General features: G+C 56.9%; 60 protein-coding genes, 1 tRNA gene and 1 pseudogene (1 of these 62 cut by a window edge). 30 read left to right on the top strand and 32 right to left on the bottom strand.

Going from position 1 to position 54,943, the window contains the following annotated elements:
• The 3 genes from ACR0EK_RS00310 to ACR0EK_RS00300 form a co-directional block, all read right to left on the bottom strand.
• Positions 1-705: the 5' end (the start) of a sarcosine oxidase subunit alpha family protein gene (locus tag ACR0EK_RS00310; protein ID WP_480564170.1), read on the bottom strand. It extends 2,310 nt beyond the left edge of the window; only the first 705 of its 3,015 coding nucleotides appear in the window; it begins with the start codon at positions 703-705; its stop codon lies off the left edge, out of view.
• 67 nt (positions 706-772) lie between these two features.
• The gene (locus ACR0EK_RS00305) at positions 773-1,102 is read right to left on the bottom strand and encodes a sarcosine oxidase subunit delta (RefSeq protein ID WP_480473438.1); all 330 of its coding nucleotides are present in this window, start codon (positions 1,100-1,102) and stop codon (positions 773-775) included.
• A gap of 75 nt (positions 1,103-1,177) precedes the next feature.
• Positions 1,178-2,422 carry a sarcosine oxidase subunit beta family protein gene (locus ACR0EK_RS00300; RefSeq protein ID WP_480564167.1) on the bottom strand — a complete coding sequence of 415 codons (1,245 nt, stop codon included), beginning with the start codon at positions 2,420-2,422 and terminating at the stop codon, positions 1,178-1,180.
• Between the two features lie 176 nt (positions 2,423-2,598).
• On the opposite strand from ACR0EK_RS00300, the gene ccmI reads away from it, so the two are divergent.
• From ccmI to ACR0EK_RS00285, 3 genes are read left to right on the top strand one after another with little or no spacing between them, the layout of a single operon-like run.
• Positions 2,599-3,819, top strand: a complete 1,221-nt coding sequence (ccmI, locus tag ACR0EK_RS00295; RefSeq protein ID WP_480564164.1) for a c-type cytochrome biogenesis protein CcmI — start codon at positions 2,599-2,601, stop codon at positions 3,817-3,819.
• On the top strand, positions 3,816-4,280 hold the full coding sequence (gene ruvX, locus ACR0EK_RS00290) for a Holliday junction resolvase RuvX (protein ID WP_267365234.1): 465 nt from the start codon (positions 3,816-3,818) through the stop codon (positions 4,278-4,280). Before ccmI ends, ruvX begins: the two co-directional genes overlap by 4 nt.
• Positions 4,281-4,298: 18 nt before the next feature.
• The gene (locus ACR0EK_RS00285) at positions 4,299-4,532 is read left to right on the top strand and encodes a DUF1289 domain-containing protein (protein WP_209503450.1); all 234 of its coding nucleotides are present in this window, start codon (positions 4,299-4,301) and stop codon (positions 4,530-4,532) included.
• A 623-nt stretch (positions 4,533-5,155) separates the two neighbouring features.
• Here ACR0EK_RS00285 and ACR0EK_RS00280 read toward each other — a convergent pair.
• From ACR0EK_RS00280 to dusA, 4 genes are read right to left on the bottom strand one after another with little or no spacing between them, the layout of a single operon-like run.
• Positions 5,156-5,884, bottom strand: a complete 729-nt coding sequence (locus ACR0EK_RS00280; protein ID WP_480564161.1) for a SpoIIAA family protein — start codon at positions 5,882-5,884, stop codon at positions 5,156-5,158.
• 36 nt (positions 5,885-5,920) lie between these two features.
• A complete protein-coding gene (locus tag ACR0EK_RS00275; RefSeq protein WP_480564158.1) occupies positions 5,921-6,703 on the bottom strand; it encodes a hypothetical protein in 783 nt (260 codons plus the stop codon).
• Positions 6,700-7,524, bottom strand: coding sequence for a sulfite exporter TauE/SafE family protein (locus tag ACR0EK_RS00270; RefSeq protein ID WP_480473444.1), 825 nt, complete (start codon positions 7,522-7,524; stop codon positions 6,700-6,702). Before ACR0EK_RS00270 ends, ACR0EK_RS00275 begins: the two co-directional genes overlap by 4 nt.
• 18 nt (positions 7,525-7,542) lie before the next feature.
• Positions 7,543-8,559 (bottom strand): tRNA dihydrouridine(20/20a) synthase DusA, encoded by a 1,017-nt coding sequence (gene dusA, locus ACR0EK_RS00265; protein WP_480564155.1) that lies wholly within the window; start codon positions 8,557-8,559, stop codon positions 7,543-7,545.
• Between the two features lie 391 nt (positions 8,560-8,950).
• Here dusA and ACR0EK_RS00260 point away from each other — a divergent pair, with 391 nt between their 5' ends.
• The 5 genes from ACR0EK_RS00260 to ACR0EK_RS00240 all read left to right on the top strand — a co-directional run bounded on the left by ACR0EK_RS00260 (position 8,951) and on the right by ACR0EK_RS00240 (position 15,009).
• Positions 8,951-10,270 carry a glutamine synthetase family protein gene (locus ACR0EK_RS00260; RefSeq protein ID WP_480564151.1) on the top strand — a complete coding sequence of 440 codons (1,320 nt, stop codon included), beginning with the start codon at positions 8,951-8,953 and terminating at the stop codon, positions 10,268-10,270.
• Positions 10,271-10,329: 59 nt separating this feature from the next.
• Positions 10,330-11,010 (top strand): type 1 glutamine amidotransferase, encoded by a 681-nt coding sequence (locus tag ACR0EK_RS00255; RefSeq protein WP_480564148.1) that lies wholly within the window; start codon positions 10,330-10,332, stop codon positions 11,008-11,010.
• Positions 11,010-12,368 (top strand): glutamine synthetase family protein, encoded by a 1,359-nt coding sequence (locus tag ACR0EK_RS00250; RefSeq protein ID WP_209596891.1) that lies wholly within the window; start codon positions 11,010-11,012, stop codon positions 12,366-12,368. Before ACR0EK_RS00255 ends, ACR0EK_RS00250 begins: the two co-directional genes overlap by 1 nt.
• Positions 12,369-12,376: 8 nt before the next feature.
• The gene (locus ACR0EK_RS00245; RefSeq protein ID WP_480564145.1) at positions 12,377-13,681 is read left to right on the top strand and encodes an NAD(P)/FAD-dependent oxidoreductase; all 1,305 of its coding nucleotides are present in this window, start codon (positions 12,377-12,379) and stop codon (positions 13,679-13,681) included.
• Positions 13,682-13,794: 113 nt separating this feature from the next.
• A complete protein-coding gene (locus tag ACR0EK_RS00240) occupies positions 13,795-15,009 on the top strand; it encodes a DegT/DnrJ/EryC1/StrS family aminotransferase (RefSeq protein WP_209503430.1) in 1,215 nt (404 codons plus the stop codon).
• A 48-nt stretch (positions 15,010-15,057) separates the two neighbouring features.
• On the opposite strand, the gene phaR is transcribed toward ACR0EK_RS00240, so the two are convergent.
• From phaR to ACR0EK_RS00225, 3 genes are all read right to left on the bottom strand, one after another.
• The gene (phaR, locus tag ACR0EK_RS00235; protein WP_480564142.1) at positions 15,058-15,609 is read right to left on the bottom strand and encodes a polyhydroxyalkanoate synthesis repressor PhaR; all 552 of its coding nucleotides are present in this window, start codon (positions 15,607-15,609) and stop codon (positions 15,058-15,060) included.
• Positions 15,610-15,744: 135 nt separating this feature from the next.
• Positions 15,745-16,191, bottom strand: coding sequence for a phasin family protein (locus ACR0EK_RS00230; protein ID WP_209503426.1), 447 nt, complete (start codon positions 16,189-16,191; stop codon positions 15,745-15,747).
• Between the two features lie 131 nt (positions 16,192-16,322).
• Positions 16,323-18,125: a PHA/PHB synthase family protein gene (locus ACR0EK_RS00225; protein ID WP_480564139.1), complete on the bottom strand. Its 1,803-nt coding sequence runs from the start codon at positions 18,123-18,125 to the stop codon at positions 16,323-16,325.
• A gap of 111 nt (positions 18,126-18,236) precedes the next feature.
• Here ACR0EK_RS00225 and phaZ point away from each other — a divergent pair, with 111 nt between their 5' ends.
• Both phaZ and ACR0EK_RS00215 read left to right on the top strand, forming a co-directional pair.
• On the top strand, positions 18,237-19,508 hold the full coding sequence (gene phaZ / locus ACR0EK_RS00220; protein ID WP_480564135.1) for a polyhydroxyalkanoate depolymerase: 1,272 nt from the start codon (positions 18,237-18,239) through the stop codon (positions 19,506-19,508).
• Between the two features lie 5 nt (positions 19,509-19,513).
• Positions 19,514-20,101, top strand: a complete 588-nt coding sequence (locus ACR0EK_RS00215) for a DUF6151 family protein (protein ID WP_480564132.1) — start codon at positions 19,514-19,516, stop codon at positions 20,099-20,101.
• Here the strand turns inward: ACR0EK_RS00215 and ACR0EK_RS00210 are convergent.
• From ACR0EK_RS00210 to ACR0EK_RS00195, 4 genes are all read right to left on the bottom strand, one after another.
• A complete protein-coding gene (locus ACR0EK_RS00210; protein ID WP_480564129.1) occupies positions 20,092-20,808 on the bottom strand; it encodes an alpha/beta fold hydrolase in 717 nt (238 codons plus the stop codon). The two genes, ACR0EK_RS00215 and ACR0EK_RS00210, sit on opposite strands and share 10 nt — an antisense overlap.
• Positions 20,809-20,891: 83 nt before the next feature.
• Positions 20,892-21,506 carry a hypothetical protein gene (locus tag ACR0EK_RS00205; protein ID WP_480484272.1) on the bottom strand — a complete coding sequence of 205 codons (615 nt, stop codon included), beginning with the start codon at positions 21,504-21,506 and terminating at the stop codon, positions 20,892-20,894.
• A gap of 41 nt (positions 21,507-21,547) precedes the next feature.
• Positions 21,548-22,540 (bottom strand): alpha/beta hydrolase, encoded by a 993-nt coding sequence (locus tag ACR0EK_RS00200; protein ID WP_480484196.1) that lies wholly within the window; start codon positions 22,538-22,540, stop codon positions 21,548-21,550.
• Positions 22,540-23,289, bottom strand: a complete 750-nt coding sequence (locus ACR0EK_RS00195; RefSeq protein WP_480484197.1) for an alpha/beta fold hydrolase — start codon at positions 23,287-23,289, stop codon at positions 22,540-22,542. The genes ACR0EK_RS00200 and ACR0EK_RS00195 overlap by 1 nt, the downstream gene beginning before the upstream one ends.
• A gap of 211 nt (positions 23,290-23,500) precedes the next feature.
• Here ACR0EK_RS00195 and thrS point away from each other — a divergent pair, with 211 nt between their 5' ends.
• From thrS to ACR0EK_RS00170, 5 genes are all read left to right on the top strand, one after another.
• Positions 23,501-25,459, top strand: coding sequence for a threonine--tRNA ligase (gene thrS / locus ACR0EK_RS00190; protein WP_480564126.1), 1,959 nt, complete (start codon positions 23,501-23,503; stop codon positions 25,457-25,459).
• 221 nt (positions 25,460-25,680) lie between these two features.
• Positions 25,681-25,983 (top strand): BufA1 family periplasmic bufferin-type metallophore, encoded by a 303-nt coding sequence (locus ACR0EK_RS00185; RefSeq protein ID WP_267365389.1) that lies wholly within the window; start codon positions 25,681-25,683, stop codon positions 25,981-25,983.
• 72 nt (positions 25,984-26,055) lie between these two features.
• Positions 26,056-26,913, top strand: a complete 858-nt coding sequence (gene bufB, locus ACR0EK_RS00180) for an MNIO family bufferin maturase (protein WP_480564123.1) — start codon at positions 26,056-26,058, stop codon at positions 26,911-26,913.
• Complete coding sequence (locus tag ACR0EK_RS00175; protein ID WP_480564120.1) at positions 26,910-27,671, top strand: HvfC/BufC family peptide modification chaperone; 762 nt, start codon at positions 26,910-26,912, stop codon at positions 27,669-27,671. The genes bufB and ACR0EK_RS00175 overlap by 4 nt, the downstream gene beginning before the upstream one ends.
• Positions 27,668-28,186 carry a DoxX family protein gene (locus ACR0EK_RS00170; protein WP_480504609.1) on the top strand — a complete coding sequence of 173 codons (519 nt, stop codon included), beginning with the start codon at positions 27,668-27,670 and terminating at the stop codon, positions 28,184-28,186. Before ACR0EK_RS00175 ends, ACR0EK_RS00170 begins: the two co-directional genes overlap by 4 nt.
• A gap of 1 nt (position 28,187) precedes the next feature.
• Here ACR0EK_RS00170 and ACR0EK_RS00165 read toward each other — a convergent pair whose 3' ends face one another.
• Both ACR0EK_RS00165 and ACR0EK_RS00160 read right to left on the bottom strand, forming a co-directional pair.
• Entirely contained in the window at positions 28,188-28,556 is a 369-nt protein-coding gene (locus tag ACR0EK_RS00165) for a hypothetical protein (protein ID WP_480564117.1), read from the bottom strand.
• 41 nt (positions 28,557-28,597) lie between these two features.
• Positions 28,598-28,915 (bottom strand): ArsC/Spx/MgsR family protein, encoded by a 318-nt coding sequence (locus ACR0EK_RS00160; protein ID WP_480484202.1) that lies wholly within the window; start codon positions 28,913-28,915, stop codon positions 28,598-28,600.
• Positions 28,916-29,129: 214 nt separating this feature from the next.
• On the opposite strand from ACR0EK_RS00160, the gene ACR0EK_RS00155 reads away from it, so the two are divergent.
• Positions 29,130-29,336 carry a cold-shock protein gene (locus tag ACR0EK_RS00155; RefSeq protein ID WP_008758035.1) on the top strand — a complete coding sequence of 69 codons (207 nt, stop codon included), beginning with the start codon at positions 29,130-29,132 and terminating at the stop codon, positions 29,334-29,336.
• Positions 29,337-29,420: 84 nt separating this feature from the next.
• Here the strand turns inward: ACR0EK_RS00155 and ACR0EK_RS00150 are convergent, their stop codons facing one another.
• Positions 29,421-29,729, bottom strand: a complete 309-nt coding sequence (locus tag ACR0EK_RS00150; protein WP_480564114.1) for a hypothetical protein — start codon at positions 29,727-29,729, stop codon at positions 29,421-29,423.
• 61 nt (positions 29,730-29,790) lie between these two features.
• Positions 29,791-30,699, bottom strand: coding sequence for an FAD-dependent thymidylate synthase (gene thyX, locus ACR0EK_RS00145; RefSeq protein WP_480484204.1), 909 nt, complete (start codon positions 30,697-30,699; stop codon positions 29,791-29,793).
• A 176-nt stretch (positions 30,700-30,875) separates the two neighbouring features.
• On the opposite strand from thyX, the gene ACR0EK_RS00140 reads away from it, so the two are divergent.
• Genes ACR0EK_RS00140 through ACR0EK_RS00130 form a run of 3 tightly spaced genes read left to right on the top strand, consistent with a single transcriptional unit; the run spans position 30,876 to position 32,712 of the window.
• Positions 30,876-31,304, top strand: coding sequence for a VOC family protein (locus ACR0EK_RS00140; RefSeq protein WP_480564111.1), 429 nt, complete (start codon positions 30,876-30,878; stop codon positions 31,302-31,304).
• Positions 31,301-32,002: a DUF1194 domain-containing protein gene (locus tag ACR0EK_RS00135; protein ID WP_480564108.1), complete on the top strand. Its 702-nt coding sequence runs from the start codon at positions 31,301-31,303 to the stop codon at positions 32,000-32,002. The genes ACR0EK_RS00140 and ACR0EK_RS00135 overlap by 4 nt, the downstream gene beginning before the upstream one ends.
• Positions 31,999-32,712: a DUF1194 domain-containing protein gene (locus ACR0EK_RS00130; RefSeq protein ID WP_480564105.1), complete on the top strand. Its 714-nt coding sequence runs from the start codon at positions 31,999-32,001 to the stop codon at positions 32,710-32,712. Before ACR0EK_RS00135 ends, ACR0EK_RS00130 begins: the two co-directional genes overlap by 4 nt.
• On the opposite strand, the gene ACR0EK_RS00125 is transcribed toward ACR0EK_RS00130, so the two are convergent.
• The 3 genes from ACR0EK_RS00125 to ACR0EK_RS00115 form a co-directional block, all read right to left on the bottom strand.
• Positions 32,713-33,210 (bottom strand): MarR family winged helix-turn-helix transcriptional regulator, encoded by a 498-nt coding sequence (locus ACR0EK_RS00125; RefSeq protein ID WP_480484207.1) that lies wholly within the window; start codon positions 33,208-33,210, stop codon positions 32,713-32,715.
• Between the two features lie 78 nt (positions 33,211-33,288).
• Entirely contained in the window at positions 33,289-33,513 is a 225-nt protein-coding gene (locus ACR0EK_RS00120; protein ID WP_480565240.1) for a succinate dehydrogenase assembly factor 2, read from the bottom strand.
• Positions 33,514-33,542: 29 nt separating this feature from the next.
• The gene (locus tag ACR0EK_RS00115) at positions 33,543-33,935 is read right to left on the bottom strand and encodes a helix-turn-helix domain-containing protein (protein ID WP_267366820.1); all 393 of its coding nucleotides are present in this window, start codon (positions 33,933-33,935) and stop codon (positions 33,543-33,545) included.
• Between the two features lie 92 nt (positions 33,936-34,027).
• Between ACR0EK_RS00115 and ACR0EK_RS00110 the strand changes: the two genes are divergently transcribed.
• Both ACR0EK_RS00110 and ACR0EK_RS00105 read left to right on the top strand, forming a co-directional pair.
• Positions 34,028-35,230, top strand: a complete 1,203-nt coding sequence (locus ACR0EK_RS00110; RefSeq protein ID WP_480484208.1) for a pyridoxal phosphate-dependent aminotransferase — start codon at positions 34,028-34,030, stop codon at positions 35,228-35,230.
• Between the two features lie 2 nt (positions 35,231-35,232).
• Positions 35,233-35,634: a hypothetical protein gene (locus ACR0EK_RS00105; RefSeq protein ID WP_480473472.1), complete on the top strand. Its 402-nt coding sequence runs from the start codon at positions 35,233-35,235 to the stop codon at positions 35,632-35,634.
• On the opposite strand, the gene ACR0EK_RS00100 is transcribed toward ACR0EK_RS00105, so the two are convergent.
• The gene (locus ACR0EK_RS00100) at positions 35,631-37,001 is read right to left on the bottom strand and encodes an MATE family efflux transporter (protein ID WP_480565237.1); all 1,371 of its coding nucleotides are present in this window, start codon (positions 36,999-37,001) and stop codon (positions 35,631-35,633) included. The genes ACR0EK_RS00105 and ACR0EK_RS00100 overlap by 4 nt on opposite strands.
• A gap of 107 nt (positions 37,002-37,108) precedes the next feature.
• The gene (ppk2, locus tag ACR0EK_RS00095; RefSeq protein WP_480484209.1) at positions 37,109-38,032 is read right to left on the bottom strand and encodes a polyphosphate kinase 2; all 924 of its coding nucleotides are present in this window, start codon (positions 38,030-38,032) and stop codon (positions 37,109-37,111) included.
• A 121-nt stretch (positions 38,033-38,153) separates the two neighbouring features.
• On the opposite strand from ppk2, the gene ACR0EK_RS00090 reads away from it, so the two are divergent.
• The gene (locus tag ACR0EK_RS00090; protein ID WP_480484210.1) at positions 38,154-39,032 is read left to right on the top strand and encodes an alpha/beta fold hydrolase; all 879 of its coding nucleotides are present in this window, start codon (positions 38,154-38,156) and stop codon (positions 39,030-39,032) included.
• A 70-nt stretch (positions 39,033-39,102) separates the two neighbouring features.
• Here ACR0EK_RS00090 and ACR0EK_RS00085 read toward each other — a convergent pair whose 3' ends face one another.
• Entirely contained in the window at positions 39,103-39,711 is a 609-nt protein-coding gene (locus ACR0EK_RS00085; RefSeq protein ID WP_480564101.1) for a carboxymuconolactone decarboxylase family protein, read from the bottom strand.
• 152 nt (positions 39,712-39,863) lie between these two features.
• Here ACR0EK_RS00085 and parE point away from each other — a divergent pair, with 152 nt between their 5' ends.
• Entirely contained in the window at positions 39,864-41,822 is a 1,959-nt protein-coding gene (parE, locus tag ACR0EK_RS00080; RefSeq protein ID WP_209596923.1) for a DNA topoisomerase IV subunit B, read from the top strand.
• Here parE and ACR0EK_RS00075 read toward each other — a convergent pair.
• Together ACR0EK_RS00075 and ACR0EK_RS00070 are read right to left on the bottom strand one after the other, a co-directional pair.
• Positions 41,819-42,460 (bottom strand): hypothetical protein, encoded by a 642-nt coding sequence (locus ACR0EK_RS00075; protein ID WP_480564098.1) that lies wholly within the window; start codon positions 42,458-42,460, stop codon positions 41,819-41,821. The two genes, parE and ACR0EK_RS00075, sit on opposite strands and share 4 nt — an antisense overlap.
• 3 nt (positions 42,461-42,463) lie before the next feature.
• Complete coding sequence (locus ACR0EK_RS00070; RefSeq protein WP_480564095.1) at positions 42,464-42,688, bottom strand: DUF2188 domain-containing protein; 225 nt, start codon at positions 42,686-42,688, stop codon at positions 42,464-42,466.
• A 303-nt stretch (positions 42,689-42,991) separates the two neighbouring features.
• Between ACR0EK_RS00070 and ACR0EK_RS00065 the strand changes: the two genes are divergently transcribed.
• Positions 42,992-43,963, top strand: a complete 972-nt coding sequence (locus tag ACR0EK_RS00065) for a UDP-glucuronic acid decarboxylase family protein (protein WP_480564092.1) — start codon at positions 42,992-42,994, stop codon at positions 43,961-43,963.
• 28 nt (positions 43,964-43,991) lie between these two features.
• On the opposite strand, the gene ACR0EK_RS00060 is transcribed toward ACR0EK_RS00065, so the two are convergent.
• On the bottom strand, positions 43,992-44,831 hold the full coding sequence (locus tag ACR0EK_RS00060; protein WP_480564089.1) for an EamA family transporter: 840 nt from the start codon (positions 44,829-44,831) through the stop codon (positions 43,992-43,994).
• Between the two features lie 244 nt (positions 44,832-45,075).
• On the opposite strand from ACR0EK_RS00060, the pseudogene ACR0EK_RS00055 reads away from it, so the two are divergent.
• Positions 45,076-45,831, top strand: a pseudogene (locus tag ACR0EK_RS00055) (hypothetical protein); the annotation flags it as partial.
• Between the two features lie 7 nt (positions 45,832-45,838).
• On the opposite strand, the gene ACR0EK_RS00050 reads toward ACR0EK_RS00055, so the two are convergent.
• The gene (locus tag ACR0EK_RS00050) at positions 45,839-46,513 is read right to left on the bottom strand and encodes a TIGR04283 family arsenosugar biosynthesis glycosyltransferase (protein WP_480538169.1); all 675 of its coding nucleotides are present in this window, start codon (positions 46,511-46,513) and stop codon (positions 45,839-45,841) included.
• A 73-nt stretch (positions 46,514-46,586) separates the two neighbouring features.
• Here ACR0EK_RS00050 and ygfZ point away from each other — a divergent pair, with 73 nt between their 5' ends.
• Positions 46,587-47,330, top strand: a complete 744-nt coding sequence (gene ygfZ / locus ACR0EK_RS00045; protein ID WP_480564086.1) for a CAF17-like 4Fe-4S cluster assembly/insertion protein YgfZ — start codon at positions 46,587-46,589, stop codon at positions 47,328-47,330.
• A 106-nt stretch (positions 47,331-47,436) separates the two neighbouring features.
• Positions 47,437-48,378: an ABC transporter transmembrane domain-containing protein gene (locus ACR0EK_RS00040; protein ID WP_480558264.1), complete on the top strand. Its 942-nt coding sequence runs from the start codon at positions 47,437-47,439 to the stop codon at positions 48,376-48,378.
• A 53-nt stretch (positions 48,379-48,431) separates the two neighbouring features.
• Here ACR0EK_RS00040 and efp read toward each other — a convergent pair whose 3' ends face one another.
• Positions 48,432-48,995 (bottom strand): elongation factor P, encoded by a 564-nt coding sequence (efp, locus tag ACR0EK_RS00035; RefSeq protein WP_209503361.1) that lies wholly within the window; start codon positions 48,993-48,995, stop codon positions 48,432-48,434.
• A gap of 219 nt (positions 48,996-49,214) precedes the next feature.
• Here efp and ACR0EK_RS00030 point away from each other — a divergent pair, with 219 nt between their 5' ends.
• Positions 49,215-49,535, top strand: a complete 321-nt coding sequence (locus ACR0EK_RS00030; protein WP_037310273.1) for a DUF6280 family protein — start codon at positions 49,215-49,217, stop codon at positions 49,533-49,535.
• Between the two features lie 156 nt (positions 49,536-49,691).
• Positions 49,692-51,149: a cobyric acid synthase gene (locus ACR0EK_RS00025; protein WP_480564083.1), complete on the top strand. Its 1,458-nt coding sequence runs from the start codon at positions 49,692-49,694 to the stop codon at positions 51,147-51,149.
• Positions 51,150-51,152: 3 nt separating this feature from the next.
• Here ACR0EK_RS00025 and ACR0EK_RS00020 read toward each other — a convergent pair whose 3' ends face one another.
• From ACR0EK_RS00020 to ACR0EK_RS00010, 3 genes are all read right to left on the bottom strand, one after another.
• Positions 51,153-51,941: a hypothetical protein gene (locus ACR0EK_RS00020; protein ID WP_209596939.1), complete on the bottom strand. Its 789-nt coding sequence runs from the start codon at positions 51,939-51,941 to the stop codon at positions 51,153-51,155.
• 73 nt (positions 51,942-52,014) lie between these two features.
• On the bottom strand, positions 52,015-53,433 hold the full coding sequence (locus ACR0EK_RS00015; protein WP_209503355.1) for a TolC family outer membrane protein: 1,419 nt from the start codon (positions 53,431-53,433) through the stop codon (positions 52,015-52,017).
• Positions 53,434-53,527: 94 nt separating this feature from the next.
• Positions 53,528-54,181, bottom strand: a complete 654-nt coding sequence (locus ACR0EK_RS00010; protein ID WP_267363657.1) for a protein-L-isoaspartate O-methyltransferase family protein — start codon at positions 54,179-54,181, stop codon at positions 53,528-53,530.
• Between the two features lie 224 nt (positions 54,182-54,405).
• Here ACR0EK_RS00010 and ACR0EK_RS00005 point away from each other — a divergent pair.
• Positions 54,406-54,479 (top strand) — tRNA-Cys (locus ACR0EK_RS00005).
• The last annotated feature ends 464 nt before the right edge of the window (positions 54,480-54,943 follow it).

The raw sequence follows: 54,943 nt of genomic DNA, 5'->3' as shown, positions 1-54,943 counted from the left end.
CATTGTTTCGAGTTCGGAAACCAATTGCTCCACGAACTTATCCACAGGCTCATCATTGACTGTGCCGCCGTCAACCGGAGCGCGACCGCCCCAATGTGCGCTCTGCTCAATCAGCAGAACCTTGGCACCCGAAGCTGCCGCCGCCTTTGCCGATTGTAGGCCAGCCACACCGCCACCGATGACCAGAACATCGGTGAAGGCATAGAAGTGCTCATAGGTATCGGCATCGCGGCTGTCCTTGTCGGGCGCTTTGCCCAGACCGGCAGACTGACGGATGAACGGCTCGTAGACGTGCTTCCAGAACGGTTTGGGGTGGATGAACGTCTTGTAGTAGAAGCCAGCCGGCAGGAACCGGGCGAATGCCGTATTCACCGCGCCGATGTCGTGTTCAAGGCTTGGCCAATGGTTTTGCGAAACCGCAGTCAGGCCGTTGAACAGCTCGGTCGTGGTGGCGCGCTGGTTCGGTTCAAACCGGTTGCCCTGCCCCAGCCCGACCAGAGCGTTTGGCTCTTCCGCACCGCTGGCGACAACGCCGCGGGGGCGGTGGTATTTGAACGACCGGCCCATCATCATCTGATCGTTGGCCAGCAGCGCCGAGGCAAGCGTGTCGCCCTCATAGCCCTGCATCGACGTGCCATTGAAGGTAAATGTGACCTTTTTCGACCGGTCAATCAGCCGGCCTTGTTTTGCGAGACGGGTGCTCATTGTGCGGACCTTTCGCGGGTGGAGGCGTCGGAGCCTCCGGCGGGAGTATTTTTGAAAAGATGAAGCATCAGGAGAACTCTCTCCAGGTCCATCCGGGACGCTTTGCGGCGATGGCCTCTTTGATGTCCTGCGGTGGCTCGGAGGTCTGAGCCGTGTAAGTGCCAAACACTTCTAGCGTGCTTGTGCAGCGCGCCGCGTGAAACCACTTGCCACAGCCATTGGCATGGCGCCAGCGTTCAAAGTGTACGCCTTTGGGGTTTTCGCGCATGAACAGGTAGTCGTGGAACTCGTCATCCGACGAGCCGGGACCAAAACGCTTCAGATGCGCCTCGCCACCGGCGGCCAGTTCTGTTTCTTCGGCATCAACGCCGCAGTAAGGGCAATTCAGGATCAGCATGTTGTCATCCTTTTGGCGGTTGGTTGGCGCAGCGGCCAACCAGAATTCTGTTTCTTGGCAACCTCGGACCCACCTTCAGTGGGCCACCCCGGCGGCCACGCTTTCATCGATGAAGCGGCCTTCCTTGAAGCGGTCCAGCGAGAAGGCCTCGGTCAAAGGTGAATGACCTGTGGCCATCAGCTGCGCCATGCCCCAGCCCGAGCCAGGGATTGCCTTAAAGCCGCCGGTGCCCCAGCCCCCATTGATAAAGCAGCCCTGCAGCGGAGTTTTCGACAGGATAGGCGAGCGGTCACCGGTCATGTCCACAATCCCACCCCACTGGCGCAGCATCTTCAGGCGCGAGATCATCGGGAAGGTTTCGACCAAGGCGCGGACGGTTTCCTCGATATGATGGAAGCTGCCACGTTGGGTGAAGTTGTTGAACCCGTCGGTACCACCACCGATCACCATCTCGCCCTTATCAGACTGAGACATGTAGCCGTGAACGGTGTTGGCCATCACGACCACATCCATGCAGGGTTTGATGGGTTCGGATACCAGTGCCTGCAATGCGACGGCTTCCAGCGGGAGACGGAAGCCCGCCATCTCGGCCAGTTGACCGGAGTGGCCCGCAACGACGATACCCAGCTTGTCACAATCGATGGCACCCTTGGTGGTGTCCACGCCGACGACACGACCGTTTTCCGAGCGTACGCCGGTGACCTCGCATTGTTGGATGATATCCATACCCATCGCCGAACAGGCGCGCGCATAGCCCCACGCCACGGCATCGTGACGCGCAGTGCCCCCGCGTTCCTGCCAGAGCCCGCCCAGAACCGGATAGCGGGGACCGTCCAGATTGATGATAGGCACAAGTTGCTTGACGCGTTCGGGTCCGATCCATTCGGTCTTCACACCTTGAAGGGCGTTTGCATGGGCCGTGCGCTGATAGCCGCGAATCTCATGCTGGGTCTGCGCCAGCATGATCACGCCACGCGGGCTGAACATGATGTTGTAGTTCAGATTCTGGCTCAGATCCTCATAAAGGCCACGTGCTTTCTCGTAGATCGCCGCTGAAGGATCCTGCAGGTAGTTCGAACGGATGATCGTTGTGTTTCGACCCGTGTTACCACCACCCAGCCAGCCTTTTTCGATCACCGCGACATTCTGAATGCCGTAGTTCTTGCCAAGGTAATACGCGGTCGCAAGACCATGCCCGCCAGCACCGATGATGATGACGTCATAACGTTTCTTGGGCTCGGGCGAACGCCAGGCGCGTTCCCATCCGGTGTGATAGCGCAGGGCCTCCCGCGCGACAGCAAAGGCTGAGTAGTGTTTCATAAGCGAATCCATCCGGTTCGGTGATTGCGCGCAGATATGCCGCGCGGCGACAGTTTAACCGCGCCGCGCAACGCCGCAATATCGCACTATTGCGACATGTCGTTCATTCGCGGCCATTTGTCCCTTTTGTCGGACGCCCCACAGGTCTAAGTCAGGGCAGTATCTTCGGAGGGGCCATGACGTTCTGGGTTCTGATTTTTCTTGTCGCGCTTCTGATTGCGGCATTTCTGAGCTTCACATTGCTGCGCAAACGCCGCGGGGATGAACCTGCGGCGGCGTACGATCTGCGGGTGTATCGCGAACAGCTGACCGGTGTGGACCGGGATTTGGCGCGCGGGGTGATTGGTGAGGCAGATGCGGAACGGGTCCGCACCGAAATCTCCCGACGAATTCTTGCCGCTGACGAACAGATGAAAAAGGGTGGCTCGGGTGCCGGGCCATCACGGACCGTCTCGATTGTGACAATCCCGGTTGTCATGCTGATCATCATCGGGGGCGCGATGGCGATGTATCATCGTATTGGCGCCGTCGGGTTGCCCGACATGCCCCTGACCGCGCGACTCGAACTGGCTGAGGAGGTCCGTGCCAATCGCCCGTCCCAGAACGCCGCAGAAGAACTGGCGACCCCACCTCAAGCGGCCCAGCTTGACGAAAATTACGTGTCTCTTCTCAAGCAGTTGCGAGAAACCGTTGCGGCCCGTCCGGATGATTTGCAGGGGCAGATGCTTTTGGCGCAGCATGAGACCAATTCGGGAAACTTCAAGGATGGATATACCGCGCAACAAAGGGTGATCGAACTGTCAGGCGACGCAGCCACAGCCGAGCATTACGCGGATTTTGCCGAGATGATGATCCTGGCTGCGGGTGGATATGTGTCGCCCGAGGCTGAACAGGCTCTTGCCGAAACTTTGAAACGCGATCCTCATCACGGTCCGGCCCGGTATTATTGGGGGCAAATGCTGGTTCAGACCGGACGACCAGACCTTGCCTACCGCATTTGGGTTGAAACGCTGAGGGAAGCCCCAACAGGCGCACCATGGGCAGGCGCGATCCGGGATCAGATAGATGAGTTGGCCTTTCGGGCAGGGGTTTTCAATGCACCGGACCTGAGCGCACCGTCCGGCCCAAGTCGCGAAGATATGGCCGCAGCAGCGGAAATGAGCCCCGAGGAACGGCAGCAGATGATTCAGGGAATGGTGGATCAGTTGTCCGACCGCCTGGCGACAGAAGGCGGCGCGCCCGAGGAATGGGCTCGTTTGATCGCCGCACTGGGTGTTCTGGGTCAGGGCCAACGGGCCATGGATATCCACAATGAGGCGCTGGAGGTGTTTGCCGGAAACACCGAGGCGTTGCAGATCATTGGTGCCGCAGCCCTGCAAGCCGGGATCGCGAAATGATCCACGACGTGTTCGAAGACTTCGCCAAGGCGCTGCCCCCGATGCAAGCGCTGATTGGGCTGGATCTGGGCGAAAAGACCATCGGTGTCGCAGTCTCCGACCGGATGCGGGGCGTGGCCAGCCCGTTGGAGACTGTAAGGCGCAAGAAATTCACACTCGATTCCGCCCGGTTGATTGAAATTGCAACGGATCGCGAGATTGGCGGCATTCTGTTGGGTCTTCCCAAAAACATGGACGGCACAGAGGGGCCGCGCTGCCAATCTACGCGGGCATTTGCGCGAAACCTGTCCCGTCTGACGGAATTACCTATCGGATTCTGGGATGAACGGCTGAGTACGGTTGCGGCAGAAAAAGCACTGCTTGAGGCGGATACGTCACGAAAACGTCGCGGACAGGTTATTGATCACGTTGCAGCAGGTTATATCTTGCAGGGAGCGCTGGACAGGCTGCGCTTTTTGTAACAGGTCGGAGACCGATCGATGACGAACATGGTTTGGAAGCGCAATGAGGTCGAAAGCCCTTGTGTCCAGATTTGTGTTGTCCATCCAGCCGAGCGTATCTGCACCGGATGTTACCGCACGATTGACGAGATCTCTCGCTGGTCCAGGATGGACAGCAGCGAACGCGCTGAAATCATGAACGACCTGCCGTCTCGTAAACCGCGGCTCAGCAAGCGGCGCGGCGGGCGTGCCGCTCGCATGAATGGCTCCTGACCGATCAGCCTAGACGTTTTGACGACATTTCTGCCGGCTGTGCAGCGCTTTTCGGGATAGGCGCGTTCGGCGCGGTGCCCCGTAATTCTTTCTGAAACAGAAACGCAATCTCGGATTGGCTGGTTTTGGACCGCCGATCATCATTGCCCACGCATTCCGATTGCAGCACGTCAGCCGCACGTTTGGTCTTTTTGGTATTAGTGAGTCTTCCGATCAAAGTCTTTAGTGGCATTGCGGACGTCCCGTTTCCAGTAACCGTGCCACTGCGGGTCGAGTTCGAGCTCCGAGGGGGTCTAGCTCTTGAACATTGAGGTTCAACGTGAGTGGTAACCCGCAGCGACAGGGTGTGGCTAAAGGTATTTCCCGTCACAAGTAGGGGGAAAACACGCGGCCTTTGATCGTTTTTGACGCTTCAATCAAGAAAAACTCTCAAAAGCACATAATTTCCTAACGTCACTTTTCGACCCGACTTTGCCGAGACTGGGAAAGCTGGGGCCGAAGCTGCGGGAAACCCGCCGTCAGCAGTCGAATCATGCCTGACATCGCACGACCGGATTTGAGGCTGCATCACGAACCTTGACCGATTGGGTATTGCCTGCTCAGGCGTTTCACAGTCGAGGGTTTTATCCGGCGGCAAGCCAAGCCCTGGCGTTGTCGTATTCTTCAGACGGGAAAAACTGAGTCCGGGTTCCTAACACATGGCTGGCGACCTTCTGCGCCATGCGCTGCCAGCTTTTGTCCCCAACGATGGCAGCTCGGTCCAGTTGTCCGATATGTCGGCTGGCCAACCGGAAATGCGCCGCAAGCGCTGACAGCCCTTGCCAGCCATCAAATTCCCTGAGGTCTATCAGCAGGCGAAAGCCTGGCCGGTCCTGTAACAATGCATCCAGATCACGTTCTGCCTGTTTGTACCATTCAGGGTCCAGCTTGCCCAATAGGCTGATCTGAACACATGGGCCGCTCAGGTCAGTCACGTGGATCGATCCCAGGGACTCACGCATCCAGCGTCGGGCCGCCTCAAGCTCGGTCAGATCGAACACCTGAACCGGACAGGGCAGAATGGGGGCCGCCAGACGAACGCTTGTCTGCACCCAGCCCTGATCCGCCACAACAGCGATCCGGTCGAACCCGCGCCAATGGCTTAACCCCAGCTTGGTGTCAGACCAGGCCGCGCCCAGATCGTACCCCTGGAATTCAGGTTGTATTATCGCCAGCAGCCGAACCGTGTCATGTTCGGTCAGCGCAGCCTCGATCGCGGGAACCAGAGTATTGGCGTAATCGGCGCTGGTCACTTGCCCCGACAACTCGACTTCTATGAGTGCACCGTCAGAATTCGTATGAACCGTCATCATCGGTCAAAACCTCCAAAGCCAATTAATGACAGGACGTTAGGCGGATTCGATCCATTCGGCTACTCCACCGGAGCATTCGGGGCGGAAATAGGCGATCATTCGACCATCCTGCCCCGCCGTCGCCCCTGCGGCCCAGGGAGCAACCCCGTGCAGGCAATGGCGGTGCAGCAGATAGGCCTCTCCCGGCTTTGCAGGCACCTCGATCCTTGGGCAGGTCGCAAACACCTCGCGACGGGCGGATTGGTAGATATCCGTTATGTCAACGTCGTGCAGGACCTCAGGCGGCATCCCTTCAAGCGCCTGCCTGAACGCGGCCCGTAGAATGTCATGACTGCCGTCCCACACCACCATCGGAGACGCGTCTGCGCTGGCCTCGATCAGTGGAATGCCCAGAATCCAGGCATGAGGTTCGTCAACCCGGCGGCGGCGATCCGGCCCTGTTGGGCGCAAACCGTCCACATGGGCCGCATCCCTGTTTCGACGGTAGCGGGTGGCCGCTTCATTCTCGCCCCGGCGCGGGCGCGGATAACCCGGATATACAACAGAAATCTGCCCCTTGTGCAGCGGTAAATCTCCAAAGTGTTTGTCGATGAATGCCATGGCCTTGCCGATCAACGGCCCGGACTGCCCGACCCTGCCCTTCGTGTCATTGGGCAGTGCGTCGACACCGATGAACCACGTCCCTTCGCAATCCAACCATTCCGCGTGGACCGGATCCTTTGTAGACGCCCGTGCGGCAGGCAAAGCGTGGTTCACCCATTCGGCCAGCACCGGATCATACGGGAATTTCACCCAGCCCCGGGCCGAAAAATCGCTCATAAGCCCACGGCCTTGCGCAGCATGTTCAGCGCGACCAGCGTCAGGAACACGGCGAAGACACGTTTCAACGGTTTTGGGTCCATTGCATGGGCCAGCTTTACCCCCCATGGCGCGGTGATCATTGTCATTGCGACAACGATCCCGAAGGCCACAAGATTAACCGCGCCAATGGTCAACGGGGGGCGATGCTCGGGCGCGATATCCACAAACAAGAACCCAATGACCGAGGGCACGGCGATGATCACCCCAAACCCGGCCGCGGTCGCGACCGCGCGGTGGATAGGGGTGTTATAGAGGCTCATCAGCGGCACACCGAAACTGCCGCCGCCGATGCCCATCAGCACGGAAAGAAACCCGACCAGAGGGGACAGGACGGCCCGTTTGATACCACCGGGCATTGAGTCGCCCAACCGCCATTCTGCGCGACCCAACCCAAGATAGGCACCGATCACCATGCCCAGAATTCCGAACAGTGCCTGCAAAGCCTCGGTCCGCAGCGCCGATGCGACCAGCACTCCGACAATTGCGCCGACGACAATACCCGGCCCCCAACCGCGCAGGATATCCCAGTCCACCGCACCCTTCTTGTTGTGGGCAAGAACTGACCGCATCGACGTTACAATGATCGTGGCCAGCGACGTCGCCAAACAAAGCTGCATCAATTGCGGACCACCATAGCCAAGCGTTTGAAACGCATAGAAGAACGCGGGGACTAAAACGATACCGCCGCCCACTCCCAACAGCCCGGCAAGCACACCGGCCAGCGCGCCGATCACAAGCAAAAGGCCCATCATCTGGGCCAGCAAAATTGTCTCGGGCATCGTCCCCCCTTTTGCCGTCTAAACCTCGACCATCGGCGCTATGTGGTTCAGGGCCTGTAGCATGACTTCTGGCCCGGCCCCTTCATGCACGGCCCCTTCGGACAAGGCGCGCCGCCACGCCCGCGCACCGGGACGCCCCGCAAAGAGACCCAGCATATGCCGCGTGATCTGGTGCAAACGCCCGCCATTGGCAAGGTGCCCCTCAACATAGGGCACCATTTCTTGAACAACCGTCATCGGATCGCGAACGGTTCCAACGCCAAATATGCGCCGGTCAGCATCTGCCAGGATATCACCGGGTTGATGATAGGCCGCCCGACCGATCATGACACCGTCAAGACCCGCGTCCAGATGTGCTGCTGCTTCATCCAAGCTGGCGATACCACCATTGATCGATATATGCAGATCCGCAAACGCGGCTTTCATCCGATGCACAAGGTCATAATCAAGCGGTGGAACATCGCGGTTTTCCTTGGGGCTCAACCCCTGCAACCACGCCTTGCGCGCATGGATCGTTACTCTTTGACAACCTGCCGCACTGATCTGCTCAAGAAACGCAGGCAGAGCTTCTTCGGGCTCTTGATTATCCACACCGATGCGGCATTTGACCGTGACATCCACATTGACCGCGTCGCGCATTGCTGCGACGCATTCTGCAACCCGCGCCGGATCTTTCATCAGAACCGCCCCGAAAGTACCAGACTGCACCCTGTCCGACGGGCACCCACAGTTCAGATTGATCTCATCATACCCTGCATCAGCACCCAAACGCGCCGCTTGCGCCAGCTCCTCTGGATCGGACCCACCCAACTGCAAAGCCACGGGATGTTCCTGCGGTGAATGGTCCAACAGATGCAGCGCCCCTCCCCGAACAAGCGCTGGTGCGGTTACCATCTCGGTATACAGCAGGGTTTCCGAGCTAAGCAGCCGATGAAAATACCGACAGTGGCGGTCGGTCCAATCCATCATGGGGGCAATGCTCAGCGTGGCATGGTGTTGAATGTTATCTCTTCCACGTGCAGTCAACTCAACCATCCTCAAGAGTACGAAACCCGCAGCTATCATAGAAAAATCGTCGAAATAAGCCAATTTTTGAGGAGTCGCCAAAAGAAGCTGCTTTGCGGGTTCAGGCGTCGCATCAAATCCGATCGCCGCGCTTTCAACACTGAGAAAATCTAACCACTCTCTGACTTGCCGCAGACAACGCCATTGTGGAATATGTTCAATGGATTAACAGATACTCCCATGATGTTTTCACTGCTGGAAATGCGAGACGCGAGCTTTGTCGGCAGGACCACTTTTGCACTCAACCAAAAACTATGTCGAGCAGCCACATCTGACCCAAAAATCAAAATTTGATCAAATTTGGTGACAAATCCGATCCATTGAAGTACATCACGGGGAAACAGAATTGACGGAGCCCCAAATGGACCTGAGCGCCCTGCACAGTTTTCGTGTGACTGCCTGTGACCTGAACGGTCAGATGCGGGGCAAGCGCGTGCCCCCTGAATATGCGAGCAAGCTGGAGAAAGGTGCAGTGCGAATGCCGTTCTCGGCGCTCAATGTCGATCTCTGGGGCGCGGACATCCACGGCAGTCCGCTGGTGTTTGAAACCGGCGATGCCGATGGCGTGCTGCGACCAACCGACCGGGGCCCGGTGCCTGTCCCCTGGCTTCCGAAAGAAACGGCGCTGGTTCCGATGAGCTTGTATGACGATGCAGGCACTCCGTTTGCGGGTGATCCGCGTCACGCTCTGTCTGCCATTCTTGACCGATATGCCAAACGCGGTTGGTCGGTCGTCGCGGCGACCGAACTGGAATTCACACTCATCGATGCCTCGGGCGCGCAACCGCAACCTCCGTTGAACCCGATCACCGGGCGCCGCCTGCTGCACGAATCCGTTCTGTCGGTCGCTGAAATGGATGCGTTCGAGGATTTCTTTACAGACCTCTACGATGGCTGCGCCGCCATGGACATCCCCGCGCAAACCGCCATCTCGGAAAGTGGCGTTGGCCAGTTCGAAATCAACCTGAATCATCAGGATGCCATGCGCTGCGCCGACGATACGTGGCTTTTCAAGGCGTTGACGCGCGGCCTGGCGCGCAAACACGGGTTTGCCGCAACATTCATGTCAAAACCCTATGCCGATGATGCGGGCAATGGGATGCATGTGCACTTCTCAGTGCTGGACCAACGCGGTCGCAATGTGTTCGACAATGGCGGGCCTGAAGGGACCAGCATTCTGCATTCCGCTGTCGCGGGTTGTGTGGCGGCCATGCCAGGCAGCACGTTGATTTTTGCTCCGCATGGCAATTCATACACCCGGCTTGTACCGGGTGCGCATGCGCCGACCGGGGCCTGCTGGGCCTATGAGAACAGAACAGCCGCAATTCGCATCCCGGGCGGAGCACCAGCAGCGCGGCGCATCGAACACCGCGTCGCGGGTGGTGACATCAACCCTTACCTGATGCTGACGGCGGTATTGGGCGCAGCCCTTGTCGGGATCGAAGACGGCCTGCACCCCCCTGCCCCGATCACAGGCAATGCTTACGATATTGAAGACCTGCCCCAACTGATGCCGGACTGGGCAACTGCAATTGACAAGTTTGAAACCGACCCCCTGGTCGCCCGACTTTTCTCGGCTGACCTGATCCAGTACCTGACCATGACCAAGCGACAGGAAGTTGAACGATTTGAGCGTATCACTCCTGAAGATCACTGGCTGAGCTATCTCGAGGCGGTTTGACCCCCCTTGCCGCCTCATTCGGACTCAGCTAGAGTGAATTTGATCAAATTTGGTGACACATGAAAATCGGCATATTACAAACCGGCCACACACCAGATGCCTTGCATGGCGAATTCGGCGACTATGATGAGCTGTTTCCTGCACTTCTCGGTGGCAACGGATTCGAGTTCCAGACCTTCGCCGTGGTCGACGGCATATTCCCAAGCAGCGCGGATGACGCAGATGGCTGGGTCATTACCGGTTCGCGCCACGGCGCGTACGACGACTTGCCATGGATCGCCCCACTGGAAGACTTGGTCAGAGAGATACAGCAAAGCGGAAAGCCACTGATCGGCGTATGCTTTGGGCATCAGATTATCGCGCAGGCACTGGGCGGCAAGGTCGAGAAATTCAAGGGCGGTTGGGCTGTCGGACGCACTGAATACGAGTTTGACGGCAACACTGTCTGGCTGAATGCCTGGCATCAGGATCAGGTTGTCGAGCTACCCGAAGGGGCGCGCGTTCTGGGTCAGAACGCATTTTGCGAAAACGCTATGCTGGCTTATGGAGACACGATCTGGACGGTTCAGGCCCACCCTGAGTTCACCAATGGGTTTGTCGCGGGCCTGATGCGCACACGGGGAAAAGGCGTCGTCCCCGAAGACCTGATGCGCGAGGCCGCAAATCGCGAAACCGCTCCGGATGACAACGCCACAATCGCGCGCCATATGGCCGAGTTTTTAAAGAAAGAGAGAGCCTGATGGCTGATTGGACTGATAAACTGCCGGAAGCCGCCAAAGCCTATTTCCACGGACAGCGGCTGGACGAGGTTGAATGTATCATCTCGGACCTTCCCGGAATTGCGCGTGGCAAGGCCGTGCCTGCCACGAAATTCGCCAAGCAATCCTATTTTCACCTGCCCGACAGCATCTTCTTCCAGACCATCACGGGGGACTGGGGTGAAGCCGCGGGTGACGACGGGTTCATCGAAAAGGACATGATCCTGAAGCCCGACTATTCGACGGCTTCAGCCGCGCCCTGGACCGGGGACTGGACGCTGCAGGTGATCCACGACGCCTATGACCGGGATGGTGATCCGATCCCTTATAGCCCACGCAACGTGTTAAAACGCGTGGTCCAGCTGTATCACAACCGAGGCTGGAAACCGGTTGTTGCGCCAGAGATGGAGTTCTTTCTGGTCGCCCCCAACGTCGATCCCGCACAGGAAATCAAGCCGATGATGGGGCGTTCTGGCCGCCCCGCTGCGGCGCGGCAGGCGTATTCGATGACTGCGGTGGACGAGTTCGGCCCGGTCATCGACGATATCTATGACTTTGCCGAACATCAGGGGTTCGAAATCGATGGCATCACCCAGGAAGGCGGTGCGGGCCAGTTGGAGATCAACCTGCGCCACGGCAACCCGGTCAAACTTGCTGATGAGGTTTTCTACTTCAAACGCCTGATCCGCGAAGCGGCATTGCGGCATAATTGTTTTGCAACCTTCATGGCCAAACCGATCGAGGAAGAGCCGGGCTCGGCCATGCATATCCATCATTCAATTATCGACATGGAGACCGGCCAGAACATCTTTTCGGGCCCGCAGGGCGGCGAAACGGACGCGTTCTATCACTTCATTGCCGGGTTGCAGAACCATCTGCCCGCCGGTCTGGCCGTGATGGCACCTTATGTGAACTCGTATCGTCGTTACGTGAAAGACCACGCGGCGCCGATTAATCTGGAATGGGCTCGCGACAACCGCACTACAGGCATTCGCGTTCCTCTGTCCGGACCTGAATCGCGCCGTGTCGAAAACCGCATCGCCGGTATGGACTGCAACCCGTATCTGGGCATCGCCCTGTCGCTGGCGTGCGGCTATCTGGGTCTGGTCGAACAGGAGCGTCCGCGTCGTCAATTCTATGGTGACGCCTATGAAGGCGAAGGGGATATCCCCCAGGTCATGGGCGATGCGCTGGATCTGTTTGACGAAGCCACCGCCCTGCACGAAATCCTTGGCCCTGAGTTTGCCCGTGTCTATGGCATCGTAAAACGGGCCGAGTATGAAGAATTTCTGCAGGTCATCTCTCCGTGGGAACGGGAACATCTGCTGATCAACGTCTGAGACTTTTCGTGAACCTGCTCTATTCCAATGACCGCAAGGGCGAATATCCTGCCAGCTGGTATGCCGCGACGGCAAACCCAACGGAACGCTTTCCTGTTTTGGCCGAAGATATTTCGGCGGATGTCTGCGTTGTGGGCGGCGGCTACACAGGCCTGTCCGCAGCATTGCATCTGGCCGAGGCGGGGTTAGATGTCGTTCTGCTTGAAGCCCACCGTGTCGGATTTGGTGCCTCGGGGCGCAATGGTGGCCAACTGGGCAGCGCGCAGCGGATGGATCAGGAAGACCTTGAGCGTCTTGTCGGAGACGCGGATGCCGCAAAGCTGTGGGACCTGGCCGAAGACGCCAAGGATCTAGTCAAATCACTGATCGCCAAGCATCAGATCGCGTGCGACTTGCAACCCGGTGTCGCGGTTCTGGGTCTGTCAGCTTCGGAACGAAAAGAGCTGCATAACCATGCAGACCATCTGTCCGACCGGTATCACTATGACCAGATCAAGCTACTGGATGAAGAAGAAGGCCACAAACTGTGCCCCTCACCCGCTTACAAGGGCGGGTATCTGGACATGGGGGCCGCTCATCTGCACCCATTGAACTTTGCGCTGGGGTTGGCGCAGGCTGCGGCCAAAGCGGGTGTTCGCATTTTTGAGGGCACCGAAGTCATCGAAATTGACGAAACCCGGCCTGCGCTGATCCGGACCGCCAAGGGGAACGTGAGGGCCGACCATGTTGTGCTGGCCTGCAATGGCTATCTTGGCAATCTCAACCGGACCGTCGCGGCCCGTGTCATGCCCATCAACAACTTCATCGCAGCGACTGAACCCCTTGGCAGCGAGGCTGCGCGGGTCCTGACTCAGGATGTCGCGGTCGCGGATACCAAGTTCGTGGTGAACTATTTCCGCCTCAGCGCCGATGGCCGGCTTCTGTTCGGTGGCGGCGAAAGTTATGGCTATCGTTTTCCTGCGGATGTCGCGGCGAAGGTCCGCAAGCCGATGACCGAGATTTTCCCACATCTGCGCGATGTCAAAATCGACTACGCATGGGGTGGAACTCTGGCCATTACCATGCGGCGGATGCCTTATCTGGTGCGTATCGCACCCAATATTCTGTCTGCTTCCGGCTATTCCGGCCATGGTGTAGGCACCGCGACCCACGCCGGGCAACTGATGGCACTGGCCATTCAGGGGCAGGCAGAAGGGTTCGATACAATGGCCCGCGTGCCAACCCTGCCTTTCCCCGGCGGCTCCGCCTTGCGCAACCCGCTGCTGGTGCTGGCAATGACATGGTTCGCCATGCGAGACCGGCTTGGGATCTGATCCACGTTACTTGTAACAAATTGGTAAATTTCCGCTGGCACGGCGATTGAGGGCTTGGATTGCCACCTGAATAGCTTTATCTTTACCAAAGATAGAATTCGGGAAATCCAAATATGACGCTTCCACCAAACGTTCATGACGCCGAACCCATCCCAGAAGCAGCAAAAGAAGCCATCGACGCCCTGATGCAGTCGGGCGACTTGTTTCGCTATACCGCCCCGCAAGATGCCCCGGTGGCTTTGCTGGAGGCCGAGTTTGCCGAACTGCTGGGCACAAAATACGCTCTCGCTGTTTCATCCTGCTCTGCTGCGCTGTTCCTGTCGCTCAAGGCACTGGGTCTGCCGCGCGATGCGCGCGTCCTGATCCCCGGCTTCACTTTTGCGGCGGTTCCTTCGTCAGTCATCCACGCGGACTGCATTCCGGTTCTGTGCGAAGTAGGCGAGAATTATCGCATCGACATGGCCGATTTCGAAGCCAAGTTGGATAGTGTTCAGGCGGTGATCATCAGTCACATGCGCGGCCACACTTCTGATATGGACGCGATCATGGCGCTGTGTGACGCGCGTGACATCCCTGTGATCGAAGACGCCGCGCATTCGCTGGGCACGACCTGGCATGGCAAAAATATCGGCACCATCGGCAAGGTCGGCTGTTTCTCGTTTCAATCCTACAAGATGATCAATGCGGGCGAAGGCGGTATTCTAATCTCAAACGATGCTGATCTGGTGGCCCGTGCCGTCATCATGTCGGGCGCGTACGAACATAACTGGAAGAAACACAAAGGACCGCACGGCGACAACTCGCCCGAGTTGGAAGAGGCCTTCGTCCGCTGGCAGAACAAGCTGCCGCTTTATAACCTGCGTTTGAACAACCTGAGCGCCGCTGTGATCCGCCCGCAGATCCCAGAACTGGCCCGTCGTGTTCGCGACGGTCTGGCGAACCACGACTATGTTGCCGGACGCTTGAATACCTCACCGCATATCGACGTACCAGCGCCACTGCCCCCCGAGCAGCGCGCACCAGATTCGATTCAGTTCAATCTGGTTGGGTTGCAGGAACACGAGATTCGCGCATTTGCCGCCGCAGCCGAGGCGCGCGGCGTCAAAGTTCAGGTCTTTGGCCTGAGCCAGGACAATGCACGCGCCTTCTGGAACTGGCAATTTCTGCCGGAAACGTTCGAGCTTCCGCAAACACGTGACATGCTGATGAAAGCGTGTGACGTCCGACTGCCCGTACGCCTGACACGCGCAGAGCTGGACGTGATCGCGGATATTCTGCTGGCTGCCGTCGGCGAAGTGACCGGCCCAATGCCGGTCTACGGCACCTGAGACTAAAACTGGCCCACTTAATTGGTGGGCCTTATACTCGGGCTCAATTCAATTCAGCTTTGAAAGCTTCTGTTGTAGTTCAGCTAACTGCTTCTTGATATCGTCAAGATCCTCTTTCGGCTTTGACTTTTCGCTTTCCTTCTCTGGCGAGGACCATCTGCCAGACAACCCACCTGTCATAGCCTTCAAAAATGCCTGCTGCTGCGCTTGCAACGCGTCAAAACCCGGCATCTGAGACATCGGGTTCATGGCATTCATGTTTTCCATCATCTTGCTTTGGCTTTCGCGCAGCATATCGAACGAGCTTTGCAGGAATTGCGGCATCATGCCCCCGCCCGGCAGCATGTAGCTGCGCACCAGATCATTCAGAACATTGACCGGCAACACATTCTCGCCGCGGCTTTCATGTTCAGCAATGATTTGCAGCAGATACTGCCGTGTCAGGTCGTCGCCGGATTTCAGGTCGATGATCTGTACTTCGCGCCCGTCACGGATGAATCCCGCGATATCTTCGAGCGTCACGTAATCGCTGGTCTCGGTGTTATACAGCCGACGGCTGGCATAGCGCTTGATCAGCAGCGGTTTATCTTGGTCCGACACCGGGTTCCCTCCCCAAGGATGATGCGTTGCAGCACAGGTTATGCGAGTGCAGCACAAAAAGAAAGGGCAGGTCAATGGACCTGCCCAACGCGATTGCACCTATAGGGAGGGTCGGGTGCGTTTCGCTGACTTTTCTTACTTCGCAGCAGCAGCTTTTTTAGCGGCTGTGGTCACGTCGTTGGTTGCTTTTTTAACAGCAGCGGATGCTTCTTCCGCAGCTTCTTTACCAGCAGCCATCAGCAGTTCGACGGTTTCGGTCTGAACTTTTTTTGCGATTTCTGCGAAAGCGGCCATGTTCTCGGCTGCAACTTCAGCAGACGCGCTTGCGAAATCGGTTGCTGCTTTTGCGTAGTCGGCAGGCTCTGCCTTGGCTTTCGACATCTCGGTCAGTTTGGCCAGCGTGTCTTTGGTCCATTTGCTCGAGATCTCTGCCGATTTCTCAGCTGCTTCCAGAGCAACGCCCGACAGCTTTTCATTCAGCGAAGCGGTCGATTTGAATGCGCCTTCCATTGCGGTTGTGTCCACAGGGAATGCACCCATCATGTCTTTCATGATCGCGGTAAAGTCTTGGGTCTTAGCCATTGTCATAATCCTTTTAGCCAGTCCGGGCCCACCCCGGGTTTCATTAGCTTGAGGACAATATGATTGCTGCAACGCAGCATTGCAAGTATTTTTTTGCTGCATTGCAGAAAAATTTAAGTTTCAGAATGAAATCAGGTGTTTGGTTTTGCCACTACATACGTTCCGGGTGCAGCAGCCAGGCTCGGGTGCTTCGAATCGCCGGGTTTGCGGGCCGGTACCTGCTTGCCCGACCGCTTTTTCAGCCAGGCATCCCACATGGGCCACCATGACCCTTCATGAAAGTCGGCTTCCTTCAACCAGGTGGCGGCGTCTGGTTTCAAATCCGGGTTAGTGTAATGCCCGTACTTTTTCTTGCTGGGCGGGTTCACAATACCCGCAATATGACCCGACTCGGAAACCACGAAAGTTTTTGATCGCGAGCCCATCTTTTGCACACCGCGATAGCAGTCTTTCCATGCCGCGATGTGATCGGTTTCGCATGTGATGGCCATCAGGGGCACATCAACGTCACCAAGCTTTAGCTTATGCCCCAGCAACTCAAAGCCATCGGTGGCAAATTCGTTGCGCTGGCATAGTCCACGCAAGTACTCAACCGCCATTTTCGCAGGCAGGTTGGCTCCATCACCGTTCCAGTACAGCAGATCAAAGGCTGGGGGCACTTCACCCATCATATAGCTGCGAATGGCCGGGCCATAAATCAGGTCACGTGATCTCAGGAATGACATAGTGCGCGCCATGATCCACGACCGCAGAACACCTTCCTTTTTCACTTCTTCTTCGATTCCGTCGATAAAATCGTTTTGAAGGAAGGGCGTGAACTCTCCCTGATCGGAAAAATCCGTCAATGCGGTGAACAGGGTCGCCGATTTGACCGACTTGTCTCCTCGCTGTTTCAGCAGAGACAGCGTCAGGCTCAGGGTGGTGCCCGCGATGCAATACCCCACAGCGTTGACCTGTTTGACCTTGCAAATCTTCTTGGCCGTCTCGATTGCAGTCAGGAAACCGTCCTGAATGTAGTCTTCCATGCCTGTTTCGGCATAGCTTTCGTCCGGATTGACCCAGCTTACAACAAACAGGGTATACCCCTGTTCGGTGATCCATTTGATCATGCTGTTCTGGGCTTTCAGGTCCAGAATATAGAACTTGTTGATCCAGGGCGGAAACAGAACAATCGGGGTCTCGTAGACCGTTTCAGTCGCTGGCTTGTACTGGATCAGTTCCATCATCCGGTTGCGATAAACCACCTCCCCCGGCGTCGTCGCCAGGTTACCGCCGACCTCAAAGGCACTTTCATCTGCCAGTTTGACGACCAATTCTCCATTATTGGCCTCAAGATCTGACACAAGGTTTTCCAACCCCTTGATCAGTGACTGGCCCTCGGTTTCGACCGCTTTTTGCAAGGCATCCGGATTGGTCGCCAGAAAATTTGTCGGCGCCATCATGTCGACGATTTGTTGCGAGAAATATTGCAGCCGCCTTTTGTCTTTGGCATCCAGATCATCCACGGACGCAACAGCCTGCGCGATTGCTTGCGCATTGGTCTGGTATTGCTGGCGGATCAGACGGAAATAGGGATTGGTCTCCCAAAGGGGGTTCGAAAATCGCTTGTCTTCCGGCTTGGGTGCCTCGCTTTCCGCGTCAGACGCAGTCAGTGCTTTCTGCGCCTCGGCAAAGTTCAACACTGACTTGCCCCAAAATTCTATCTGCTGTTCCAGCAACTTGGCGGGATTTTGCCAAGCCTCGGCCCAATAGGCACTTGCTGCTCGTGCGAAAAGCTCTTGATTCGGGCCGTCCAGCGCGGGCGTGTGGGGCCGTTTTACAGCCATGACCTCAATCAGGCGCTTCGATAACTTCTCGACCTTATCCATATTTTCTTTAAGGCGTTCAATGTGTTCTTCGGATACGTCTGGCATGTGGTCTTCACTAGTTGTCATTTTAACAATTCCCCCCTAACCTCGCTGCTATGCAGAATAACGTCGTGGGTGCTGGGGGGCAAAGCGACGAATGGTCCGAACTATCAGGCTGACACTCAGGAGGCCCCATTTATGCGCTACATGATGACCTACGACCTGATGGAAACTGCGCGAAACACCAACCAGTGGCTTGGTGCAACCGCCAGCGCGATGGCGTCTTATCCGATGTTTTCCATGGTGCCGAACCCCGCATTCAACTGGATGGCCGCCTGGGGTGAAGTGACCGAGCGTACGTTCCAGCGGATGGTGGCAAAGCCCGATTGGGGTATTCGCACATTCACCTGCGAAGATGGCAAGGACCACCTGGTTGAAATCACGACTGTTCTGGAACGCCCTTTTGGTGATCTGGTACATTTCCGCGTCAATGGCCGGAAAGAACAACCCCGCAAAGTGCTGTTGGTTGCCCCGATGTCCGGGCACTATGCAACGTTGCTGCGCTCGACGGTGAAAAGCCTTCTGGTCAATTGCGAAGTCTACATCACAGATTGGCATAATGCGCGCGATATCCCTGTATCCGCAGGTAAATTCGATGTCGAAGACTACACGCTCTATCTTGTAGATTTTATGAAAAAGCTTGGGCCAGACACCCATGTTGTTGCCGTTTGCCAACCTGCGCCTCTGACATTGGCCGCAACGGCATACCTGGCCGAGATTGAACCCAAAGCGCAGCCAAGCACCCTGACGCTGATTGGTGGCCCCGTCGATCCGGACGCCACGCCGACCGATGTGACGGACTTCGGCCGTCGCGTCACCATGGGCCAGTTGGAAGAAACAATGATTCAGCGCGTTGGCTTCAAGTACAAGGGCGTAGGGCGCATGGTCTATCCGGGACTGCTGCAATTGGCCTCGTTCATGTCCATGAATGCAGACCGTCACTCCAAAGCGTTTTCCGACCAGATTCAGCGCGTCATGCGGGACGAGGCCTCAGATCAGGATGCGCATAACCGCTTCTACGACGAATACCTGGCCGTTATGGACATGACGGCCGAGTTCTATCTTTCGACGGTCGAGCGGGTCTTTAAGAATCGAGAGATTGCGAGAAACGAGTTCGTGGTCGCGGGTCACAAGGTGGACATCAGTAAGATTACTGATGTTGCGGTGAAGACTGTCGAAGGTGCAAATGATGACATCTCTGCACCCGGCCAGTGTATTGCCGCGCTGGATTTGTGCACCGGCCTGCCCGACAGTAAAAAGGCAAGCCACGTTGAACCCGGCGCCGGTCACTATGGTATCTTCGCAGGCCGCAGCTGGCGCGACAACATTCGTCCTCTTGTGATTGATTTCATGAACGAAAATGCGCGAAAACCAAACCGTCGCGCGGCCAATTCCAACAAGGTTGCCTAACCGAAATGAGTGGGTCAGCGCAAAATGGCCTTACCTTTTCCTGCCAATGCGGCAACTTGCAGGGACGCATTTCACCCCGCGGTGTTCAGCAAGGGACACATGTTGAGTGTTTCTGTCACGATTGCCGTGCCGCTCAACTATATTTCAAGCAACCCGACCCTGCACCTGCGCCTGTCGAGATTTTTCAGATCGCACCGGATGAGATCGAAATCAGCACCGGAAGTCAGTATCTTGCGGCGATGCAACTCAGCCCCAAGGGCATGCTGCGTTGGTACGCCAGTTGCTGTAACGCACCTTTGGCGGCAACGCCCAAAACCGCGAAACTCCCGTTTGCTGGCGTTATCGTCGGCAGGGTTGCGGGTGGAGCTTCGACGCTGGGACCCGTCACGACACGTGGGTTTGTTCCCCAACCGGACGGAAAGCAAAAGCACGAAAATCCCGGCCCCGCCATTTTTGGGCTGTTGCGCAGGGCCGCCGGATCGCGCCTGTCCGGGCGGTGGAAGAACACGCCGTTTTTCGACCAAAAAACTGGTAAACCCGTGGTGACGCCAACTGTCATTTCAAAGACCGAACGCGCGACGCTTTACCAGTAATCAAACCGGTGCTGGGCGTCCAACCAGGTTTGCAGCGCCTCATTGACGATGCCGGGTGTTTCGAGCGTCGGCAAGTGACCGGCCTTTTCAATAACCAGCAGTTCCGCTCCGGGAATGAGCTCTGCCATGAAAGAATGTCGTTTGACCGGTGTCAGAGTGTCATGCGCTCCGCACAGAACCAACGTGGGCACCTTGATGCGACGCAATGCGGCTTGTTGATCCGGGCGGCGTTGCAGAGCACGCATCTGACGCACGAAGGTTTCAACACCCAAATCCTGTGCCATTGCCAACAAGCCGTTCAGGATGGGAATGCGCTGCGGGCCCGGTGCCAGCGTGTCGGACCCCACAAGTTTCCGCAGGACCTCCTCCAACCGGCCACCCTGCGCGCCAATGATCAGGTCTTCGCGACTGGCAGCCATTTGAGGCGTGTCCGCCTGTGCATCAGTGGCCATCAGGCACAGGCGTGACACACGTTCCGGTGCCCGGCGGATCAGCTCTAACGCGACCACACCACCCATGCTTAATCCGGCCAGTGCAAACCGATGTGGAAGCTGGTCCAGCAAACCCGAGGCGATCTCTTCGATACGCTCACCTGCTGAGATTGGCGCAACGGTTACGGGTCGCGTCCGCGAAAACACCTCAATCTGAGGGCGATACAGTCGGGCATCGCACATCAGTCCAGGTAGCAGTACCAGCGGCTCGATCACGCAGGGGCTCCATATGCTCGGTATTCCGAGCCCTTGGGTTTGTAGTCAGGTTGAGAATTTATCACATTCAAACAAGCGGAACGTCACGGATAGGCGATTGCCCGAAAAGCCGGAAAGTCAGCATAGCGGGACCGTCGTGAAGCCGCACTTTCCTCGGGCTCAGCGCCCGGTTTCAGAAGGCATCCGCGTGGCGCAATGTAGCTGTCAATCCGCCGCTGCGGTTTAGGGCGCCACACCAGATTGAAAGCGCAGAGTTTCGGAAAAAACCAGATTTCGGAATAATCCAGGTGATCATGCATCCACCATGCCAAATCCCGCCAATCCCGGCCCTGCGCAAACTGATCCGCAAACCAGGGAATTACAACAGACGCCCCGGCAATCCGCGCATCCCCGTCCCCACGATCCCAGATGTGGCATTCCAACGGGTGATCATTCCGGGCGCAGTTCAGTTTGTTTTCATTGCCAAACCTGTTTAGCGACGGTGAGCGATAGCCCGAGCGCACAGCGATCCTGCCAAAGGTCTCTTCCAGCGGGTCCAGCAGAGTTTCGCAGAACGCACGTCCTGTCTCGATAGCCAGATCCGGGTTGTCTGGAATGTTCTGTTTCTGGTGAAAGTTCCCGATCTCGGAATAGAGGAAATCGCGCATGAAGAAATACCGGGACAGACGAACGCGCCCCAACGTCTCAAGGCTCCACATACTGCCCGGCTTACGCATCGTCCCTCGACCCGAGGCCGCCATCATTCCACCCCCAGCCCTTTTAGCCAGTCCAGAATACCGGCCACAGCCGCGTCGGTCTGCCCTGGCGACATCAGGCGACCGGCAATAACATGGGATGACGGATCATCCTCAGGGCCCATTGTCACCAATTTGACGGATGTTGGCGCACCCCACGCTTTGGCGACCTCGTGTGTGCGGTCAGGGCGCACCACCTGATCGTTGTCCGAGAACCAGAACAGCACGGGCACCAGGGCATTCGAGAAATCCAGCGCATAGACTTTTTCGACCAGAACGGACATCGGCACGACCGACTCCCACGGATAGACGGTAGACCAATATTTGTTCTTTTCCGGGTCTGGCCCCGATACATCGCGTTCGTCCCCCATCAGGACCGGCAACCAATCCCTTGCCCATGGCAAAGTGGGGATCCATGCCACAGACGTGTTGACCCCGAAATTGGGAGAGACAAAGACCATGCCGACAACATCTTTGCTGAGGCTGGCATCCAAAGCGGCGGCGGCTGCAAGCGTCGCACCGGTCGACGTTGAGATCACGATCACCTTGTCCCCAACAGCACGTGCGGCTGCCAATCCCTCGGCAGTGTCCAGCATCCAGCCCGAGGCAGTGCCTTCTGCCATGGCTGATCCGGTTCGCCCGTGACCTTGCAGGCGTGTGTAAACCAGATTGGCCCCCAACGCGTCTGCTACAAGGTCTGGTACTGGCCGGATTTCCTCGGAACTTGCTGAAAAGCCATGGATGTAAAGAACGGAATACGGGGTGCGCCGCTCGTTATGGCCATCTTGCCAGATTACTCGTTTTTCGACACCCGGAACGATATCGTCAAACGCGGCTTCGGTGCTTTCGAAATAAACCTGTACGCCCTCACCAAACTTGCGCGGATCAAAGCTTGGGTGCAGGTTCACCTCTTCGCGCGGGCCAAACCAGTAGACAAGGCCGCCGGTGGCAATCAACGCAAGGAACAAGCGCCCCAGAAGCCATCCCAAACGCCGCATTACGCGTCTCCCAACACATCCAGAACCGCCGCCTCGATCAAGCCAAGACATGCATCATCCGAGAATCTGTGATCGGCATCCTTGACTAAAAGAAGCTGCATGTCCGGCCCTGTTGCATGGTCCAGCAACCGAACGGCCGTTTCAGTCGAAACGGCTGTATCCGCTGTTCCCTGCAGGAAACGAACCTTGAACGGCAGGTTCAACGTGTCGCGCAGAACAAGACGCTGCCGCCCATCTTCGATCATCCGTTTGGTGACGATATAAGGCTCCATGTAATCGGACGGCAACTCGACATGCCCGACCGTTTCCAGGGCGGCTTTCTGGTTATCGGTGAATGAAGCCCAATAGCCATCTTCCGTGAAATCCGGCGCGGCGGCGATCGTGACCATACCTGCTATCCGGTCCGGCATGGCCTTGGCCAGCAAAAGCGCCTGCCACCCCCCCATGGACGAGCCGACAACAATCAGCGGCCCCTTGGTCAAGGCATCGACCGCAGCAACAGTGTCCTCATGCCAATCCCCAATGCAGCCATCCGTGAAAGCACCAGAGCTTTCGCCGTGACCGGAATAATCAAACCGCAAAAAGGCCCGCCTCCGCGCCTGCGCCCAAGCTTCCAGATGGACTGCCTTGGTGCCTTCCATATCCGACATGAGCCCACCCAGAAAAACGATGGTCGGCCCTGCCCCTTCGGTCTTGTGATAAGCCAGTCGCCGCCCCTGCGGCGTCTCCAGAAAATTCGTCGCTGCCATGAAACCTTCTTTCCTTTTACTGCATCATGCACGCCCCACCCCCGAGTGCAATTCCGCCCACTTCATCTTTTTTCAAATACTCCGGGGAGCGCGAGGGGCTGGCCCCTCGCCCCTACACTTGACACAGGCATATCCACCTGCCACATCAGCCAGACGCAAATAACCCGCAACCGGGCGTTCAGTGGGCGCCAAACCGACGAGGAGAGCCGACATGGCCCTGGATTCAAAATCCGTCTCTCTCACTTTCCCAGATGGCAACGCACGTTCCTATGACGCAGGGGTTACGCCTGCGCAGGTGGCTGCCGATATTTCAAGTTCGCTGGCCAAAAAGGCCATCTCAGCCACCGTTGACGGCAAACACTGGGACCTGCAATGGCCCATCGAAGCCGATGCACAGATTGCCATCCACACCATGAAGGATGACGTCCAGGCCAACGAGCTGATCCGCCACGATCTGGCCCACATCATGGCCCGCGCCGTGCAGGAAATCTGGCCTGCGACCAAGGTCACCATCGGCCCCGTTATCGAAAACGGCTGGTATTATGACTTCGACCGGGAAGAACCGTTCACGCCCGAAGATCTTGGCCTCATCGAGAAAAAGATGAAAGAGATCATCAACAAGCGCGACCCAGTCACCACCGAGGTTTGGGACCGCGAGCGGGCCATCGAGTTCTACAAGGCCAACAATGAGCCCTATAAGGTTGAGCTGATCGAAGCCATTCCTGGGGATGAGCCGTTGCGCATGTACTGGCACGGCCACTGGCAGGATTTGTGCCGCGGTCCGCATCTGCAACATACCGGTCAGGTTCCCGGTGATGCGTTCAAGCTGATGTCCATCGCTGGCGCCTATTGGCGCGGCGACAGCAACCGCGCGATGTTGCAACGCATTTACGGCGTGGCCTTCACCGGCAAGGAAAAGCTGAAAGACCACCTGCATATGCTGGAAGAGGCCGCAAAGCGCGACCACCGCAAACTGGGCCGCGAGATGGACCTGTTTCACATGCAGGAAGAAGCCCCCGGTCAGATTTTCTGGCACCCCAATGGCTGGACCATCTACACCCAGTTGCAGGACTACATGCGCCGTCAGCAGCGCAGGGGTGGTTATGTGGAGGTAAACACGCCGCAGGTCGTTGACCGCAAGCTTTGGGAACGTTCAGGCCACTGGGACAAGTACCAGGAAAACATGTTCATTGTCGAAGTCGACGAGGAACATGCCCGCGAAAAGGCCGTCAACGCGCTCAAACCAATGAACTGCCCCTGCCATGTCGAGATTTTCAAGCAAGGTCTGAAATCCTATCGCGACCTGCCGCTACGTATGGCCGAGTTCGGATCGTGCAACCGGTACGAACCCTCTGGCGCATTGCATGGCATCATGCGGGTGCGCGGGTTCACGCAGGACGACGCCCATATCTTTTCAACCGAAGAACAGATCGAGGCGGAGACCGCCGAATTCATCCGTTTCCTCAGCGTGATCTACAAGGATCTGGGATTCGAGGATTTTTCGGTGAAGTTCTCTGACCGCCCCGAAACCCGCGCCGGATCGGACGAGGTCTGGGACAAGGCCGAGGCGGCGCTTTTGTCCGCCACCCGTGCCGCCGGGATCGAACCGGAACTGAACCCGGGCGAAGGTGCATTCTACGGGCCGAAACTGGAATTCGTGCTGACGGACGCCATCGGGCGTGACTGGCAATGCGGCACCTTCCAGGTCGATTTCGTTCTACCCGAACGGCTGGACGCCACCTATATCGGCGCAGACGGGGCCAAGCACCGCCCCGTCATGTTGCATCGCGCCACGCTGGGATCCTTCGAACGCTTTATCGGTATCCTGATCGAGGAACACGCAGGCAAATTGCCGTTCTGGCTGGCCCCGCGTCAAGTCGTCGTCGCGTCCATCACATCTGACGCGGACGAATATGTCGCCGAAGTGGTCGAAACCCTGCGTTCTGCGGGTGTGCGGGCCGAGGCTGACATCCGCAATGAAAAGATCAACTACAAGGTCCGTGAGCATTCGGTCGGCAAAGTACCTGTCATTCTGGCCGTCGGTCACCGCGAAGTTGACGAACGCACCGTTAGCGTGCGGCGACTGGGTGAAAAACAGACCCAGGTACAACCGCTTGATGCTGTAACAAATGAGCTGGCACGCGCCGCCACCCCGCCAGATCTGCTGTAACAAACAGCACCATATCCAAAAAAATCCGACCCCTCATATGGGGTCGGATTGTAACATTTCACCCTTTCTTCATCAAAAACAGTGTATTACGCTGCAAGGGGGCAGGCCGCCCCATGACGCGCTTGTGAGACACGGGCTCGTGAATTCAACTCTGCCCACCAAGCCACTACCTTTGTCATTGTCACAAGCAGACATACCCAGTCATCAAGAGGATTACCGAGATGTCGAAAACAGCTAAATCCCTGGTTATCGCAACCGCAGTCGCAGCCGCCGTATCGGGTGCCGCAACCACAGCCAGCGCACAAGCAAAAGAAAAGTGCTATGGTGTATCGCTGGCCGGTCAGAACGACTGTGCCGCAGGCCCCGGCACCACCTGCGCAGGCACCTCGACCGTTGATTATCAGGGCAACGCATGGACCCTGGTTGACGCAGGCACTTGCGCCGACATCGAACTGCCTGCGGAAGCAAACGGCACGCCGCGCAAAGGTTCGTTGGAAGCGCTGGAACGCGACCTGCCGGCATAAGATTGGCCTGACGATTTCAAGGGGCGGGCACCATCGCCCGCCCTTTCCCTTTCGTGATCAAGGAACTGGCCCATGTTGGATGACAGCCACCGGTCAAACCGCCTGCCCGCAGCACCGGGCGTTGGCTACAAGCCGCAGCATTTTGCTCAGATACTTGAACACGCACAGCCCGTTGCATGGCTGGAGATCCATGCCGAGAACTATATGGGCGACGGCGGGCGGCCCTTGGCGCAGCTGCGCCACCTTTCCGAACATTTCCCAATCTCGGTCCATGGCGTTGGCCTGTCCATTGGCGGTGAAGGCGCGCTGGACCCCGATCATCTGGCCCGGCTGAAACACTTGGTCGGCTGGCTGAACCCCGCAAGCTTTTCCGAACATTTGGCTTGGTCCACCCATGACAGCCATTTCTACAACGACCTGCTGCCCCTGCCCTATATAGACGAAACTCTAGCGCGGGTTTGTGAACATATCGATCAGGTCCAGCACACTGTCGGGCGGCAGATGCTGCTGGAAAATCCGTCCAGCTATCTGGCCTTCGAGGAAAGCACCTGGTCCGAACCTGATTTCCTGAGGGAGATTGCAAAGCGCACCGGATGCGGCCTGTTGCTTGACGTAAACAATGTCTTTGTCTCAGCCACCAATCTGGATTTCTCGCCGCAAGGTTATATTGACGCTTATCCGCTTGAAAAAGTGTCGGAAATTCACCTTGGCGGCCATGATGAGGATGAAGACGATCACGGTCATCCGCTGCTAATCGACAATCACGGACGAGAAGTGGTCGACCCGGTGTGGGCTCTGCTGGATTATGTGCTGGAGCGTTCGGGGCCAAAACCCGTTCTGATCGAATGGGACACGGATGTGCCGGATTGGCCCGTTCTGCGGAATGAGGCCGTTCGCGCGCAATCCGCTCTGGACCGGATACCGGTATGAGCGTTTCGCAATCTGAATTCCGCGCGGCCATGATGGATGCGTCAGCGCCCGTTCCCGGTGGATTACTGGATGGCGGCGCGCGACCTGCCGGTCGCAGGTTCAGCGTGTACCGCAACAATGTTGCGGTGTCGCTGACCGAGGCGATGCATCAGGCGTTTCCCGTGATTGCCAAGTTGCTAGGGGCGCAGAACATGGATGGGCTGGCCGGGATTTTCCTGCGTCAACATCCGCCCTCCTCTCCGCTGATGATGTTTTATGGCGAGGCGTTTCCTGATTTTCTGGCCGGAATGCCTCAACTTTCCCACCTTGGATACCTGCCGGACGTGGCCCGGTTGGAGATTGCCTTGCGCAAGTCCTACCACGCCGCCGACAGCGAACCTGCACCGGCAGATGTCCTAGCGGTCGAGCCCGAACAGGTCATGCAGGCCCGGTTGCAGTTTGCACCGGCCATGCAGTTGATCCGCTCGGACTGGCCCATTCATGCAATCTGGCGCCTCAACATGGAAACCAATGCTCCGAAACCGGATGCACGGGCCGAGGATGTGTTGATCACCCGCGCCGAATTCGATCCCACACCCAATCTGCTTCCGGCAGGTGGTGCAGATTGGATCGCCCATATGCTGAGCGGCGACACAATCGGTGAAGCATTTGAAAAAACGACTGCCGAACTGCCTGAATTTGATCTTGGAACCACTCTGGCACTGCTGTTGCAGGGCGGTGCAATAACCTCTGTGACTATCGAAAGGCTGGAGACATGACTGCTTTGATCTCAACCTACAATAACACCATGGGAAAACTGGACCTTGCGTCTGGCTGGTTGACCCCTACGCTGGCACGACTGGTCTTTGTTGCGGTTCTTCTGGTTTATTACTGGAACTCAGCCATGCTGAAGATCGACGGATCGATCTTTTCGCCTTCGGCAGGTGCCTTTGGTCAGATATTCCCAAAAGCGGCCGAGGCTGTTCTTTATGACGTCTCCCAAATGACGTTCTTCCAACGCATCGTCATTTTCATGGGAACAATTGCCGAATTTGTTCTTCCGACCCTTCTTCTGGTTGGACTATTCTCGCGTCTGGCGGCTTTGGGCATGATCGGTTTTATCTGGGTACAGACACTTGTCGACGTCACCGGCCATGGCGTGAAACTGGGCAGCCTGTTCGACGCGGCGCCGTCCCTGATGGATCAGCGCACGATGTGGACCTTCCTGATGCTGGTGATCGTCATCAACGGCGCAGGGCCGATCTCGCTCGACCGGATCCTGCGCCTTAAGTAACTTAGAAATGTGCCTTGGGCTGGTCCGGTTTTCCCGCGGCCAGTCCAAGTATCCCGGCGATCCCGGCAAATGTGATCGGGAACATGGTGAAAACACCAAAACCAAAGGCGTAGTACATCGCAGCCGCTGACCCCAGCAACAAGACCCCGCCAATCAACGCGCGCGCTGGCGCCATGGCCCCGCCCGCGATTGCAAGCAAGGGCGCGATAATCGAAATGGCTTGTACCATATCGGGATTGTCGACCTGGCTTAGAACTCCGTCAATTTCACCGACATGGTCGACCACGACCACCTTCGCATAGCCGAAGAACCCGACGATCATTCCGATCAACCCGGCGATTACACCCAATAACATTGCGGCATTACGCATTGAAAATCCTCATTGTAGCTTTCACGCAGATAAGCACCCGTTCAGGAAATGCCAAGCTGAGCACGGGTTTCAGCTGTCCAACCCAACAACAGCCTGCCATCGACTTCGATCAATGGGCGTTTCATCAGGGTCGGGTGCTCTTTCAAAAGCTCCAAAGGGGGCTTGGCACGCTGGGTTTCGTCCAATCCGCGCCATGTCGTCGATCTGGTATTAAGCAAGTCATTGCCGAACTCGGCAAAGGCCCGTGACAGCACCGAACCCGGCACACCGTCGCTGCGTACATCAGAAAATTTGACGTCTGGCAGCGATTTCAATGCCTTGCGACAGGTGTCACAGTTTTTCAATCCATAAAGCTGCATGTCTTTGACGCTCCTGCCCATGCTTTGATTTTAAGCAATCTTGCCCGCTTCTTGCGGTTATTCTTGATTTTTTACTTCACCGTGCAATGTTGAAAAAGGCGAAACACACGAATTGGACTGTTCAGCCAGTGCCAAAACAACTTTTTCGTGGTGACGCTGACCACAGCCCCCACCAATTTGTGGGACAATGCGTAAGTAGAAGGAGACACGGGACATGCCAACCGGCACCGTGAAATGGTTCAATACCACTAAAGGCTATGGATTTATTGCCCCTGACGAAGGGGGCAAAGATGTGTTTGTACATATCTCGGCCGTAGAACGGTCCGGCCTCACCGGACTCGCAGACAACCAAAAAGTTTCGTACGAGTTGCAGGACGGACGCGACGGCCGCCAAATGGCAGCTGATTTGAAACCACTGTAACGACATCCCGCTAAACACGCGGTTGATCATTAAGGATGACGGCCAATTTCCGGCCGTTATCCATCCCCCACCGGTTTCGTTCCATTACCCTCGCGCGGGCTTGGCGTCGGCGTGGGTATTCCAGTTTTCGCCCATGGCAACGATGCAGGATGTGCCTGTCGCGTAGGTGACAACCATGGTCCAGTCCCCGTGCTGACTTGCCCAGACTTCCATAATCTGTTCCGGCCCGCGAACACCCGATGCCACGCGCCGCGCACCGAACTGCCTTTCCAGTTTCTGGTGCAACCGGGGCGTCGGTTCGCACAAAACCTCAGCTATGGGGGACTTGGCCTGCGCAGGCAAGGCGAGACCAAGAAACAGACATAACAGAGCAAGATGCAAAATGCGGGCCATGGAACAAGTGTAACAAATCCATGACTACACGTATAGACAAAAGCTATGCAGATCGTCAGCTCTATTTGCGAATGATCGCCTCGAACTCACGCCACTCGCGCGCTGTCATCCCCGAGTTTTCTTGCGTGACCGCCTCTCCTGCCAGCATGCGTTGCAGGCTTTCGACCATCTGGGCAGACAGGTTCACCGCACCCAGCCGGTAATCCTCGAACGCCTTATACGCAAACGGCACCCAATCAGCGACGATCTTGCACATCGCCTCGGCATAAACGCGGATTTCATACTGAGCATGCGGGTCGGCCCGCAGGCGCAGGAAGTGGAACAGATTATGCAGATCCACCTTCCAATACCATTGCGTATAAACGTTTGCGGGTAGGTTCATGCGGGCCAGTTCACGTGCTAGCCCCTGTTGCCCGTCCTGGCTGATCATGGACTCGTAATTGTCATAGCACCGCGTGCTGTCGGCCTTGAGGGTTTCCAATACGCGAGCGGCCTCTTCGCCTTCCAACGTTGCCCCACGGCCCTGATTGTTCACTTCGGATTGTGCCGCCACATGTTCTGGGGCTGGGATATAAAACTCCCGATCCAGAATTGAATACCGTGCCGAGTATTCATTCACATTGGCGGTCCGGTGCCGGATCCACTGCCGCGCCACGAACACAGGCAATTTCACATGCAATTTGACTTCGCACATTTCGAATGGCGTGGAATGCCAGTGCCGCATCAGATACCGGATCAACCCCTCGTCATTCTGAACGGATTTGGTGCCTGTGCCGTATGAAACGCGCGCAGCCTGACAGATGGCCGCATCGTCCCCCATATAGTCGATCACGCGGACAAAGCCATGATCCAGAACCTGATGCGCCGTGTACAGGTGGTCTTCCATTCCCGCCGAGACAACTCGACGCGTGGGATGCGATTGCGCGCGTTGCGCGTCGATCTCGGCCTGTTGGTCAGGGGACAGCGGCATCGAATCTTCCTTTCTGGCAATGAGTCGCCCACTACTATATATCGCCGATCCCGACACAGGAACCGCGATATATGCCGCAACCGGCGCAAAAATCAAATTGCTGCCGAGGGCTCTATCGACACATCGAGGCGGAGCGCTAAGCTCTTGGCAATGTGAGTCGAAAAAGGATGGCCGAAATGGCGCTGAAATATCTTCACACCATGGTCCGCGTGAAGGATCTGGAAAAATCCATGGCATTTTACGAGCTTCTGGGTCTGAAAGAAACACGTCGGTATGACAGTGAAACCGGCCGATTTTCTCTGATCTTCATGGCCCCTCCGGGACAGGAAGAGGCGCCGATCGAGTTGACGTACAACTGGGACGGCGATGACGCGCTGCCAGCCGACAGCCGTCACTTCGGCCATCTGGCCTACGGTGTCGACAATATCTACGAGGTTTGCCAACATCTTCAGAACAATGGCGTTACGATCAATCGCCCGCCAAGGGATGGTCGCATGGCTTTTGTTCGATCGCCCGACAACATCTCGGTTGAGCTTTTGCAGAATGGAGAAGCACTGGAACCAGCCGAACCCTGGGCCAGCATGGAGAGCAGTGGTCACTGGTGATCCGTTGGCTGATAGCGTTTGGGCTGGTCGTTCAGGCCAGCCCTGTTAAGGCCGAGCAATGCCGCTTGGCGCTGGCCTTGGCGATGGATATTTCCGTTTCAGTCGATGAGGCTGAAGATGTGTTGCAACGGCAGGGGTTAGCCGCCGCCTTGATTGCACCCGAAGTGCAAGAGGCCTTCTTTTCTTCACCGATGCCCGTTGCCCTGGCGGTATATGAGTGGAGTGGCCGCTCAACCCAAAATGTCGTCCTGAACTGGACAATGATCGATGACGTGGGTGATCTGCTGTTCGCATCCAGCCAGGTCAGCCAATCCGTCCGATCTGACAGCGGATCGGCAACAGCTATGGGCTATGCGTTGGCATACGGTGCAAGTCTTATGGAGCAAGCGCCGCAATGCTTGTTTCAAACCATTGACCTGTCCGGCGACGGCACGAACAACGATGGCTATGGGCCGCAGATCGCCTATCGGCACTTTCCCTTTCAAAACACTGTCGTGAATGGGCTTGTGATCAACGCAGCCGATTTCGAGGGAGAATTGTTCCTGATCCCTTTCTTCGAAAATAATGTCCTGCACGGGCCCGGCGCCTTTTTGGAGATTGCGACCGGGTTTGAAGATTTCGAGCGCGCCATGCGAAAGAAACTGAAACGGGAACTGAGCGGTCTGCAAATCGGTGCATTACGGAATGAAGGCCCATGATACGTCAGGTGGTCGTCTTTCTGGCTTGCCTGATATCAGGACCTGCCTTTGGCGAATGCCGGCAGGCCCTTGCGCTGGGGCTGGATGTGTCGGGTTCGGTGGACAGCCGGGAATACAGGCTGCAACTGGACGGGCTGGCGTCGGCCCTGAGCCGCCCCGAAGTCAGCCAGCTGATGTTGTCGGACGGCGCAACCTCCTTACGTCTGGCGATCTTCGAATGGAGCGAGCGGGGACATGAACGGATGCTGTTGGAGTGGACAGAAGTACGGTCCCCCGCCGACCTGATCGCAATCAGTGATCGTTTGGTCCGGACCTCGCGCAGCACAGCGCCGCAGGGAACGGCGCTAGGGTCGGCCATGTTATTTGGCTCTTCCCTGCTTGATCAGCAAAGGGGGTGCTGGCGCCGTACGCTGGATCTGTCCGGTGATGGCAAACATAACCTCGGACCGCATCCACGTGATGTGAAAGCCAGTTTGCGACATGACGGGATCACAATTAACGGGCTGGTGATCGGCGCCGACGATCCGAAAGAAGGTGATCGGAGATATGTTCAGGTCGGTGAACTTTCAGCTTACTATTCAGCCTGGGTCATTTTGGGGCCAAACGCGTTCGTAGAAGTGGCGCTGGGCTTTGAGGCGTATGAAGAGGCCATGACCCGCAAACTTCTTCGTGAGCTGGACAGTCTTGTCCTGTCTGACGCCCGCCACTGATCAATAGATATACCTTATCTGATCCGTCCAGTACCGTTCAACGCGACGCAGCGAACTGGTGATATCTTCGATGCCTTCAAGCCCAAGCACCCCCCTGCCTTGCAGGCCTTCGGCGTGACGTGCAAACAGCTTGGACACGATATTGCGGATTTCCCTGCCTTGCGGCGTCAGGCGCACGCGAACTGAACGGCGATCAATCTCGCATCTTTGGTGGTGCATATAGCCCATCTCAACCAGTTTCTTGAGGTTATAGCTGACATTGCTGCCCTGATAGTACCCACGGCTTTTCAGCTCGCCTGCCGTGACTTCGTGATCACCGATATTGAACAGCAACAACGCCTGAACCGCATTGATTTCCAATACGCCGACGCGCTCAAACTCATCCTTGATGACATCCAGCAACAACCGGTGCAGTCGCTCCACAAGGGCCAGCGCCTCAAGATAGCTGGTTATGAAACCCTTAGTCTCTGGCGTGGAGACCTGCATTTCCATACTCATCCGACCCTCCGATTCAGTCGCGCTGTTTGACACACGATGAACCGAAAATCCGAAAAATCGGTTAAGCGGAACTTTGCCTTATTTCTGAAAGGTTTGAGCTATGTCTGCAATCAGGCTGGCAAATCGCGCCGGAGGCTGCACCTGCCCTGTAACCCATTGATAAAGGTCCTGATCGTTTTCATGCAACAGCGCGTCATAGACATCCAGACCGTCGGCATCCATGTCGGCCAGGTTGCGCCCCGCATAGGCGGACAGGATAATGTCCATCTCTTTGATGCCGCGTCGCATCGACCGCATTTGCATGCGCTTGATACGCACATCCCGGGGTTCGCTCAATTCTTCTGCTCCAGCATCTGACGCATTTTCTTTTCCAGACGCGCTGCACGTTCAGAACAGGCGCGCATTTCCGCACGGATGGCGCGCAGTTCGGCCACGGCCGAGGACAGTTCCATCCCGCCTTCGCCCTCATCCACGGGCGCATCCATGCCGTCGCCCTCGCCGGTCAACAACCACATGATTGAGACATTGACCATGCCCGCCATCATTGACAGCCTGTTGGCCCGGGGTTCGGACAGATCGTTTTCCCAATCTGAAATTGTCGCCTTTTTGACCCCAAGACGCCGCGCCAGTTGCGCCTGCGTCATTCCCGCGGCTTCGCGTGCGCCTGCCAGACGGTCTCCGAATGTCGCAGAATCCGGACCGTACCAGTCGTTTTCATCATTCATTCGGGTCTCCATCTCACATTGTCTATACTGCTTGATCGTCACTCGGACGCACCCTATGACAGTCGGGCTGAACATACAAACCGAGGCCGAGCATGAGTTTTCTGTCTGCGACACTGTCACGCGTCAAACCTTCACCCACCATCGCCATGACAGCCAAGGCAGCCGAGCTGAAGGCCGCCGGACGTGATGTCATCGGCCTAAGCGCTGGTGAGCCGGATTTTGACACGCCCCAGAACATCAAAGACGCCGCTGTTGCGGCCATCGCAGCAGGCAAAACCAAATACACCGCGCCGGACGGTATCCCCGAGTTGAAACAAGCGGCATGTGCCAAGATGAAACGTGACCACGGGCTGGACTATTCGCCGGCCCAGATCTCGGTCGGGACCGGTGGCAAGCAAACGCTGTACAATGCTCTGATGGCGACGATGAATGAAGGCGACGAGGTGATCATCCCTGCACCGTACTGGGTCAGCTACCCCGATATGGTGCTTTTGGCCGGTGGCACCCCTGTTGTGGTCGAGACGACGCTGGAAAACAGTTTCAAGCTGACCCCAGAACAACTGGAAGCCGCCATCACGCCCAAGACAAAGTGGTTCATCTTTAACTCGCCTTCGAACCCAACGGGCGCAGGGTACAGTCGGGATGAACTGAAGGCGCTGACCGATGTTCTGATGCGTCATCCGCATGTCTGGATCATGTCGGACGACATGTACGAACATCTGGCCTATGACGGGTTTGAGTTCTGCACCCCGGCCGAGGTTGAACCCGGCCTATTTGACCGAACCCTCACCTGCAACGGGGTTTCAAAAGCCTATGCCATGACCGGTTGGCGCATCGGTTATGCTGCCGGTCCGGTCGAAATCATCGCGGCCATGCGCAAGATCCAGTCGCAATCCACCTCGAACCCCTGCTCGGTCAGTCAGTGGGCTGCCGTCGAGGCCCTGAACGGAACTCAGGATTTTCTGGCCCCGAATAACGAGACATTCAGGCGCCGGCGCGATCTGGTGGTTCGGATGCTGAACGAGATTGATGGCGTCACCTGCCCCACACCCGAGGGGGCCTTTTATGTCTATCCGTCAATCGCCGGATTGATCGGGAAGACGACGCCCGCTGGGACCGTTCTGGTAGACGACGAAGCCTTTGCAACCGCACTTCTGGAAGAGGCCGACGTGGCCGTTGTATTTGGCGCCGCCTTTGGCCTGTCGCCGAATTTCCGCGTCAGCTATGCTACGTCCGACGCGGCACTGACCGAAGCTTGCAGCCGCATCCAGCGTTTTTGTGCTTCTCTGAGGTGACCATGTCCGCCGAACTGCCTGAGTATTACTTTCGCATACGTGAAAACGGTGCTGCGGTGTTTCGGATCGATACGGAAAACCGTCAGCGCCGGATCGAGATGGACCAGATTGCCGTCATCAATATCCGCAATGGCGAGGTCAAGCCGCACGGGCAGCGGACGTTGTCAGACCGGGATCAGGCCGAGATTGCCCAATGGATGGAAGAGCGCCGGGCCCTGCTGGCCCAGCGCGACATTGACGATATCCATCGCGCGGTCGACTATCTGAATCTGACCACGCAATGGGCACAGTCCAAGGCAAGCGACACGCAGCTGGAGGATGTGACAGACAGGTTATTGATGGCCATGCACGACCTGCGTACGGTACTGGTGCGAAAAAAGGCAGATCGGCTGGACAAAGACTAGGCGGGCTCGGCCGATGCCTGTATCTGCTGTACCGAATACATCCAGAATCGGGTCATGAGAAGCACGGCTGCGAAGGCGAGACCAAGCACCAGGCCCAGCCAGACGCCGATGCCGTCCATATGACGGACAAAGCCGAAATAATACGACGCGGGAATCCCTACGACCCAATAGCTGAGCGCCGCCATGACCATTGGGATCTTGGCATCCTGCAACCCGCGCAGCAGGCCCAGCGCAATCACCTGCGCGCCGTCGACCAGCTGAAACAACGCCGCCATGGCAAGCAATCCGGTACCGATAGTCAGGATTTGGCCCCGCTGCGGGTCATCTGTTTCCATGAACAGGGAAATCAAAGGCTCGGCGCAGGTCAGGAACAGAATGATGGTTGCCACCGACATGACCAGCGACATACCAGTCACGGAAATTGCGCCCTTTTCCAGATGCGCCCTGTCCCGACGACCCAGCGCATTGCCAGCCCGGATGGTCGCCGCATTTGATAACCCCAGGTGAACCATGAAAGTGGCTGAAGCCAGATTCAGGGCGATCCCATGCGCAGCCAGCGGGACCTGACCCAGCCAGCCCATCATCACCGCAGAAGTCGCGAACAGTGAAACTTCGGCCAATGTGGTCAAGCCGATGGGTACACCCAACTTCCATACGCTGGAAAACATTTCCCAATCCGGTCGCCAGAACCGTTGGAATAGGCTGTGCTCCGGCAACGTCCGGATCACATAGATAACGACCGCGATCAGCGAAACAACTTGTGTCGTGATTGAGGCGATTGCCGCCCCTGTCACGCCCAGTTCGGGGGCACCCCAGTTGCCGAAGATCAGCGCATAATTGGTCAGCCCGTTCACAGCCGCCGCCGCAATTGTGATCCACAAAACAATCTGCGTTCGCTCCAATGCCGCCAGATAGCTTTTCAACACCATCACAATGAGGGCCGGAAACAATCCCCAACCGGCAACTCGCAGATATTCGGCTGCGGTTTCAGCAATTTGCGGTTCCTGTTTCATGGCGATCAGGATCGGATAGGACCACCACAGCAAGGGCATGACAACCACGGCATACAGCAACGACAACCATAGCCCCATCCGGGTCGAGCGGCGAATGCTGGTTTCATCCCCTTCCGCCGCCGCTGTGGCAACCATGGGCATGACGGCCCATCCAAATCCCGCACCAAACAAAAACAACACGAAATAATAACTGTTGGCCAAGGTAACGGCCGCCAACGCCTCGACCCCGTACCAACCCAGCATGATGGTGTCGGTCAAGCCGATTGCGTATTGCGCCAGATGACCGCCAACCAGTGGCAGGCCGAGAACGGCAATTGCCCGAAAATGGGCCGGGTATGTCATCACCTTTGTCATCGCTCCAGCCATATGCGCGGCTTTGGCGCGGGACAAGAGCGGATCTGCAATATTTCAGATTGAGACTTTGGTGCCCGACCTTTCCCTGTGGCCGGGCATTTTGATGCTCAGCGGGCGTCGGGATGCAACGCGGTGCCCAGAATATGCTCGGACCGGTGAATAACGTGATGCGCCTGCCCTACGATCAGCGGATCAGGCTCGCACACGATATCGTGATCCTTGCCAGGGTAATCCAGCGAGGACAGGAAGTGACGCATGCAGTTCAGGCGTGCGCGTTTCTTGTCATTTGACTTGATAATCGTCCAGGGTGCGTCAGCCGTATCCGTGTAAAAGAACATGGCTTCTTTCGCCTCGGTATAATCATCCCACTTGCTGAGGCTCGCCTTGTCGATGGGCGACAGTTTCCATTGCTTCAAGGGGTCGGTTTCACGGCTTTTGAAACGGCGTTGCTGCTCTTGCTGTGTAACCGAGAACCAGTATTTGTATAGCTGAATGCCCGAGCGCACCAACATCCGTTCCAACTCGGGCGTTTGCCGCATGAACTCAAGATATTCGTTGGGCGTGCAGAACCCCATGACCCGCTCCACACCCGCGCGGTTGTACCAGGACCGGTCATAGAACACCATCTCGCCCACGGTCGGCATCTCTTGAATGTAGCGCTGGTAGTACCACTGGCCTTTCTCTTCCCAGGTGGGTTTGTTCAATGCAACGACACGGGCCTGACGCGGGTTCAGGTGCTCCATGAACCGCTTGATCGTACCCCCTTTGCCGGCGGCATCGCGCCCTTCGAACAACAAGACAAACCGCTGCCCCGTTTCCTGCGCCCACAGCTGAACCTTCAAAAGCTCGGCCTGCAGATTGGCTTTTTGCGTCTCATACACCGACCGGGCCATTTTGCGGCCATAGGGGTATTTCCCACTTTCAAACGCCTGCCGGATTTTCTCGGGGCTGGGCGCTGAAGGGTCGGTGTCTTTGGTGAGCGTGGTCTTGATCTGGGTGGGTTCTGCGTTGGTCGTGGCAATGGCGTCCATACATCCTGTCCTTTTCTACTGTCCTGAAGGGTGGCTAGCAGAAAGCTCGGAAATGCGCTTTGATTGGTGTCAAATAGATGCCTCAAAAACCCATGATTTCCAGCGCGGATCCCTTGTTCCAATGCAGACGTCTTTTTTCAAGCTGAACGGCCATTCTTTCCACGTCAGGACATGGGGCGACAAAGCCGCGCCACCATTATTGATGCTGCATGGTTTCCCCGAATACAGCGGTGCCTGGGCCGATCTTGCGCCTCATCTGGCAGAACGCTTTTATTGTATTGCTCCGGACCAGCGCGGTTATGGCCAAAGCTGGTGTCCCGAAGGGGTGCAGAACTATACCCTGTCGCAACTGGTCACAGACATGGCCGCACTGATTGAAACCTGCGGCGCGCCAGTTGCGCTGCTGGGTCACGACTGGGGCGCATCGGTGGCTTATGGCGTTGCCATGTTCCGCCCGGAACTCGTTGATCGGTTAATCATTGCAAACGGCGTACATCCGGTGCCGTTTCAACGCGCCATGGCCTCAGGTGGCGCACAATCCACAGCCTCGCAATATATCAATCTGCTGCGAGCACCCGATGCCGCACAAAAACTGTCCGAAAACAACTTTGCGATGCTGGAACAGTTCTTTCGCCATGGTATGGGGCTGGACTGGTTGACCGAAGCTCGCATGGCCGACTACCGCACTGAATGGGCCCGACCCGGTCGGCTGCAGGCGATGCTGAACTGGTACAGAGCCTCTCCGTTGGTTGTCGCCAAACCCGGTGTCCCCGCGACAGACCTGCCCGACCTGCCGCTCGACCGGTTGCATGTCAGGTGTCCGCACTTGTTGATTTGGGGGCCGGATGACAAAGCCCTTTTACCGGAAGCCACTGAGGGGCTGGAGGCGTTTGCCACCCACCTCACCCGTGTCACGATCCCTGGGACCGATCATTGGTTGCATCATCAAAACCCGCGGGCCGTGGCGCAGGCCATTCTGGAATGGACTGGCCTGACGTAATCAGGCCCCACCCGCGCGCAACGGCAAGCCAGGCAGCCTTTGTCGCAGCACCAACGATATCTGTAGCACCTTACCGGTGCCCCCAATCGTCAGGGTTGTCAGAGTTGTTCGGCGACAACCCCAACTCATCACCATCGGTTGAGCACCCAAGCCCCAGAACCGTCCGGTTTGCATATGAAAAATAGGAGCAAACCTGATTGATCTCTAGGATTTCGCCATCATCCCACCCCGCGTCGCGCAGGGCGCTGACATCCGCCTCGACCAGATCGCCCGGCGCTTCGGTCAGCTTGCGGGCATAATCCATCGCAGCCATTTGCGCCGCATCCAGCGGTGCAGCCGAGGGATCGCGCGCCTCAATCGCTGCCCTGATCGCGTTGCCACGCACCGTATCACCCAGCAAGCGCTGAAGACCTGCAAAGTGATGCTCGACGCAATACCCGCACCGGTTCAGTGAGCTGACCCAAACCCCCAGCACTTCCAGAAACCATTTCGGTATCTTGTTGCCCGAATGATGCAGCACTGCCTTGTACATGGCCATATGGCCTTCCATCGAATGCGGTCGAAGGCTGTGTGCCATCATGATGTTGTCTACGTTATTGTTCGGCCCGGTCACGCGTTCGTAGAGTTTCTTCAACTTTCCAGTCGCGTCTTCGAACGGAACGGTTCTGATCCAGCTCATTTATTCACCTCCGCTTTACCGGGATCAAAGGACTGGTTATCTGCACGGATTGCAAGCGGCTTGACAGAAAACGCACAACACCTCGCGTCCCTCTTCCCCCGGACCACATCACCTGCCATAATGGCGGAAACCCAAAAACAAGAGCAGCACCCATGCCCGAAGATCTGTTGACGCCCAGCGCCACTTCTACCTATGACGCCTCCTCGATCGAGGTGCTCGAAGGGCTGGAACCGGTTCGCAAACGCCCCGGCATGTATATTGGCGGCACGGATGAGCGTGCGCTGCACCATATGTTGGCCGAGATCCTCGACAACTCGATGGACGAGGCCGTGGCAGGCTATGCCAACCGGATCGAGGTCGAGCTGCATTCCGACTACGCCCTGACCGTCCGTGACAACGGGCGCGGTATCCCGATCGACCCGCATCCAAAATTTCCGGGCAAGTCCGCGTTGGAGGTGATCCTGTGTACCCTGCACGCGGGCGGCAAGTTCTCGGGCAAGGCTTACCAGACCTCGGGTGGCTTGCACGGGGTTGGTGCGTCGGTGGTGAACGCGCTGTCTGATTCGATGGTCGTGCAGGTGGCGCGGGACAAGCAGCTATATGAACAACGTTTCTCGCGCGGTATCCCACTTGGCCCGGTCGAAAAGGTTGGCGCGGCCCCGAACCGGCGCGGCACAACGGTGACCTTCCACGCCGACCCGGACATCTTTGGCCATCACAAGTTCAAACCCGCGCGGCTGTTCAAGTCCATCCGCTCCAAGGCCTATCTGTTCTCGGGCGTCGAAATCCGCTGGAAAACCGCCATCGATGACGGTGAAACCCCGCTTGAGGCCTCGTTCCACTTTCCCGGCGGCCTGTCGGATTACCTGAAAGAGACGATGAACGGCTCGTCTACCTATGCCGAGCAACCCTTTGCGGGCACCGTCGATTTCAACGAGAAATTCGGCACCCCCGGCAAGGTCGAATGGGCGATCAACTGGACACCGTCGCGTGACGGGTTCATCCAATCCTATTGTAACACCGTTCCCACCCCCGAAGGCGGCACCCATGTGGCCGGTTTCTGGGCTGCGATCCTCAAGGGGATCAAGGCCTATGGCGAGTTGATCAACAACAAAAAGGCCGCGCAAATCACCCGCGACGACCTGCTGACAGGTGGCTGCGCGCTGGTGTCGTGCTTTATCCGCGAGCCGGAATTCGTGGGCCAGACCAAGGACCGCCTGGCCACGGTCGAGGCGCAGCGGCTGGTCGAAAACGCGGTCCGCGACCATTTCGACAACTGGCTGGCGGCTGATACGAAATCCGCTGGCGCGATCCTCGACTTCCTCATCCTGAGGGCCGAAGAACGCCTGCGCCGTCGGGCCGAGAAGGAAACACAACGCAAGTCCGCCACTAAGAAACTTCGTCTTCCCGGCAAGCTGGTGGACTGTTCCAGTTCAACACGCGACGGCACCGAATTATTCATCGTCGAAGGCGATTCTGCGGGCGGTTCTGCCAAAATGGGTCGTGACCGCAAAACGCAGGCCCTGCTGCCCCTGCGCGGCAAAATCCTGAACGTGCTGGGCGCGGCCAGTTCCAAGCTGGGCACCAATGCCGAGATCAACGACCTGACGCAGGCGCTGGGTGTCGGGCTTGGCACCAAGTTCAACGTTGACGACCTGCGCTATGACAAGGTCATCATCATGACAGACGCGGATGTGGACGGGGCGCATATCGCGTCCTTGCTGATGACGTTCTTCTTCACCCAGATGCGCCCAATGATTGACGCGGGCCACCTTTACCTAGCCTGCCCGCCTTTGTACCGCCTGACCCAGGGCGCCAAACGCGTCTATTGTCTGGACGAGGCTGAGCGCGATGAATGGCTGAAAAAAGGTCTGGGCGGCAAGGGCAAGATCGACGTGTCCCGCTTTAAGGGTCTGGGTGAAATGGACGCCAAGGATCTGAAAGAGACCACGATGGACCCCAAATCCCGGAAATTGATCCGGGTCACCATTGACGAGGACGAACCCGGCGAGACCGGCGATCTGGTCGAGCGCCTGATGGGCAAAAAACCCGAACTGCGGTTCCAGTACATCCAGGAGAACGCGCGGTTTGTGGAGGAGTTGGATGTTTAGACTGGTTCACCTATTGCTAACCAGTTGAAGATTTCTGCCAAAAGCTCACTGGTTGGATACTGTCTGATTTCCTCTTCATCAGCACCCTCTGCGAGCTTCTTTTCCCAATACCACTCTTGGAAATCCGAGTACTTACCCCAGATGCGTTTTGCCGCAACGGGATCAATCCCAGCTTCTGAAACCAGCCAATTGCGAACATGTTTCACGGCATTCTGCGGAGCCTTTTGATCGTCAGTGCCGTAAGATTCAATATCGCAACCGGAAATATCTGAAAGAGCGGCTTGGAAACGGTAACGTTTTTCTTCTAGAATCAAGAATTTTTTCTTTTCCCGACCATCACCAAAATATTGACGGCATCCAAAATCAATCCCGAGCTCAAATGGCATGTTAAGCCTGAAGTGCTCACCTTCCCGTTTGGCTTGGCAGCGACTTAGATCGTGAATTGAGTACTTTGAACACTCGATCAAGCTGCGAATTTTTTCAAGACGATTTTCGCCACTGTCATTCCGCTCTGACGCCAACCTGGGCCTGAGGCCCAGATAAGCTACGCAAAACATTATTGCTTGTAGTATTGGCTCAAAATCTTCATCAAACGGACAGTTGATAAAAACACAACTTTCAAAAGGATATTCAGGCAATACTTAGCCTTTCGACTTCACTGGATCATTCCCATATGAATCGCGTTCTCTAATTCTACCATCGCGACCATGAATATAGAGTTCCGTGCCCTGGTTTTTGGCAATTTTCCGAGCTTCACGTATTGCTTCACCCTGCGTTGTATAAGTGCTCGTAACTCTTGACGAACCTGCTTTACGCACGCTCCATTTGCCTCCATTAGGCACAACGTGCTGACCTTTGGCTGCCATATCCGACTCCTAGCCTTTGTTACGTGTCCCTATGCTTAAGATATGCCAACAAATCTCCTACTCCAACTACGAACAGCAAATAACTTAACAATTTGTGAATAAAATTAAAAAGTTGAAGCGGGTCGGGCGCGTGAATGATGCTCTACACCAAGCAATGGATTGGATAGGAAGACACCCCCACACCACACGCGCCCTCAAAAAACCAAAATCTACTGCAATTCAAATCCCTTCGGTTTACTAATCAAACCAAGACCCGGCTTCCCCGTGGCAAGCTGGCTTGGATTTAACGATTAAGGATTTGCAATGGCCCGCCTTTATGACAGTCGAAAACGTGTTCTCGTAACCGGTGGGGCCGGGTTTCTGGGCTCGCATCTGTGTGACCGGCTTCTGGATCAGGGGCACGAGGTTTTGTGCGTCGACAACCTGTTCACCGGCACCAAGCGCAATATCGACCATCTGCACAACAACCCGCGCTTCGAGTTCATGCGCCACGATGTGACCTTCCCGCTGTTCGTCGAGGTGGACGAGATATACAACCTCGCCTGCCCCGCCTCACCCGTGCATTACCAGCACGATCCGGTGCAGACGACCAAGACCAGCGTGCATGGCGCGATCAACATGCTGGGCCTGGCGAAACGCCTGAAATGCAAGATCTTTCAGGCTTCGACGTCTGAGGTCTACGGTGACCCGACGATCCATCCGCAGACCGAAGACTATTGGGGCAACGTCAACCCGGTTGGTCCGCGCTCTTGCTATGACGAGGGCAAGCGGTGTGCCGAGACGTTGTTCTTTGATTACCACCGTCAGATGGGGCTTGAGATCAAGGTCGCCCGCATCTTCAACACTTACGGCCCCCGAATGCACCCCGCCGACGGGCGCGTTGTGTCGAATTTCATCATGCAGGCCCTGACGGGCGAGGCGATCACCATCTTTGGCGACGGCACGCAGACCCGGTCATTCTGCTACGTGGATGATCTGATCGAAGGGTTCATCCGCCTGATGGACACCGGCAAGGAGGTCACCGGCCCGGTCAATCTGGGCAATCCCAACGAATTCTCGATGAACGAGCTAGCCAGCGAGGTGCAGGCGCTTGTTGGCGCGGAAACCCCTATCAGTTTCAGGGAGTTGCCCGAGGACGATCCGAAACAACGTCAGCCCGATATCACGCTGGCGCGGACCCTGCTGAACTGGGAACCTACAGTACAGCTGAAGGAAGGGTTGGACGCAACGATCCGGTATTTCCGGACGCTTCAGTCAGAAGGCGCAGCCGGATAACGCGTCTTGCCATGGCTCGGGGACCGGATCAGACCGCCGTGCCGATCAGCGCGACGCCAATCGCCATGAGGACCGCGGCGCCCAGGCGTCGCATCCAGTTGCCTTCTTTCAGGAAAATGAACCCGATCAGCGCCGCAAAGATGACCGAGGTTTCCCGCAGGGCCGAAACCGCCCCAAGCGGCGCAAAGTTCTTGGCGTAAAGCACCAGACCATACGCTGTCATCGAAACCAGCCCACCCAAAAGGCCCGTCATCCATATTCTGACTGGCAGGTCTTTGAGGGTGGTGCGTTTCCTGACCCCGATAAACCCTACAATGAACAGGTGCAGAAAGGCTCCCCATGCCCAATAGCTGAGCGTATTGCCTGACAGCCGCACCCCAATCCCATCAACCACCGAATAGATCGAAATGCAGAACCCGGTTCCCAGCGCAAATCCCAGCGCGCTGCGCCCGACACCCGAACGCAGCGCCGCCCAGCTGCTCAGCTGAATGCCAACCGCGATTAAGGCGATCCCACCCCAGGCTTGCCAGGGCAGAACTTCGCCCACCAGCGCCATCGCCCAAAGCGAGACCAGTGCCGGAACAATCCCGCGTGCTATGGGGTAAACCACACTCAGATCGCCATGCTGGTAGGCCTTGCCCAGCATGAAGTAATAGCCGAAATGCACGACGGTCGAGAGCAGGATATAGACAAAGCTCTGCGTGTTCGGCAGCGGCAGCACCATCACCATAACCGCCGCCGGCAAGACCTGACCCAACGCGACCAGACCCAGCATGGTGGTGCGGTCCGCTGCCGTTTTCACGATGGCATTCCATACGGCATGCAGCAGCGCCGCCGACAGAATAATCAGAATGACGAACAGGGTCATACCCGAACCTTTCCCGCAGAATTCGTGCGTAAAAAGGGTCTTTGGCCCCATTTCACTTGGGCGTGGTGTCTGCCAAAACCGGGATTTTTGTCAAGCCGGATTCCAGTGGTCAAATTACCGCCACTGTTGGGGACGTGTCCGCAAGCCGTTTCCGGTCTCGTCCCGCACCCTTGTGCCCGGTAAGAAGTTACAACAGCACGTGATCCCGGTTGCAGGACGCGCATCACGTTCTAAGATCGGGCACATGAGTTTTGTGACAGACAACCAATTGCCCCTGCTAATCCTGTTTTTTCTGTCAGGATCGATCGGCACCGCCTTTTTGTTCCGCAAGCCAGCGGGGCACCGGGCGTGGAAACTGGCCGATCTGGTCTGGGTCGTGCTGGGTGGCATCGGCGCATTGGTGGCTGTTCTGGCGGGGCTTTACACGTCGGACAGTTCGCGACTGGATCGCCAGATTGATGTGGCCTACGCCGCAACATTGGCATTCGACCGGGATGCCGCACGGTTTCGTCTGCGTTTCTGCGACCCTGCTTACGATCCTGATACGGCAGTGCTGTGCGACAAGGTTGAATTCCTGTCGGCATCAACTGCCAGCAACTCGGAATTGCCCCTGTTCATCGCCGTAACCAACGAAGTGGCCCCCCTGCAGGGCCTGCACTTCCTGTTCGGAAGTCAGGGCAAAGATGAAATGGACGAGCTGCGGGATATGACGGCAAAAGCTGATGCTTTCGATATCGACCAGTTCCTCGTTTTCACGTCTCTGGACGACAAAACTCAGGTGGCCATCGACAACATGCGCCGTAAGGTACCCGCGATTGCCGGAGATTATCAGATCCTGGCACAAAGCTATGACGACCTGATCGAGCAGGTCGGCAAGTTGAAAAACGAATGGGAATACCTGCAGGCCAACGCCCATATTCTGGTGCTGCAAATCGTGGCGCTTTGTCTTGTTAGCTTTGCTGCCCCGTTTCGACTGGGAAAATCTTTGGTCGAATTGCGCCGGGCGCTCAACGTCGATAGCCCCGCGCCAACACCTGTGGATCAACCCCCAGAAAATAGCGCAGAAGTGTCCACAAGTTCCGCATGCCCCGTCGAGTCCAACCTGCCTGTTCATAGCGCTCCGCGCTCGTAAAGGCGCGCGACTCGAGTATTGCGATCCGTGGCAATGCGCGCACCAGCGCCACATCTTCCATCAAGGGTTGGTCCGGATACCCACCAGCCGCCAGATAGACATCACGCGGAACCAGCAACCCCTGATCTCCGTACGGTAAACCGAACAGCCTGCTGCGCAAATTGGCCCATCCGGCCACCCAGGTCGGCGCAAACCCACGCGCGCGAAAAGCCAACCGAAACGCAGCTGGTGCGTTGGAGGGTAGATGGGCGCTTACGCTCTCGGCCCATCCCTGTTGCAGCACGGTATCGGCATGAAGGATTAACAACCATTCACCATCAGCCTGCGCACACCCCCGGCGCAATTGACCGCCGCGCGACGGCTCACCTTTCAGAACAAGCGCGCCAACATCTTCTGCAATTCTCAACGTCTGGTCTGTTGAGCCTGCATCGCTGACGATCAGGTCCCTGATCAGCCCGGAATGCACCCCTTCCATCAGGGCTTCAAGGCACGCAGGCAAGGAACCGGCGGCATTCAAGGTTGGAATCACTACAGTGACGGGTGCGGGCACGTCCGATAACCTCTGGTCTTGACTGCGGGACTTCCTATATCACGAGGCCAAAGGCAATGACGAGGACCAAGCCATGCTCACCCGCCGCATCCTGCGCCTGACCGGCTCGGACACCGAAGACTTTTTGCAGGACCTTGTCACCAATGACGTTCGGGGGCTGGGCAATGGGCTTGTTTATACGGCGTTGCTTACTCCACAGGGCAAGTATCTGGCCGATTTCTTTCTGAAACGCGATGACGGTGGAGTGCTGCTGGACGTGGCCGAGCCTTTTGCAAATGACCTGATCAAGCGCCTGAACATGTACAAACTCCGGGCGGATGTAGTAATCGAAGGCACGGATCTACATCTGCAACGCGGCACTGGGCCAGCACCGGACACCGCCCTTCCTGACCCTCGTCACCCGGATATGGGTTGGCGCGATTACTCGACAGCTTCGGAAGGCGATGACGGAACCGACTGGGACGCGCTGCGCGTTCGACACTGCATCCCCGAGGCTGGGGTCGAACTGACGCCAGACAGCTATATCCTCGAATCCGGGTTCGAGGCGCTGAACGGCGTGGACTTCAAAAAGGGTTGCTATGTCGGTCAGGAAGTGACTGCGCGCATGAAGCACAAGACAGAATTACGCAAAGGCTTGCGGCGGGTCTTTGTCGAAGGCTCGGTTCCGGTGGGGACTGAGATTGCCGCAAACGGCAAACCTGTCGGCACCCTGTTCACGCAATCAGGCGGACACGGAATCGCGTATCTGCGCTTTGACCGTGCGAATGCAGACATGTTGGCCGGAGACGTCGTGGTTCGCCTGACGGACCAAGAATAACTTGTTGCCAAATCGGCACGGCCTTATCCGCCGTTTATCTCGTAAAGTTTGAACCCGTTACCCAGCCCTGCCAATGTGTCGGCACAGGGGCAACACGGATACCCGCATGTTTCAGCTTTACTCCGCGATTTGGCGCGCCAGCGCCGGACGGCAGATTGTCCTCATTCTGTTATCCATTGCCATTGCTGCGCTTGCCGCGGTTCCGCTTGAATTTCAACGCGATATTGTCAACCACCTTACGTCCAACGATCTTCATGTCGAAAAGCTGGTTCTGCTGGGCATCGGCATGATGATTGTCATCCTGCTAAGCCTCGCCCTGAAATGGGTTCTGGGTTTTCGCGCGGGTACATTGGGCGAAGACATGATCCGGCTGATCCGGCAACGCTTGCTGTGGCGTGCTACCGACCTGAAGGAAACGGGTGAAAATCTGCGCAAAGGTACCATGACGACCGCCATCTCAGCCGAGGCTGAGGAGCTGGGCAAGTTCGCAGGGGGCGCGTTCTCGGACCCGGTGGTTCAGGTTGGAACGCTGGTCAGCGTGATCGGGTACATATCCTCAACGCAGCCAGGCCTTGGCCTTATCGCGTTTTCCATGATTGTGCCGCAGATCATTATCGTTCTGGTGTCGCAACGCAAAGTGAACACGTTTGTCGCCGAACGCGTCCGCCTTTTGCGCAGCGCCACTGATAGGCTGACCACCGAGGATATCGATGCCGTCGAGCGGGATATCAATGCCCTGTTCGACGACATCTATGACACAAGGCGGCGCATGTTTCTTTGGAAGCTTTCGGCCAAGTTCCTATTGAGCGTAATCAACGGCGCCGGAACCGTAGGTATTCTGATGTTGGGCGGTTATCTGGTGCTGCAAGGAAAGACCGATGTCGGCACGGTGGTGGCCGCGATCAGCGGGCTTGGCCGGATACAGGGCCCGACCGCGTTCCTGATCGCCTTTTACAGACAAGTCAGTGCCAACCGCATCAAATACGAGCTGATGCTAGAACTATTCGGCCCGGACCCCGCGCATTACCGGTACCGCAACAGTGCATAAAAAAGACCGCGCAGCGGCTGCTTGCGCGGTCTGACACAAAAAGCGACGAAACGTCACGCGCGTTCGGAATATTCCATCGTTTCGGTGTTCACGATGATCATTTCATCCTGACCGATGAACGGCGGCACCATGACTTTCACGCCATTGTCCAGAATTGCAGGCTTGAACGAGTTCGCGGCGGTCTGACCTTTTACGACCGGCTCGGTTTCGACAATCTTGCAGGTTACTTTCTGCGGCAGCGTCGCGTTCAGCGCTTCACTTTCGTAGAATTCGACAACAATCGTCATGCCATCCTGAAGGAACGGACGACGCTCGCCCAGCAAATCCGCTGGCAATTCAATCTGTTCGTATGTTTCGGCATCCATGAAGACCAGCATGCCATCGGTTTCATACAGGAACTGCTGATCCTTCTGTTCAAGGCGCACACGCTCAACCTTGTCAGCCGAGCGGAACCGTTCGTTCAGTTTCGAACCATTGCGCAGGTTGCGCAGTTCGACCTGCGCGAAAGCGCCGCCCTTGCCGGGCTTCACATGGTCAACCTTGACCGCGGCCCAAAGGCCGTCGTTATGCTCAAGCACATTGCCGGGGCGAATTTCGTTCCCATTTATCTTGGGCATTACATAATTCCTTCACAAACGGTTGATGCGTCAGTTGCGCCTCCTATATCTGGCGGGAACATACCTGACAAGACAACCAAACCTAGTGCTGCAAGTGCAGCGAGATATGCAAGTGACGCAACGCAACTATGCATATTAGCTGTATCCGAATCGCACTTTATCGGTCATAAGGACCGTCACGCCGAAAATTGCAAGAGCAAGAAAAACAAGGAAGACGAGATGAGAGATTTCGTTGACGGCACTGCCTTTAACAACGAACAAGGCAATCGTGCTCGCAAACTTTTCGCGGCCGTTGTGTTGGCCGCACTCGATGACGCCATTGCCGATGACAAGAAGTATGGCAATGGCCCGGAACAAATCGCCCGTTGGGCGCGCTCGCGCGATGGACGCGAAGTGCTGTCTTGCGCGGGAATCGACCCGAACGAGCGGGTTGTCAGCGGACTGATGGAGTTCGTTGGCCGTGGCGTGCGGACCTCGGTCGCGCTGTCGCGTGAAGAAAGCGAGCGTCGCAATGCCGCTCAGCAGGCTGAAGCTGCCTGATCCAAGGCTGTTTCAACTCAGAAAAAACGCGCTCTGCCATCAGAGCGCGTTTTTCTATGCGTATCCCACCACGATCCCGGGCGTCAGGATGAGTTCGGGGCTTCCCCTGCCCGCCCAAATCAGGTCATCTGCGCCTTGACAGGTAGGAGACAATCCATGGTTCGCGCCATCATGATTCAAGGCACCGGCAGCAATGTCGGAAAATCCGTTCTGGTGGCGGGGCTTGCGCGGGCTTTTACACGGCGGGGTCTTCGGGTTGCGCCCTTCAAACCGCAGAACATGTCGAACAATGCTGCTGTTACAGAAAACGGTGGGGAAATCGGTCGCGCACAGGCCCTTCAGGCACGGGCGGCAAGGCGGGCGACGCATACGGATATGAACCCTGTATTGTTAAAACCTGAAACTGATACCGGCGCGCAGATCATTGTTCAGGGGCAGCGCGCGGGCACCATGAAAGCCGGTGATTACCGCAAGGATAAATCCAGACTGCTAAGCGCCGCACTGGAAAGCTTTGACCGGCTGTGCAACGACGCGGATCTGGTTCTGATCGAAGGGGCGGGCAGCCCGGCCGAAACAAACCTGCGCAAGGGTGACATCGCCAATATGGGCTTTGCCTGCGCTGCGAACATACCTGTAATACTTGTCGGCGACATTCACCGCGGCGGTGTGATCGCACAGATCGTTGGCACTCAGGCGGTTCTGGACGACGGCGATCTTGCGCGAATTCGGGGCTTCGCCGTCAATCGGTTCAAAGGCGATGTGTCCCTATTTGACGAAGGGCGCGATGATATTGCCTCTCGTACAGGGTGGCCCTGTCTGGGGGTTGTGCCATGGTTTCATGACGCCTGGAAACTTCCGGCCGAAGATATGATGGACATCCGCTCTCACACAGGCGGCACCTGCAAGGTTGTTGTGCCACAGCTTGAACGGATGGCGAATTTCGACGACCTTGATCCCTTGTCTGCCGAACCCGGAGTGAGCGTCGAGATCATTCCGGCCGGACGCCCTTTGCCCGGCGATGCCGATCTGGTTTTGCTACCGGGCAGCAAGTCAACCATCGGAGATCTGGCCTATTTCCGTGCACAAGGCTGGGACATCGACCTGTTTGGTCATGTCCGGCGCGGCGGGCATGTGCTGGGTCTTTGCGGTGGCTTTCAGATGCTGGGCAAGACCATTTCCGACCCCGATGGCGTGGACGGTCGACCAGGTAAGGTCGAAGGGTTGGGGTTGCTGGATGTAGACACGGTCATGGGAGGACAAAAGCAAGTTGTTCTGCGTACGGCCCATGCCTTGCCGGACCGAGAGCCGGTCACCGGATACGAAATCCACATGGGCCATACAGACGGCCCGGATTGCACCAATGCATGGCTTGAGGTCGAAGGTCGCCCTGAAGGCGCGGCCAGCGCAAACGGGCGGATCAAGGGAAGTTATCTGCACGGTATCTTTTCGTCCGACGCATTCCGGGCGCGGTTTTTGTCAGCGTTAGGCGTGACCTCGAACCTGTCCTATGAGGACGGCGTCGAGCAGGCGCTGGACGATCTGGCCGATCATCTGGAGCGCCACATGGACCTTGACCTGCTGCTCAGCCTCGCGCAGCCCCCGCACCGAGGCTGAGAGTTACTCCAGATCCTGAGCCGCAAGAGCGCGGGCGATCTCTCGCCTGACCATCTTGCGCACATTTCGTGTAATCCGCTCACCCATCGTTCCTTGCAGCTCGGCGCGGACAACCTCTGCGATCAGGGTGCGCAGAGCGTCTTCATCCATGTCGATCGTCCTGACATTTTCGTCGGAACCAGGTTCTTCGGCATCAGCATCAGACACAACAGCCTGAGACGACCGGATGAATTCCGCCTGACAAGATGCGTCTTCGGCCTGCTGAACCGCCTCTGGTTCGTCACCACCGGCAGCATCAATCGACATCGCAGCGGCAAATTCTTCTTCGACATCCCATGGCAGCGCGTGTGACGGTGTGCCCGAATACGCATCCTGGCTGTCACCGTCCGGTTCCCACTGATCTTCTGTTTGCGCAATTGCCGCTTCCAGCGCTTCGATCTTTGCACTCAGGCTGTTTGTTGCATCATCCGACGGGGCGTGTTTCGTCTCGGCTGTTTCTGGCTTGTCCTGGTCAGCGTTCGCAGGTTGACCCGTCTGAACGATGTCACAGGTGCGCAACAACATGGGCTTGGCGGCATCTGAAACTTCGGGTTCCGACACAGCTTTAGCGGGAATCACCCCCAATTGATCTGGTGTGCTGATCCGCAGAGCATCAGTAAGCACCAGCCGCCCCGGCTTTCGTGCTTTAGTCGTTTGATCCGAGACGGTTTTGTCACGACTGTCTTCACTGACCAGACGTTTGACCGAAGACAGAACGTCTTCGATCCCTGCTTTCACGACATTATCAGACATTGTTCTCTACCGCTCTATCCTTGGATCGAGTGTAGCCAAACAATCCGCGCCTCACAACAGATAGTATTGGCGATCAGTCCCGGCGCAATGCTTTGAGAACGCGATCCAGATCCTTGCTTTGCTTGCTGACCTGTGCCGGCGCATTCTTGACCAGATTGTAATACAAAGTCGGATCATAGATTTGCACCGCCAGCCCAAGACGCTCGGCTGTCAGAAGGCCCTGCGCCTGCAACAACTGATAGGCAGCCCGCGACCGTTCGGTGCGCGAAGCGACTTCTGCCAGCTGTGCATCCAGCAAATCCTGTTGTGCATTCAATACATCCAGAGTTGTTCGCGCGCCCAGAGTTGCCTCTTCCCGGATGCCATCAAACGCCACCTGCGAGGCGTTAACGCGCTCGGTTGACGCCCTCAGACTGGCGCTGGCCGCCTGAAACGCCGCATACCGGTCGGTAACACCCTGCGTGATGTTCTTTTGAACGTTCAGCAGATTCGCACGCGAGGCATCCCGGCTGGCCATTGCGCGGCGGACATTTGCCGCCAACCGGCCACCCGCGTAGATAGGTTGTGTGAAGTTCAGCGACACGGTCGCGTCGTTCACATAGTCATTGTTGTCATAGCGCTCGGACACGCCAGCATCGGCATTAAGGCTGACATTCGGCCCAAGGTTTGCCCGTTGCTGCTGCACGACCAGATCAAACGCCCTGACCTGATGCTGAGCCGATAGAATGGCCGGGTGGTTGCGTTGCGCCAGATTCACAGCTTCTGCTTCGGAACGCGGCAGATTGGGCAGGCTCGGCTGACCAGCCGTTCGCCCCGGTGCCTTTCCGACTGCATTCACGTATTCGGCTTGCGCAATGCTCAATTCACCGCGTGCCACTGCCAGATCCGCCTGAGAGCTTGCCAGCTGTGCTTCGGACAACGCGACGTCGGTCCTGGTCACTTCACCAACTTCGAAGCGGTCATTCGACGCCCTAAGTTCCTCTGCCGACACATCCACGTTGTTCTGGCGGATCGCCACGGTCTCTTCCTGCAGCAGAACGCCCAGATAGGCATTTGCTGCGCGAATAAGTACCTGTTGTTCAATATCAATCAGGGTTTGCCGGGTCGACAGCACCGTTTCCTGCGCCGACTGCTTGCCTAGTACAGACGCGCCACCATCATACAAAAGCTGGCTCAGCGTCAGGCCCGAAAAGAACCGCGACGGTTCGTTTGTCGTCACGACATTATTGACCCGCGAACGGGTGTAATCCTGGCTGACCTGCACGGTCCAGTTGATGATTGGCCGCAACGCAGAAAGCGCAATGGCTACATCTTCATCCGCCGCGCGCAGCAACGCCCGGTTCTGTTCAAGCAAACCACTGGTGTTATACGCGCCGATGAACGCATCCGTTATGTTGTCTGCCCACGCTGCACGCCCTGGCATCACGCTCATGGCAAGTCCTGCGGTCACAGCAAACGCCCTGACCAGCTTACCTGTCGCCGAACCACGCATACCAAAATCCTCTCAAACGAAATTACACTGCCCTGCAGGCAGTTTGCGGCCTTCTTTTCAACTAATCAAGGCGATAGAAAAATCTATCGGCGGACTATAGCGAAAATGCACACTCTGCCGAAAAACCTTCCAAAACCGGCGCATTGGCATTGAACACATCACGCCAACTGACGCGGCCCCCGGTTTTTCGACCAATCCGAACTGTACCCAGGTTGCCGTTGACAAACAGGCACACGATCCGACCGTGGTCCTTGAGTTGATCCAACAGGGCATCGGGCACCTGCTCGACACCGCCCTGCACCATGATTGCATCATAGGGACCGTGTTCCGCCACACCCTGTTCCAGCGCGCCGACGTGGATAATGGCGTTGTGCACGTCAGCTTCGGCCAAGAGGTTTTGCGCCTCGGCTGCAAGGGTTTCGTCGCTTTCAACACCCACAACCAACTCAGCCATCCGCGCGGTGACAGCCGTGGAATACCCCATTGCCGGAGCGATATCGAGGACCATCTCATCCTTGGATATGTTCAGCACGTCCAGCATTTTAGCTAGGGTTCGCGGCTCCAACATGCTGCGCCCGTCCCCCAGATCAATCAGGCCGTCCACATAGGCCGCCTCGCGTTGAGAATCGGGCACGAAGCTTTCCCGCGGAACACTCAGCATCGCCTCAATGATCGGGAACTTGGTGACGTCAGAGGGGCGGATCTGTGTATCAACCATTGTGCGGCGCCGGGCTGCGAAGTCAGTCATTGGATATCTCGTCTCATTCCCAAAGATGTCGGGCTTGTGCCATATCCTGAACCTTCCAGCAACGCCCCTGTTGCCGCAACCTGAATCTTGATCACCTCCTTGGGCGTGGACTTCGGCAAATCTCGATCTTGCCGGCAATTTCGCGCGCAATCCACTGGACGCCCCAGAGGAAAGCTGTTAAAAACCCAGTCACACCACGGCAAGTATTTGATTTTACTTGAAAAGGCGAGTTGGCGGAGTGGTGACGCAGCGGATTGCAAATCCGTGTACACCGGTTCGATTCCGGTACTCGCCTCCATTCCGGTACTCGCCTCCATATTTTTCACTTAACTATATGTATTAATTTAGTTTTTCGAAAAATTTCCTGAATTTTTCCTCACTTACCCACCCAAAACGTTGAGAGTTCGATTGCTCGAAATACTCAATTAGATCAATGCTCTATAAAACAAAACCGGTTGGCGAAACAAACGCGCCATGTTGATCGCTAGTGCTCTATAGTCCATTATTCAAACCGCTGATCGCGAGCCGCATCTTCGACCGCTTCTCGCTCCCTTTCTGCAGCGATCCACTCTCGAACACGAGGAACGTGACTGGCGACCGCAGCTCCAAATTTCTTGGCGTGGATGATCTTGCAGTTGTTCTAAAACCCCTAGCCGACGCTCGATAATAGCTGGACCTGTCCCGTTTTTGTGCCGCCCCAAGTGCTCGTTTAAGCCACTTTCCTTTCGAATGCGACAGGGCTTTTCCAGCCCAATGCTGAGT

This window comes from Ruegeria sp. AE4 (genome assembly GCF_056542185.1).
Note: the sequence above shows the minus strand (reverse complement) of the source record. Positions and strands in the feature narration are given on the sequence as shown.

Bases quoted from the DNA above. Each gene is read 5' to 3' on its own strand.
- bufB (WP_480564123.1), top strand. From the start codon at position 26,056: ATGTTGGATGACAGCCACCGGTCAAACCGCCTGCCCGCAGCACCGGGC.
- ACR0EK_RS00105 (WP_480473472.1), top strand. From the start codon at position 35,233: ATGTCCGCCGAACTGCCTGAGTATTACTTTCGCATACGTGAAAACGGT.
- ACR0EK_RS00200 (WP_480484196.1), bottom strand. From the start codon at position 22,540: ATGCGGCGTTTGGGATGGCTTCTGGGGCGCTTGTTCCTTGCGTTGATT.
- ACR0EK_RS00230 (WP_209503426.1), bottom strand. From the start codon at position 16,191: ATGGCTAAGACCCAAGACTTTACCGCGATCATGAAAGACATGATGGGT.
- ACR0EK_RS00175 (WP_480564120.1), top strand. From the start codon at position 26,910: ATGAGCGTTTCGCAATCTGAATTCCGCGCGGCCATGATGGATGCGTCA.
- ACR0EK_RS00240 (WP_209503430.1), top strand. From the start codon at position 13,795: ATGACGCTTCCACCAAACGTTCATGACGCCGAACCCATCCCAGAAGCA.
- ACR0EK_RS00030 (WP_037310273.1), top strand. From the start codon at position 49,215: ATGAGAGATTTCGTTGACGGCACTGCCTTTAACAACGAACAAGGCAAT.
- ACR0EK_RS00155 (WP_008758035.1), top strand. From the start codon at position 29,130: ATGCCAACCGGCACCGTGAAATGGTTCAATACCACTAAAGGCTATGGA.
- ACR0EK_RS00140 (WP_480564111.1), top strand. From the start codon at position 30,876: ATGGCGCTGAAATATCTTCACACCATGGTCCGCGTGAAGGATCTGGAA.
- ACR0EK_RS00130 (WP_480564105.1), top strand. From the start codon at position 31,999: ATGATACGTCAGGTGGTCGTCTTTCTGGCTTGCCTGATATCAGGACCT.
- ACR0EK_RS00060 (WP_480564089.1), bottom strand. From the start codon at position 44,831: ATGACCCTGTTCGTCATTCTGATTATTCTGTCGGCGGCGCTGCTGCAT.
- ACR0EK_RS00115 (WP_267366820.1), bottom strand. From the start codon at position 33,935: ATGAATGATGAAAACGACTGGTACGGTCCGGATTCTGCGACATTCGGA.
- ACR0EK_RS00165 (WP_480564117.1), bottom strand. From the start codon at position 28,556: ATGCGTAATGCCGCAATGTTATTGGGTGTAATCGCCGGGTTGATCGGA.
- ACR0EK_RS00120 (WP_480565240.1), bottom strand. From the start codon at position 33,513: ATGCAAATGCGGTCGATGCGACGCGGCATCAAAGAGATGGACATTATC.
- ACR0EK_RS00100 (WP_480565237.1), bottom strand. From the start codon at position 37,001: ATGACAAAGGTGATGACATACCCGGCCCATTTTCGGGCAATTGCCGTT.
- ACR0EK_RS00020 (WP_209596939.1), bottom strand. From the start codon at position 51,941: ATGTCTGATAATGTCGTGAAAGCAGGGATCGAAGACGTTCTGTCTTCG.
- thrS (WP_480564126.1), top strand. From the start codon at position 23,501: ATGGCCCTGGATTCAAAATCCGTCTCTCTCACTTTCCCAGATGGCAAC.
- ACR0EK_RS00010 (WP_267363657.1), bottom strand. From the start codon at position 54,181: ATGACTGACTTCGCAGCCCGGCGCCGCACAATGGTTGATACACAGATC.
- ruvX (WP_267365234.1), top strand. From the start codon at position 3,816: ATGATCCACGACGTGTTCGAAGACTTCGCCAAGGCGCTGCCCCCGATG.
- ACR0EK_RS00260 (WP_480564151.1), top strand. From the start codon at position 8,951: ATGGACCTGAGCGCCCTGCACAGTTTTCGTGTGACTGCCTGTGACCTG.
- ACR0EK_RS00085 (WP_480564101.1), bottom strand. From the start codon at position 39,711: ATGAGCTGGATCAGAACCGTTCCGTTCGAAGACGCGACTGGAAAGTTG.
- ACR0EK_RS00150 (WP_480564114.1), bottom strand. From the start codon at position 29,729: ATGGCCCGCATTTTGCATCTTGCTCTGTTATGTCTGTTTCTTGGTCTC.
- ppk2 (WP_480484209.1), bottom strand. From the start codon at position 38,032: ATGGACGCCATTGCCACGACCAACGCAGAACCCACCCAGATCAAGACC.
- ACR0EK_RS00090 (WP_480484210.1), top strand. From the start codon at position 38,154: ATGCAGACGTCTTTTTTCAAGCTGAACGGCCATTCTTTCCACGTCAGG.
- ccmI (WP_480564164.1), top strand. From the start codon at position 2,599: ATGACGTTCTGGGTTCTGATTTTTCTTGTCGCGCTTCTGATTGCGGCA.
- ACR0EK_RS00185 (WP_267365389.1), top strand. From the start codon at position 25,681: ATGTCGAAAACAGCTAAATCCCTGGTTATCGCAACCGCAGTCGCAGCC.
- ACR0EK_RS00300 (WP_480564167.1), bottom strand. From the start codon at position 2,422: ATGAAACACTACTCAGCCTTTGCTGTCGCGCGGGAGGCCCTGCGCTAT.
- ACR0EK_RS00255 (WP_480564148.1), top strand. From the start codon at position 10,330: ATGAAAATCGGCATATTACAAACCGGCCACACACCAGATGCCTTGCAT.
- ACR0EK_RS00280 (WP_480564161.1), bottom strand. From the start codon at position 5,884: ATGATGACGGTTCATACGAATTCTGACGGTGCACTCATAGAAGTCGAG.
- ACR0EK_RS00305 (WP_480473438.1), bottom strand. From the start codon at position 1,102: ATGCTGATCCTGAATTGCCCTTACTGCGGCGTTGATGCCGAAGAAACA.
- ACR0EK_RS00125 (WP_480484207.1), bottom strand. From the start codon at position 33,210: ATGAGTATGGAAATGCAGGTCTCCACGCCAGAGACTAAGGGTTTCATA.
- efp (WP_209503361.1), bottom strand. From the start codon at position 48,995: ATGCCCAAGATAAATGGGAACGAAATTCGCCCCGGCAATGTGCTTGAG.
- ACR0EK_RS00270 (WP_480473444.1), bottom strand. From the start codon at position 7,524: ATGCCCGAGACAATTTTGCTGGCCCAGATGATGGGCCTTTTGCTTGTG.
- ACR0EK_RS00205 (WP_480484272.1), bottom strand. From the start codon at position 21,506: ATGTGGAGCCTTGAGACGTTGGGGCGCGTTCGTCTGTCCCGGTATTTC.
- ACR0EK_RS00065 (WP_480564092.1), top strand. From the start codon at position 42,992: ATGGCCCGCCTTTATGACAGTCGAAAACGTGTTCTCGTAACCGGTGGG.
- ACR0EK_RS00015 (WP_209503355.1), bottom strand. From the start codon at position 53,433: ATGCGTGGTTCGGCGACAGGTAAGCTGGTCAGGGCGTTTGCTGTGACC.
- ACR0EK_RS00225 (WP_480564139.1), bottom strand. From the start codon at position 18,125: ATGACAACTAGTGAAGACCACATGCCAGACGTATCCGAAGAACACATT.
- ACR0EK_RS00070 (WP_480564095.1), bottom strand. From the start codon at position 42,688: ATGGCAGCCAAAGGTCAGCACGTTGTGCCTAATGGAGGCAAATGGAGC.
- thyX (WP_480484204.1), bottom strand. From the start codon at position 30,699: ATGCCGCTGTCCCCTGACCAACAGGCCGAGATCGACGCGCAACGCGCG.
- ACR0EK_RS00215 (WP_480564132.1), top strand. From the start codon at position 19,514: ATGAGTGGGTCAGCGCAAAATGGCCTTACCTTTTCCTGCCAATGCGGC.
- ACR0EK_RS00275 (WP_480564158.1), bottom strand. From the start codon at position 6,703: ATGAGCGATTTTTCGGCCCGGGGCTGGGTGAAATTCCCGTATGATCCG.
- parE (WP_209596923.1), top strand. From the start codon at position 39,864: ATGCCCGAAGATCTGTTGACGCCCAGCGCCACTTCTACCTATGACGCC.
- ACR0EK_RS00160 (WP_480484202.1), bottom strand. From the start codon at position 28,915: ATGCAGCTTTATGGATTGAAAAACTGTGACACCTGTCGCAAGGCATTG.
- dusA (WP_480564155.1), bottom strand. From the start codon at position 8,559: ATGGTTGAGTTGACTGCACGTGGAAGAGATAACATTCAACACCATGCC.
- ygfZ (WP_480564086.1), top strand. From the start codon at position 46,587: ATGCTCACCCGCCGCATCCTGCGCCTGACCGGCTCGGACACCGAAGAC.
- ACR0EK_RS00195 (WP_480484197.1), bottom strand. From the start codon at position 23,289: ATGGCAGCGACGAATTTTCTGGAGACGCCGCAGGGGCGGCGACTGGCT.
- ACR0EK_RS00040 (WP_480558264.1), top strand. From the start codon at position 47,437: ATGTTTCAGCTTTACTCCGCGATTTGGCGCGCCAGCGCCGGACGGCAG.
- ACR0EK_RS00250 (WP_209596891.1), top strand. From the start codon at position 11,010: ATGGCTGATTGGACTGATAAACTGCCGGAAGCCGCCAAAGCCTATTTC.
- ACR0EK_RS00025 (WP_480564083.1), top strand. From the start codon at position 49,692: ATGGTTCGCGCCATCATGATTCAAGGCACCGGCAGCAATGTCGGAAAA.
- ACR0EK_RS00110 (WP_480484208.1), top strand. From the start codon at position 34,028: ATGAGTTTTCTGTCTGCGACACTGTCACGCGTCAAACCTTCACCCACC.
- phaZ (WP_480564135.1), top strand. From the start codon at position 18,237: ATGCGCTACATGATGACCTACGACCTGATGGAAACTGCGCGAAACACC.
- ACR0EK_RS00285 (WP_209503450.1), top strand. From the start codon at position 4,299: ATGACGAACATGGTTTGGAAGCGCAATGAGGTCGAAAGCCCTTGTGTC.
- ACR0EK_RS00170 (WP_480504609.1), top strand. From the start codon at position 27,668: ATGACTGCTTTGATCTCAACCTACAATAACACCATGGGAAAACTGGAC.